Origin of the sequence: Streptacidiphilus fuscans (genome assembly GCF_015690355.1) — a bacterium.
Taxonomy (GTDB): Bacteria; Actinomycetota; Actinomycetes; order Streptomycetales; family Streptomycetaceae; genus Streptacidiphilus; species Streptacidiphilus fuscans.
Genome location: NZ_JADPRT010000002.1, coordinates 56,867 through 112,421 on the forward strand (window position 1 = coordinate 56,867; position 55,555 = coordinate 112,421).

Sequence of the window (55,555 nt, forward strand, 5' to 3'; positions counted from 1 at the left end):
GACGCCGGTGATCGCCTCGGCCAACAGCCCTGCCGTGTCCCGGGATTCGGCCAGGTCGGAGAGCAGATCGCGGACGGGGGCCAGACGTTCGTCGTCCTCGTTCACCTGGGCGAGCGCCGCCTGTGCCCGCGTGTTGCGGAGGAGTCGGTGGCCAGCGGCGTGGCGCTCATCGTGATACGTGTCGAGCAGTGTGTCCGGGGCCTGCCCGCGCGCGACCAGGGCGAGCTTCCAGCCCAGATTGACGGCGTCGTCGATCGCCGCGTTGACGCCGATGGCGCCCGCCGGGGGATGGATGTGCGCGGCGTCCCCGGCGAGCAGCACCCGGCCGGCCCGGAACCGCTCAGCGAGCCGCGCCGCGTCCCCGAACCGGGTCAGCCACAGCGCCTCGGCGATCTCGGCCCGGCGGCCCAGCGCAGCATCGATCGCGTGCTGGAAGGCGGGGAGCGAGACCGGTTCGTGCGGGTCCGTGGGCGGCTCCGGATCGGCGGTGAGGAGCCGGACATAGCCGGGGCGCGGGATCGCGAACACCGAGCGGCCGGTGGGGCCGGTCTGCGGGCCGAACGGGACGGCCGACGGGTCGGCGAGCACCACGTCTCCAAGGAGGGTGAACTTCCGTGCCGGAGTGCCGGGGAAGCCGATTCCGGCCGCCCTCCGCACGGTGCTGCGTCCCCCGTCGCAGCCGACCAGCCACCGGCACCGCACGGTCGACGGGCCCTCCGGGCCGTCGACTTCGACGGTGACACCGTCAGCGTCCTGCCGCAGCCCCGTGAGGTTTCTCCCACGGGCGATTCGCGCTCCCGACTCGACGGCCCACTCGGCGAGCAGTTCTTCCACGCGGGTCTGGGGGATGCCGAGGGCGTAGGGGTGATTCGTGCGCATGGCGGCCAAGTCGAGGCGGGAGGCGCCCACGAACACCGTCGACTCGGCGGTGGGCCCCTCGGCGAGGAAGCGGGCGGCCAGGCCCCTGCGGTCGAGCAGCTCCAGGCTTCGGGCGTTCAGGTTGAAGCCGCGACAGAAGCCGGGTGGTTCGGGCTCCCGTTCCAGGACGAGTGCCCCGACCCCGGCGCGTCCCAGCTCCGCGGCGAGCGTCAGCCCGGCGGGCCCGGCACCGGCTATCAGGACGTCGACGACGTCATCCGTCGATGCGGTGTCACTCATCGTCCGACCCTTGCGACTCGTGCGGCCAGGTCAGCGTCCCGCGCTCGATCTCGTCGGCGGTGCGCTCCACCCAGGCCAGCTCGGCGTGGGCCATGGCGTCGGCGTACTCGGCCTCGATCACGAACAGGCGCGGCGCGTGGTGCTCCTCGCGGGCAGCGCGGTGGGCCTCGGCCTCCTCCGCGATCCGCTCCTTCAGCGCGGCGGCCCGCTCGCGCAGCGCGCTCGCCGCACGGACGCGGCCGAGCGCGCCGAGATACCCGACGGCGGACAGGAATCGCGGGTACTCCGGCGAGGGCTCTCGGATCAGCTCGTCGAGCCAGTCGGCGAAGCCGTCCCGCCCGGCGGAGGTGTGGCGATAGACGGTGCGGGCAGGGCGGTTGCCGACCTGCTCGATGCCGTCCGCCTCGATCCACCCGTCCCGCGCGAGCGCCCGGACCGTGTCGTAGAGCGATCCGGTCGTCAGCTTGAACGCACGCTCCATGCCTCGGTCGCGCAGCGCGCCGGCCATGGCGTGGGGGTGCATCGGCTGCTCCAGCAGCAGCCCGAGTACGGCGAGAGCAAGGGCGTTGGCGGGGCGCTTCGGGGACTTCTGGGCGGTGGTGGAGGGATGACGGGTGGGCATGGAGAACTCCCGTGCGTCGACTGCTCGGATCACTTGGGGTCGATTGCTCGGATCCGAGCATATGAGCGGGACAAGGCTCCGTGCAAGGGACGAGATCCGGAGGCATCAGCAGCGAGCGGCTCGACTTGGACTGATGTCCATCCACTGTGCAGTACGGCACCGGAACGCCTGCTTCACCGTGCAACAAGCCACTCCACAGGGGGCGTCGCCGGTCCTACATTGACGTGGGCGTGCCGATTGGGTGAGGGGCCGGGCGCTTCGGAGCAGGTCAGCCGGGGGCGTCGCCAGCGTGGCGTGGCAGGTGGGTCGAGCAGGTGGGCCGAGCGGTGTGACGGCCCGGGTGTGGTGGAGGTGTCTGTGCGGTCGCCGGTGGCGTGTGTCGCGGATGTGGTGGAGCTCGGGGCGGCGCTCTACGCCGCGAAGGTGGGCCTGCTGGAACTGGCCACCGCATGACCGGCGCGGGCGGTCCGGCGGGCGGGGGAGGCGTTGTCCCGCCGATCGGGGACACGTTGGTCACCCCGCGGCCCTTCGACGAGTACTGCGCGAGCTTCGGGCTCTCCCCGCGCGAGCTCCTGGCCGGGCCGGTGCTGGACTGCCCGGCGGGTGCGAGCGACTTCGCGGCGACCGTGCGCGGACTCGGCGGGCGGGCCGTGAGCGTCGACCCGTCCTACGCCCTCGGCCGGGAGGGCCTGGCCCGACGCTGCAAGGACGATTTGGTCCGCGTGCACGCGTGGGCACGGGGTCAGACGTGGCGGTGCCGGGTCGGCCCGGACGGCACTTGGGACCGGATCGCCGACTGGCGCGCCTCCGCCGAGAAGTTCCTCGAGGACCTCGCGCGGGACCGGGCCCGGCGGGGCGGCCGTTACGTGGCTGCGGCGCTGCCTCAACTTCCCTTCCCCGACGGTACGTTCCGCCTGGTCGTCTCCGGGTTCCTGTTGTTCAGCTACGCCGACCGCCTGGATCCGGAGTTCCATCTCGCGGCGGTGCGTGAGCTGCTGCGGGTGAGTCACGGGGAGGTGCGGCTGCATCCCCTCAACGATTACCTGGGCCACCCGTACGCCCAACTTGGCGCGCTGCTGGACCGGTTGGCGGCGGAGGGCGTCGTGGCCGAGATCAGGCCGGTGACCAGTCCCACCCTCGCCGCGGACAACCGCACGCTCGTCCTGTCCCGGCCGCGGTGACCCTGGATCGGGCCAGCCGGGCGGCGCGCGCCGGGTCAGGTGCGCCGGCCGGGTCAGCTGGCTCAGGCGAGTCGCGCGGGGAAGCCGCCGGTGGCGATCGGGCCCCAGCGGTCGGGGGTGATGCGGACGAGGGCCTTGCCCTGCTTGACCATGGCGTCGCGGTACTCCGCCCAGTCCGGGTGCTCGCCCGAGATGTTGCGGAAGTACTCGACGAAGGCGTCGAGCGCGGCCGGGCCCGCGGCTGCTTCGAGCACCTCGGCGTGACCGTCGACCTGCACCCACGCGTCGTTCCACTCGTCGGACAGCACCATGACGCTGACCTGGGGGCGGAGCCGGGCGTTGCGGGTCTTGGCGCGCTCGGGGTAGCTGGAGATGACGATCCGGCCCGCGTCGTCGACCCCGCCGGTCACGGGGGACGCCTGCGGGGTGCCGTCGGCGCGCTGGGTGATCAGGATCATCCGGTGACGGGGGCGGATGAACTCCAGCAGGCCGTCGCGCTCGACCTTCGTGTTCGACGCGATGCTTCGTGCCATCAGTTCTGCTCCTCTCGGCGGCCTTCGGCCACAGTAGTGCGTGTCGCGGCGGCGCTGCGGATGTGCGTCCAGACCAGCGTGGCGAGGGTCAGCGCGGTAGCGGCGTGGAGCAGCCACCAGCCTGGGCCGAACGTCACCGACAGTTCGGCGGCGAGGGACGCCGGCAGGGCGCGGACCAGTGCGAAGTGGTCGGGCCGCAGCTGCAGGTCCGTGACCACCAGACAGACCGGAAGGACCAGGGCACAGGCGTATCCGACGATCCGCAGGACGATGTGCGGACGGTACGGCAGGACGGCCGCGCAGACGAGCGCGGTCAGCGCAGGCAGAAGCAACAGCCAGGGCAGCAGCGCCCCGTTCGACGCGAGGGAGGGGAACCCGTCGAGTCCGAGAGCGCGGTGGACCGGGAGGCTGTTCCGGTCGAGCGCGCGCTGCATGTTGGTCAGTGACTGCGGGGTCGCGTGGGGGAGGGTGAGGCTGAGACCGGCCGCGGTGAGCGGCATGGCGATGCCGATCAGGGCCAGCACGCCGACCGGCGCGAGTACGGGCACCGCGCGCCGGAAGCGCGGCTGCGGTCCCGGCGCGGGCGTGGGCGGTGCGGATGGTGGTGTCCGCCGTGGCGGCGGGAAGGCCGCGTGGACGACGGGCCCGTCGGCGCCCGGGCGGGGGACCGAACCGGCGACCGGACCGTCGGCCGAACCGGCGAGCGGTCGGGTGGCCGGGGCCGTGGGCGGGTACGGCAGCGGCGTCCGGGCGAGCAGGGACTCGGCCTGCGGGCCGGTGAGGCGGGCTGCGGGGTCCTTCTCCAGCAGCCCGTTGATCAGCGGGGCCAGCGGACCGGCCAGTGCCGTCGGCGGAGCGTCCTCGAACAGGACCGCTGTCAGGGTGGCCACGGGGGTGTCCCGCCGGAACGGCAGTCGGCCTTCCACGGCCTGGTAGAGCGTGGCTCCGAGCGAGAACAGGTCACCGGCCGGGGCAGCCGGGGAACCGTGGGCGCGCTCGGGCGCGAGGTAGTCCACGGAGCCGATGAACACGCCGGAGGCGGTCAGCGCCGTCTGGTCCTGCTGCACCGCGATCCCGAAGTCGGCCAACAGCACCTGGCCGTCGTCGGCCAGCAGGATGTTCGCCGGCTTCACGTCGCGGTGGACGATCCCGGCCGCGTGCGCCGCGCCGAGCGCGGCGAGAACGGCCTGGGCGACGCGCGCCACGTCGGCGGCCGGGAGCGGGCCCTCCGCCGCGATCCGGTCCTCCAGCGAACGACCGACGATCAACTGCATCACGGTCCACGGCACGCCGGAGTCCACGACGACGTCATGGACTCCGGCGACGTTCGGATGGTCCCGCAACCGGGCCGCGTGCCGGGCCTCGCGCTGGGCGCGGAGCACTCGCTCGCTGTGCTCCTCCGGCGAGGCCGCGGACGGAAGTTGGACCTCCTTGACGGCCACGTCGACGCCGAGCACCTCGTCGTGGGCCAGCCACACGCTGCCGAAGCCGCCGCTGCCCAGCCGCCTCTGGAGCCGGTACCGTCCACCGACCAGCCGCCCCGGTCGGCCTGCGCCGGTGTCCCCGACGACCCCGACGTCGTTGCCTTCCTCCGACACGCTCTGCCCCCGTCCCTGTCCCAACTGCGTTTCGCCACCGCAGTGTTCCAGATCCACGCGCGCGTCAGGGCCGCATCGGCGCCGGATGCCTCAGCAGCGCGCTCCGGCAGTGGCTGCTTCGGCGGCGACGGAGCGGCGACGGGCGAGGCGGCCCGAGCAGCGGTAGCCGACGAGCATGACGGCGATGACCGCCGCCGTCTCCGCGCTGCCGTAGGCCCAGGTCGAGGCGCTCGCCTGCTTGGGCGGCAGCTTCGGCGGCGGTGCGTCGCCGACGGCCGACTGCCCGGTCTGCTCGCTCTGCTGCGCCTGATAGGCCTGGTAGGCCTGGTTGCGGGCGGAGCCGTGCAGGAACGGTGCGACGAACAGCACCAGCAGGACCAGTGCGACCTCGGCCGCGACGACCACCGGGAAACGCCGCAGGGCGATTCCGGCGGCACGTCCGGCCTCACCGTCGGTGCGCAGCGCATCGATCCGGGGGTGCAGCCAGAACTGGTTGAACGCGCCCAGCAGGAGCACCGCGCCGAATATCAGGATCTTCACGCCGAGCACGCGCCCGTACATGGTGCTGAACAACTGGCCCGGTCCGTCGACGTGCTCCCAGTACAGGAACAGTCCGGACAGGGTGATCGCCGCGACGCAGGCCATGGCCGCCAGGGAGAAGCGGCGGACGGCCGGTGCCCAGAAGGCGGCGCGGTCGGCGGGCACCACCGCGCCGGGCAGGGCGAGCAGCAGCAGGCCGACGAGTCCGCCCAGCCAGACCGCTGCGCCGAAGAGGTGTGCCATCCAGACGACCGTCTCGAAGACGGTGCGCCCCAGGCCGTTCCGGACCTGGGTCGGGAACCTGGCGCTGCCCAGGGCGATCAGACCGGCCGTCAGACCCGACCACAGCAGCGCGCCGTGGACGCGTGCGGCGGGCGCGCGGCGCCTTGCCACGGGGACGAGCAGCGCGGCACCGAGCAGCGGCAGGGTCACCTGGAGGCCGGAGAGCAGCCCAGCGGCGGTGCCGTCGAAGAGCCCGGCCCAGGCGGCGTTGTAGTCGTAGCCTCCGCCCGGTGCGCCGGCGGCGTCGTGCGCCAGGGCGGCCAGCGAGGCCGGGCCCGCGAGCACTCCGGCCGCGACGGCTGCGGCGGTCAGCCGGGTGCGGACCTCAGCATGGGTGGCCGCTCCGACCCGCCGGGAGGGGCCCGCCACCAGCAGGGCGAGCACGACCAGTCCGACGAAGGCCATCGCCGTGGTCCAACTCGCCCAGGCCAGCGCGCTGTCCAGGAACGGTCCCAGCGGCGTGGACGGCGGCGGTGCCGCGGTCGGGAGCGACTGCGGCAGCGGGTCGGACAAGGGCATGGCGAACCATCCTTCGCGGGCGAGGGCAGGCAATGACGCGGCGTTATTAGGTAAGCCTTACCTAACCTCACGGGAGGAGTGGTGCGCAAACGAGGGTGGCTGCTGCGGGTGGCCACGGGCGGTCACGAATCGAGGAGCGCCTGCCAGTCGATGGTGCTGTCCTCCGTGCCGTACGGGACCAGGTCCGACGTCGCGTCCAGGAACCCACGGACGTCCGGGAAGGCCATGATCAGCATGACCGGTTCGGCCGGGCCGCCCGCCGCAACGCCCAGCTCCAGCAGGAGCCAGTCCTCGGTGATCGGCCGGACTCTGATGTCGCCGTCGCCGACAGCATGGGTCAGTCCCTCGCGGAGCAGGTCGCGGGCGAGCAGCCAGGATCCTGCTTCGAGGCACGGGTGCTGACGCTTCGTCATCAGCCGGATCCCGACCGCGTACGCGTCGGCGGCGTCGTAACGCAGCTCGATCCGGGCCGGCATGCAGTGGCCGGAGACGATCACGCCGGTCAGGTCCCGCCGCACCTCGATGAATTCGCTGTTCATGATCACCCCTTGGTCGCCGTCGTCCCTGCCTGTGGCCTCCCCTGGGTCGACCGGTATTCGGAGCAGTCGGTGGGAGCGGTTGGGTCCGGTCGGTGCCTCTGGAGCGGAGGACGACCCGTCCGGATCGGCGGCAGCCTCGAATGCCGGGTGTGAACAGACTTCGAACGGTCTGGACGGGCACCCTGGCCGGCCTGGTGTCGGCCGGGGCGGCGATCGCGGCCGGTGACCTGGTGGCCGCGTTCACCGGCCCGGCCGGTGCGCCAGTGCTGGCCGTGGGGTCCGCCGCGATCGACCTGACGCCCACCGCCCTGAAGGACTGGGCGGTCGCGCACTTCGGCACGCACGACAAGACGGTGCTGCTGTCCGGCATCTACGGGACCATGCTGGTCCTGGCGATCGTCGCCGGGATGCTGGCCGTACGCGTGCTCTGGGCGGGCCTGGTGGTCTTCGTGCTGTTCGCCGCTGTCGGCGTATGGGCGGCGACCTCCCGCCAGGAGTCGCTGCTCCCGGCGCTGGCCGCCGGTCTGGTCGGGTGCGCGGTCCTGTTCCTCGTCGCGCGTCGTGCGCATCCCACCGACGCGCGACGAGAGGTGCGACCTGACGCACGTACCGAGGCACGTACCGACGCACGCACGGACGCGCATGCGGACGCGCGTCCCGATGCTCGTCCCGAGGGCGGGGCCGCCCGAGGGATGGGCAGGCGTGGGTTTCTGCTGACGGCTGCGGCCGTCGCGGTTGCAGCGACCCTCGCGGAGACCGGTGCGCGGGCCCTGACCGCCGCCCGCTACAACGTGGCCAAGGCCCGTGCCGCGCTGCGGCTTCCGGCCCCACTACGGCCGCTGGCGCCGATCCCCGCGTCCGCGCATCCGGACGTCGCCGGGCTGTCGGCGTTCACGACGCCCGTCGGGAACTTCTATCGGGTCGACATCGTCTGACTCTCCCTCAGATCACGCCCTCGTCCTGGCGGTTGCGGATCCACGGGATGGTCGACCATCCGGTCGAGCTGTCCTTCGACGACCTGATCCACCGGCCGCTCACGGAGCTCGACTACACGCTGTCGTGCGTCTCCAACGAGGTCGGCGGCCCGTACGTGAGCACGGCCCGCTGGCTCGGCGCGTCCCTGCCGGACCTGCTGCGACAGGTCGGGCTCCAGTCGGGCGCACAGCAGTTGGTGGGCCGCTCGCCGGACGGAATGACCATCGGCACGCCGCTGGACCTGCTGATGGACGGTCGACACGCGATGCTGGCCGTCGGCATGAACGGTGAGCCGCTGCCGGTGGAGCACGGGTTTCCGTGCCGCTCGCTGTGCCCGGGACTGTTCGGCTACACCTCGGCCACGAAGTGGGTGGTCGACCTGGAGGCGACGACGTTCGCCGGATACGACCCCTACTGGGTGCATCGCGGGTGGGACCGCACCGGACTGGTGCGGACGGCCTCGCGGATCGAGGTCCCCGCGCCGCTGTCCCGGGTGCCCGCCGGGGCGGTGACGGTGGCGGGGACGGCGTGGGCCACACACCGCGGCATCGCCGCGGTCGAGGTCCGCGTCGACGGCGGCCCCTGGCAGCAGGCCCGGCTCGCCACCGACGCGGGGATGGACCTGTGGCGGCAGTGGACCTGGACCTGGAACGCCGACTCGCCTGGTCTCCACACGCTCGAAGCGCGGGCGACCGACGCCACCGGAGCGGTCCAGCCCGAGTCCCGCACCCCGCCCTTCCCGTCCGGCGCGACGGGCTGGCACAGCGTGGTGGTCACCGTGGCCTGACGCATCGATGGCCGACGACTCACCACTCACGACGTACGACATCGACGACAAGACAACGACAAGACAAGGAAGTGATCCGAGATGGCCCTGACCTCCAAGCACACCGTGCTCGCCGCCGCGGCGGCAGCCGCACTGGCAGCGACCCTTTCCGCCTGCAGCAGTGGCATCAGCAGTGCCGCAGGCAGTCCCGCGCCCGTCAGCGCCTCGGCCCCCGCCAGTCCCGCCTCCGGCTCGGGCTTGGGGATGCAGCCGTTCGGCAGCGGCTGCTCCGCCGTACCGACCAGTGGCGCGGGCAGCTTCTCCGGGATGGCACAGGACCCGGTGGCCACCGCCGCCTCGCACAACCCGGCCCTGTCCACCCTGGTCACCGCCGTGGAGAAGGCCGGGCTGGTCGACACACTCAACTCGGCCCAGAACATCACCGTGTTCGCCCCGGCCAACTCCGCCTTCGCGAAGATCCCCACGGCCACCCTCAACTCCGTCCTGAACAACAAGGCGGAGCTCACCAAGATCCTCAGCTACCACGTGGTCCCCGGCCAGCTCAGCCCCACCCAGCTGGCGGGCACTCACAAGACCCTGGAGGGCAGCAACCTGACCGTCACCGGCTCGGGTGAGAAGTTCACCGTCAACGGCACCTCAATGGTCGTCTGCGGCGACGTGCACACCGCCAACGCGACGGTCTACATCGTCGACACGGTGCTCATGCCGAAGTCCTGACGCCCGCCCGTGAACCGACGGTGTCCGCCCTCGCAGGTATGCGGGGGCGGACACCGACGGTCCACGGCGTGGCAGCGGCCGTTGGACTCGGCTCAGTCCAGGCCGCGCCTGGCGCGGAACCGGGCCGACGCCGCGTCGAGCGCCACCAGCGGGTCCGGGTACCCGAGTTCGGCGTGCAGGGCGGCGGGCAGCTTCCAGGGCTCGTGGATCGCCGGAGCGGACAGCCGTGCCAGCTCCGGGACCCAGCGCCGTACGTAGGCGCCGTCGGTGTCGTAGCGCTTGGCCTGGGCGACCGGGTTGAGCACGCGGTTGGGGCGGGTGTCGGTGCCCGTGCCCGCGACCCACTGCCAGTTCAGCTGGTTGTTCGCCACGTCCGCGTCGACCAGCAGCGACAGGAAGTGCGCCGCGCCCTCACGCCAGTCGATCCCGAGCGTCTTGCACAGGAAACTCGCCGTCACCATCCGGGCCCGGTTGTGCATCCAGCCCTGCGCACGCAGCTGCCGCATGCCCGCGTCCACGAGCGGATATCCGGTGCGCCCGTCCTGCCAGGCCTTCAGCTCGTCTGGCGCCTCGCGCCAGTGGTCGCCGCGCGGCCGGTAGTCGTGGCGCGCGGCGTCCGGGCGTGCGGCGAGGACCTGGTGGTGGAAGTCGCGCCAGGCCAGCTGGCGCTCGAACGCCTGCGCGCCCGCAGTGCCGGAGGCGCGGGCGTGGTGGACGAGTTCGGTGGCGGAGAGGCAGCCGAAGTGCAGGTAGGGGGAGAGACGGGAGGTCAGGTCGTCTGCCAGCGCGTCGTGTTCGTCCGCGTAGGCGTCCAGGTGGCCGGTCAGCCAGTCCTGCATGCGTCGGCGCGCTTCGGTCTCCCCGCCGGGCGCGAGCTGCGGGGAGAGCAGATCCGCGTCGGGACGCGGCGGCAGCGGATCCGAGACGGGCGCCGCCGGGGTGCGCAGGCGCGGCGGGGGCGGCAGCGGACGCCGCAACGGCACGCCGGACCAACGTCGCAGGTACGGCGTGAAGACGGCGTAGTGGTCCGACCCTGCGGGGACGGCGGCTCCGGGCGCGACGGCGGTGATCACCGCCTCGTGCGTCACGAGCCGCACCCCCAGCGGCGCGAGCGCGGCCAGCAGGGACGCCTCGCGGGCGCGCGCGAACGCGCTGTGGTCGGCCGCCATGTGCACCTCGGTGGCTCCGGTGTCGGCCGCCAGCGCGGCCACTTCGGCCGGGACCGCGCCGTGCCGGACCAGCAGGCGGCTGCCACGTGCGCGCAGTTCCCGGTCCAGGTCGGCGAGGCAGTCGTGCAGGAAGGCGAGCCGGTTCGGCGCGGCGAACCCGGCGGCCGTGACCGCCGGGTCGCTCACGAAGACCGGCAGGACCTCGTCACGTCCCGCAGCCGACGCGGCGTGCAGGACGGGCTGGTCCGCCAGCCGCAGATCACGGGTGAACAGGCAGATACGAACCGTCATACGAACCGTCATACCTCGGTGCTTTCCTCGACCTTCGACGTCAGTGGGCGGAGAACGCCATCAGCGCGACCGGGGCGCTGGTGGGGTGGAGGGATCCGCCGGCGGGTTCGACGGTGATGCCCATGCCCTCGGCCGGTCCGATGACGCCCTTGAGCAGGACGGTCTGGTCCGCGGCGCCGGGGGCGACCAGACCGGCGGGCCGCATGACCCCCGCGTCGTCGAACCACAGCTGGTACGTCATGCCGTCGGACAGCGCGGGCAGGCCGGGCGTGAGGAAGACGGCCCGGTTCTCGGCCTGGGAGGTGACGACGGTCGCGTGGGCGCCCTGGCCCGCGCCGCCGACGGTGCCGACGACGGTGTGCGCGTCGGGCGCGGAGAGGACGGCGGCGATCTGCGCGGCCTGCGCCTCGGCCTGCTGGGTCTGCTGGTGCGAGTCCTGGGCGCGGGTGTACTGCCAGGCAGCCACCCCGCCCAGACCGACGGCGGCCACGATGCTGGCCGCCAACGCGAACGCGGCGCCTCGGCGTGCGGTCGTGCGGGAGCGGTGTGCCCTGGGGGCGGGCAGGTCGACCTTGGGCGCGTCCTGCCGGACCTCGGTGATGCGCTGCATCACCCGCTGCTTCATCGCTTTCGTCGCCCCGGCGGGAGGCTCCGCGGCGGCCATGGCCAGCCGAGCGGTGGTCGCGAGGAACTCGCCCACCTCCACCGCGCACGCCTCGCAGTCGGCCAGGTGCTCCTCGAACTCGGCGCGCTCGTCGTCGTCCAGCGCGCCGAGCGCGTACGCCCCGGCGAGCATGTGCAGATCCGCGCCGGTCATGCCGTCACCCCCAGGCAGTCGCGCATCCGGATGAGTCCGTCGCGCATCCTCGCCTTGACCGTGCCCAGCGGCACGGCCAGCAGTTCGGCGACCTCCCGGTAGCTGAGGCCGCGGTAGTAGGCCAGTACCACCGACTCGCGTTGCAACTGCGTCAGCGCCTGCAGGCAGCGGCGCACGTGCTCGCGCTCCAGGCGGTGGTCGACGGCCTCGGCGACCTCGTCGTAGGCGGGGGTGCGGTCCAGCAGTGCCGCCTTGTGCTCGCGGTCGGTGGCGGCCTGCGCGCTGCGGACCCGGTCCACGGCCCGCCGGTGCGCGATGGTCAGCACCCAGGCGAACGCGCCGCCCCGGTCCGGCCGGAACCGTGCCGCGGTGCGCCAGACCTCCACCAGCACCTCCTGGGCGACCTCCTCGGACTGCGCCGGGTCGCGCACGACGCTGCGCACGATGCCGAGCACCGGCGCGGCGATGCGCTCGTAGAGCGCGGCGAACGCGTCCTGGTCGCCCTTGGCGACCAGGAGCAGCAGGTCCTCGGGGCGCTGCCCCGGCACCGCCGGGGTGCCGAGGAACGCCGGCTCCCCGCCGTCACCTCTTCTGACACTGTGCGGTCCGTCCACGGCGCTCCCACGTCCCTTGCTTCCGCTGCCTGCGGTACCTGCGGTGCCTGCGGGCAGAGCCCTGCATGCGGGCCCGCATCCACTCTCTCTGTTCCGCATTCGTGGCTACGCGGCATGCGGACGGGTCCGGGCCGAAAAAACCTTCCGCCTCACCCGTCCGGGTGCATCCGGGGAGTCCACGCGACTTTGGACCTGCTGGCGGGCTGCTTGGGACGTGGCCTCGGAACTCAGTCGGCCAGGAGCTGTTCCCGCAGGATGTCGGCGTGTCCGCAGTGGTGGGCCAGCTCCCGCAGCACCTGCAGGTACACCCAGCGGAGCGTGCGCGGTCCGGTGCGGTGGCCGGTCACGACGGTGTCGAGCGGCATGGCCGCAGTGTCAGTCCGGGCTGTGGCGCAGGCTGCCCGGTGGGCTGCCGTGACCGTGGCGATCGTGTCCTGGTCGGAGAGCTGGAACGATTGGTCCGGGCTCTGTGCGAGGCCGAGTTCGCCGCGCGGCGTGCCGCCGACGCACTCCTCGAACCACACCCGCTGCATCCAGGTGACGTGCTTGAGCAGCCCGAGCAGCGTCGTCGCCGACGGGACGAGCCGACGGCGGACCTGCTCCTCGGTGAGGGAGTGGAGCGTCGCCTCGATGGCGCTGCGGTACTCCTCGACGAAGGCGTCGAGTTGGGTGCGCTCGTCGTCGAGCGGTACATCGAACGAACCCATCAGATCTCCCGTCTCTCTCCCGACACGTCCCAAGTCGTGGGCCGGCGGCCACAGTAACCCGTGCGGCGTCACCGACCGCAGTTCGTGACGTCGATGATCTGCGGCTGGAGGGCGGGGTTGGCGAACAGCGCGGATGCGGTGGTGTCGGTGGACGCGGCGGTGGTGAGCGCGGCGTACGCGCCCCCTGCTTCCTCGATGATGGGAACGAGGGCCGCGATGTCCCAGGGGCCGGCCCCGAGCAGGAGGAAGGCGTCGAGTTGTCCGGTGGCGACCAGCAGCGCGCCGTGGCAGGTGCCGGTGCCGGTGCCGGTGGAGGGCTTGAGGACGGGGCCGGGCGAACGTGCGGTGTCGGTCCAGTCCGCGTCCGGCCTGGTGGTGCGGGCAGCGGCGGCCAGGCGGGCGGCGACGGCCCGATCGGCGGGGCTCAGGCGTGCGGGCGGAGGCCAGATGCCGACGTCGGCGTCACCGAGGCTGTCGGCGCCGGTGATGGTCACGCGCTGGACGGGTGCGGAGCCGGCGGGGCCGGTGGCCTGTGTCCACGCGCCGGTTCCCCGTGCTGCCCACCAACGTCGGCCGAGGGCCGGGGCGGTGACCAATCCCAGTACGACGGTGTCGTCGGCTTCGAGCGCGATCAGCGTGCTCCATTCCGGCTGGCCCGCCAGGAAGCTGGCGGTGCCGTCGATGGCGTCGACGACCCAGCGACGCCGTCGTCCGCGTCCGGTGGATCCGAACTCCTCGCCGAGCACGCCGTCGGCGGGGTGCTCCCGCTGGATCGCGCTGCGAAGAGTGCGTTCGATCTGCTCGTCGGCGAGACTGACGGGGCTGCCGTCGCTCTTCGCACGCCACGCCGTGCCCGCGGAGGCGAAGTGCCGCAGTGCGATCGCGTCCGCCGCATCGGCCAGCCGGTGGGCGAACGCGAGGTCGTCGTGGGTCCAGGCCATGCCGCCAGCTTGCCGCGCTCGGGGCCGTAACCCCAGTGGCTGACATAGGGACCTGACATCTGGCACCTGCCGATTGGCCCCCAACACTTGGCGATGCGTCGGCGGGGCAGTGTAGCGGTGACCCGCCCGGCAGGGGAGAAGTATCCCCTTCTGCCTGAACTGGCCCTGATCTCCGCGAAGTTCACCTCTCGGCGTGGCTATGCTGTGCCGCGGATGAGCGGGGTGCGGTCCTGTCCGGGGCCGGCTCGGCCCTGCGGGGACAGCGTTGCCTCGTTCGCTCACCGGTGCGTCACGGCAAGGCGTTTCGGCTGCCGGATGGTGCTTCCCGCTCCACGGCCCCCTTTGCTCCTGTTCGCGGCGACCCGGACGTCGCCGTCAGGCGACACACGATTCGCCGACCAGGAGGAAATGTGACGTCTCCCGCGGACTCGTCTTCTGCCCCCGCCTTCGCGCCACGGGGCTGTCCGGCCCACGCAGGCGGCAGCCAGTCCGTCCCCATGTACGGAGCCGAGGTCGAGGCCGATGCGCGCGGGTTCTACGAGAGGATGCGCCGGGAACACGGCCCGGTCGCACCCGTTCTGCTGCCTGGCGACATCCCGGCCTGGCTGGTGACCGGCCACTCCGAGATCCTGGAGGTGGTCCGCACCCCCTCGAAGTACTCGCGGGACTCGCGCCGTTGGAACGCCTTCCAGCAGGGCCTGGTCGCGCCGGACTCCCCGCTGATGCCGATGCTGGCCTGGCAGCCGTTGTGCGTCTTCGCCGACGGCGGCGACCACCAGCGGCTGCGCGGTGCGGTCACCCGCGGTCTGGACCGGTTCGACCGCCGGGGCGTGCGCCGCTACGTGACCCGCTACGCGGACCAACTCGTCGACGGCTTCTGCCAGAAGGGCGAGGCGGACCTGATCGGCCAGTTCTCCGAGCACCTGCCCATGCTGGTGATGACACAGCTGTTCGGCATGCCCGACGAGGCGGGTCCGCAGCTGGTCAACGCCCTGCGGGACCTGATGAAGGGCACCGAGACGGCGCTGGCCAGCAACGCCTACGTGGTCGAGGTGCTGTCCAAGCTCGTCGCCGACCGACGTCGGACGCCGCGTCAGGACCTGCCGTCCTGGCTGCTGTTGGACGAGGCGGAGCTCACCGACGAGGAGGTGGTCGAGCACCTGCGGCTGATCCTGGTCGCGGCCAACGAGACCACCGTCAACCTGATCGCCAACGTGCTGCGTGTGGTGCTCACCGACCCCGCGTTCCGGCGGAGCCTGGCCGGGGGGCAGCTGCAGCTGCCCGACGCGTTGGAGATGGTGCTGTGGGACGACCCGCCGCTCGCCGTCGTCCCCGGCCGCTGGGCTGTCAACCCGACCCGGCTGGGGGAGGTGGACATCCACGAGGGTGACCTGTTGATGCTCGCCCTCGGCGCGGGCAACGTCGACCCCCGGGTGCGTCCCGACGTGACCGCGTCCGTGGCGGGCAACCGTGCCCACCTCGCGTTCAGCGGCGGCCCGCACGAGTGCCCCGGCGCGGACGTGGGGCGCGCGATCGCGGAGACGGGGATCGACGTCCTCCTCGCGCGCCTGCCCGACCTTCAACTTTCGGTCCCCGAGGGAGAGTTGCGCTGGACCTCCTCGTGGCTCGCCCGGCACCTGGCCGAGCTGCCGGTCGATTTCACGCCGGTCCTGCCCAAGCCCGCACCGGCGGCGGCCACGCCGTCGGCGTACCCGCAGAGCCCGCAGCAGGCGCCCGCTACGCCGTACCCCGCGTACGACCCCGCGTCTGCGCCGTTCTCCTCCGGTGCCGTGTCCGCGCCCGCTGTCGGAGGACCGACGCGCCGCGTTCCGTGGTGGCGTCGACTGCTGTCCCTTCTGCAGCGCTGACCGACCACAAAGCGATCGAATCCGGCCGGTCACGTTCATGCCGGAACGTATTGGTATAGGACTCTGTCAATTACCACTGCTGTCAAGAGGGGTCATCGCGTCAACTTGCGGTGACTCCTCTTTGGCGCTCCTTCGCGAAGGCGGAGGATGGGCGCACTGCTGAGCGCATGATCCGCTCAGGCCTGCCGCGGAGGCAGGCATGTGCGCGGCCTCGCCGGCCGCCTCCGATCGAGGTGATGACGTGCAGGTCCCCGCGCTCTACTCGCCCTACGCCCCGGCACTTCACCCTCAACACGCCCGCATCGACCAGCGCACCGCGCAGTGGGCGGTCCACTACCGCATCGGGTCACCCGGGCTGAGGACCGCGCTGATCGACTCGAACATCGGCACGTTCGCCGCCCGGATCCTCCCCGACGGTCGTGAGGACGTCGCCCAACTCCTCGCGGACTTCGTCCTGTGGCTGTTCGGCGTCGACGACGGTCACTGCGAGGACGGCACCCTCGGGATGCGTCCCGGCGCCCTGGCCGGCGAGCTCAGCCGACTGCTGCGCGTGGCGCAGAACCCCGAGACGCCGATGCCCGGCGCACTCGCCGACGGCCTGCGCGACCTGGCCCGCCGCTTCACGGCGCTCGGCGGCACGCCCGCCCAGAAGACGCGCTGGGTCGACTCCCTGCGCGAGTACTACCTCTCCGTCGTCTGGGAGGCCGAGTACCGCTCCGCCGGGACCGTCCCCACCCTGGCGGACTACACGCTCATGCGCCTCTACGACGGCGCGACCTCGGTGGTCCTGCCGCTGCTGGAACTCGGGCACGGCGACGAACTCGACCCGGACGTGCGCGACGACAGACAGGTGCGGGCCGTCGCCGAGATGGCCTTCTTCGTCATCTGCTGGGACAACGACCTGCTCTCCTACGACAAGGAGACCCGGTCGGGCCACTGGGTCCTCAACGTGATCACCATCCTCCAGCGCCAGTTGGGCTGCTCCCGCGAGCAGGCCCTGGCCCTTGCCGTCGACCAGCGGGACCGGGTGCTGCACCTGTTCGCCCTCGCCACCGACGCGCTGCGCAGCACCGCCGGACCCGCCCTGCGCCGCTACCTGGACGGACTGGCCGCCTTCGTCCGCGGCGCCCAGGACTGGGGCATCACCTCCGCCCGCTACGCGGCCGGGTCGGTCACCTTCACCCCCAGGCTCGAACACCCCAGCCTCGAACCGCTCGACATACCCGTCGTCGCCTGGTGGTGGGACCTGGTGGACGAACTCGCCCTCGCCGAGCCCGCCGCCGCCCTGCACTCCGTGACGGCCTGAAAGCGAGGGACCGAGATGACCGACGCGCTCCACACGACCCGTTCCTCCGACAGTGCAGACGGCATCGCAGACGGCCCCAAGGACAACGCCGTCTCCGCCCGCCCCGTCCCGGCGGCGCCGGGACGGCTGCCGCTCATCGGCCACACCTGGACGCTGTGGAAGGCCGCACGCCAAGGCGGCCTCTACCCCTACCTGACCGGCCTCGCCGACGCCGGACCGCTGCTGCGCCTCGACATCCCCACCGCGCCGATGGTCGTCGTCACCGACCCCGACCTCGCCTGGCAGGTGATGGTCGCTCAGGGCGGCGCCTTCGAGAAGGGGATGCTCTACACCAAGATGGCGCCGCTGGTCGGTTCGGGCCTGGCGACCGCCGACGGCCCCACCCACCGACGCCACCGCCGCATGGTCCAGCCCGCCTTCCACCGGTCGGCCATCGCCGGATACGCCCGGACCATGAGCGAGCACGCCCTGGCCATGGCCGACTCCTGGCAGCCCGGCCAGATCCTCGACGTCGACCAGGCCACCGCCGCCCTGGCCGTGGACACCCTCGCCGCCACCCTCTTCGACGCCGACATCGGCCGCGCCGCAGCCGACGTCGTGCGCGCCGACGTCCCCGTCATCCTGCGGCACATGCTGGTACGCGCCGCGCTGCCGCGCGCCATGGACCGGCTCCCGCTGACCGCGCACCGGGAGTTCGACGCCGCCACCGCGAGGCTGCGCGCGGTCATCGACCAGGTCGTCTCCGCCGCCCGCGCCGACTCCCGGCCGCCCGGCCTCGACCTGCTCTCCCTGCTGATGGCCGCCAGGGACGAGGACACGGCGGAGGGGTTCACCGACAGCGAGATCCGCGACGAGCTCATGACGATCCTCTTCGCCGGATCCGACACCTCGGGGAGCACACTCGCCTGGGCCCTGCACGAGCTGGCCGCCCACCCGGAGGCCGAGGAGCGGTTGCACGCCGAGGTCGACGAGGTGGTCGGGCGCGGAGGCGCGGTCACGGCCGCCGACGTGCCCCGCCTGGAGCAGACCCGCCGGATCGTCGAGGAGACCCTGCGCCTGCACAGCGTCACCATGCTGATGCGCCGTACCCTGCGGCCGGTCACGCTCGGCGGCCACCTGCTTCCCGCCGGGACCGAGGTCGCCTACTCCCTCTACGCCCTGATGCGGCATCGGCGCCACTTCCCCGGCCCCGACCGCTTCGACCCCGAGCGTTGGGGCGAGGCGCGGCGCCGGGAGATCCCGCGCGAGGCGCAGTTGGCGTTCGGCGCCGGGGCGCGCAAGTGCATCGGCGACACCTTCGCCATGACCGAGATGACGATCGCCCTGGCCACCGTCGCCGCTCGCTGGCGCCTGCGTCCCGCGCCGGGGCCCGAGCCGCGCCCGGTGATGGCGGCCATGCCGCTGCCGGACCGCGTCCGGATGCGGGTAGAGGCTCGTTGACCAGCTGAACCCGAACGGGTGAATCGGTCAAGGTCTCGACAACCTTGGTGCGGCACAGGGCAGTTAATAGCCTAGTGGTTCCGACGGAACGTCATATCGACTATGCCGGAAGAGATTCCATCCGGAACATGTCACCGGCGAAGCGCACTATGCTGCACGGCAGGCCGCGTCGGTTTCAGCGGGCCCGGACGGCTCCCTCGGGTGCGTCCACACGCCGCGCGCCCGAGGTCGACGGCCTTCACCACCTTCTTCACCACCCTCACCACCGAAGCTTTCGTCAGTCCCCGATTCCCAAGGACCCTCATGGTTCGTGCTGGTTCTCCCCCCGGCGATGGACGCTCCCCGAGTCACTCCTCCCAAGGCCCCTGGATGCTGCCCACGGTGGCCGTGGTGGTCACCTGGCTCGGCGCGCTGATAGCGGTGCCGGCCGACGGGAGGTGGGCGGTCGTGGTCTGCGGGCTGGTGGCCACCCTCGTGACCGCCGGACTCTCGTTCGAGGCCGCCCGCCGCGGACGTGCGCTGGCCGAGCTGACCAGGCAGCGGCAGGAGCGGGAGCACTTCCTGCACGGCCGGATGACCGCGCAGGAGGCGCAACTCCTGCACCTGGCCGACGAGGTGCTGCCGCGCGGCGTCGAGCGCATCCAGCGCGGCGACTTCATCGAGGACATCCTGACGGAGTCGGCCGCACCCGACGGCACCGTCGCGCCGGAGCTCCAGGCCGCCGCCGAGGCGGCGCTGCGGACGGTGCTGGAGGCGGTCGACGCCGAGGAGACGCTGCGTGAGTCCGCGCAGCGCGCCTTCGTCAACATCGCCCGGCGCGTCCAGGCCATCGTGCACCGGCAGGCGCAGGACCTGCGGGCGATGGAGGACCGGCACGGTGAGGACCCGGCCGTCTTCGACGACCTGCTCCGGCTCGACCACGGCAACGCGCTGGTCGGTCGACTCGCCGACTCCATCGCGGTCCTGGGTGGCGCGCGGCCCGGCCGTCAGTGGGGCCGTTCGGTGCCGCTCTACAGCGTGCTGCGCGGCGCGATGTCGCGCATCCTGGACTACCAGCGGGTCGAGCTCCACCCCGTGTCCGAGGTCGCCGTGATCGGACCGGCCGTCGAGCCCCTGATCCACGCGCTCGCCGAGCTGCTCGACAACGCCACCCGGTACTCCCCGCCGCACACCCGCGTCCATCTGACGGCGGTGGAGGTGCAGAGCGGCATCGCCGTCGAGATCGAGGACGGCGGCCTGAGCCTCAGCGAGGAGGGCCGCGCGCGGGCCGAGCGGATGCTGCGCGAGGCGCAGGCCGGGATCGACCTGAACGACCTGGGGGAGACGCCACGGCTGGGCCTGGCCGTGGTCGGCCGGCTCGCCCGGGCCAACGGGTTCCAGGTCTCGCTGCGTCCCTCCGCCTACGGCGGCGTGCGCGCCGTGCTCGTCGTCCCGCGGGAGCTGATCACCACCGCGCCGGGCACCGGCATGGCCCACGGCATCGGCGTGGCGTCCGGCCCGCGCGTGGTCGGCAGCAACGAGCGGCATCGCTCGGGCGTACGGCAGCCTGCCGCGGCGGTGAACTACGACGCCGTCGCGGCGGCGCTCTCCGGCCCGACGGTCGAGGCGCCGCGGCCCGAACCGGTGTCCTTCGGATCCGCCAACGGCGACGGCGAGTTCGGTCAAACGGGCTTCAGGAGCTTGGAGTTCGGGAGCCCGGGCTTCGGGAGCGCGGAGTTCGGCGGCGCGGAGTTCGGTCACGCCGAATCCGGCGGCAGGGACTTCGGCGGCAGGGACTTCGGCGGTACGGAGTTCGGCGAGGACCCGTCGGGCGCGACGGAGCCGCGGGTCGCGGGGCTGCCCCAGCGCCGCCGCCGCAGCCTGCGCCCCGACCTGGCCGGGAAGCGGGTCGTCGTGCCGGAGCAGACCGGGGAACCGGCGGTTTCGGGATCGGGACCGGGCTCGCCGGGCGGCCGGAGCGAGACGTCGTACGAGCAGCAGGGTGTCCAGCCCGGCCTGTGGCTCGCCGCTTTCCAGAGCGGGGTCAGCGACCCGCAGGCGAACGGCAGCGAGGACAGCACGGGCTCGGGCGAGCGAGGTGACCACTGATGATTTCTCAGCGCACGAACATGGACTGGCTGCTCCGCGACCTCGCCGAGAGCGTCCCGCAGACCAGGCACGTGGTGGTGCTCTCCGCCGACGGGCTGCGGATGGCACAGTACGGCACCGACACCGACACCGCCGACCGGCTCGCGGCGGCCTGCGCCGGGCTGCAGAGCCTCGCCCGCGCGGTCGCCGCCGAACTCCCGCAGGGCGACGGCCGGATGCGGATGGTGGTGATCGAGATGGCGGGCGGCTTCTTCTACCTGATGGCGGCCGGCCCCCGCGCCTACCTCGCGGTCTTGGCGGAGGAGGGCGTCGACGCCGGTCTGATGGGACAGCGGATGCGTGACCTGGTCGCCAGAATCGGCGAGCACCTGACGGCACCGGCGCGCGTCGACGGGCCGACTGGATGAGTGACCAGCGCCGCGGCGGGACTCCCGGTCCGGACCGACCGGACGAGGAGTCGCCGGAGCGGCTGTACGTGATCACCGGGGGTCGGACGGCGTCGACGAGCCGAAGGTCGATAGACCTCGTCTCGCTCGTCGTCGCCCTGACCGCCCCGGATCCGATGACTCCGCCGGAACAGGCCCAGATCCTGCGCCTGTGCCACACCCCGCTGTCCGTGGCGGAGATCTCCGCGTACCTGCGCCTGCCGGTGAGCGTCATCACGGTTCTCCTCTCGGACCTGGCCGACCGCGGCGGCGTCCAGGTGCGCGGACCGGTTCCGATAGCCGCCCTTCCCGACCGTGAATTGCTCGAGGCAGTGATCAATGGACTACAGAGGCTCTGAGGGCGGGGACTTCGGCCACGAGAGTGCCCGAGGCCCCGCCCGGCCCCGCGACGAGGACCTGCTGCCGGAGACCACGGCGGCCGCCGTGAAGGTGGTCGTGGTCGGCGGCTTCGGCGTGGGCAAGACCACCCTCGTCGGCGCGGTCAGCGAGATCCGGCCGCTGACCACCGAGGAGACGATGACCCAGGCCGGGGTGGGCATCGACGACCCCGGCGGCGTCCGCACCAAGACGGCCACGACCGTGGCCATGGACTTCGGCCGGATCAGCATCAACGAGCAGTTGGTGCTGTACCTGTTCGGCACACCGGGTCAGGAACGCTTCTGGTTCCTGTGGGGCGGGCTGTTCGAGGGGGCGCTGGGGGCAGTCGTCCTGGTCGACACTCGGCGCATCGAGGTGAGCTTCGACGTGATCGGGCGCCTTGAGGAACGCGGCGTGCCGTTCGTGGTCGCGGTCAACGACTTCCCCGAGTCACCCGGCTACCCGGTCGAGGACCTGCGCGCCGCGCTCGACCTGCCGCTGGCCGTCCCGATAGTGAGCTGTGACGCGCGCAGCCGGGAGTCCAGCCGTGACGTGCTGCTCGCACTCATGCACCACCTGCGGTCGCTGACGACGGCTCTGGAACGGGCCTGACGCGACCTGACCTGCGCACCTTCGCGGGCGCGGCACGACCACGACGACGGTCGTCGTCGCGCCGCGCCCGCGAGGGCCAGGCCGGGCAGAGTTGACGGAGCGTCAGGATGTGATGGTGCGTCAGGCAGACTCGCGGACCACCAGCTCGGTGGAGAGAATGACCTGCCGGTGGCTGCGGCCGGGGGAGGCGATCTCCTCCAGCAGCAGCCGCGCCATCTCCCGGCCCATCTCCTCGGTGGGCTGGCGTACCGAGGTCATCGGCGGTTCGGTGTGGCGGGCGACGGGGGAGTCGTCGAAGCCGACCACCGCGACGTCGGCCGGGATCCGGCGGCCCGCCCGGCGCAGGGTGCGCATCGCGCCCGCCGCCATCAGGTCGGAGGCGCAGAAGACCGCGTCCAGGTCCGGCTCGCGCTCGAGCAGCTGGGCCATCGCCTGTTCGCCGGAGTCCTCGGAGAAGTCGCCGTGGGCGATCAGGGTGTCCAGGGCCGCGACGTCGGCCTCGGCGAGCGCACGCCGGTAGCCCTCCAGGCGGACGCAGGACGTCTCCATGTCGAGCGGCCCGGTGATCGTCGCCACCCGCTGCCGCCCCCGGCCCAGCAGGTGCCGCACTGCCGACCACGCGCCGCCGAGGTTGTCCGGGTTGACGTAGCTCAGCGGCTCCAGCTCAAAGCGACGGCCGCCGAGCACGGTCGGCAGGCCGGACTGTTCGAGCAGTTCGACCACCGGGTCGTCGGCGTGCACGGAGACCAGGAGCGCCCCGTCGACGCGCCGTCCGTCGAGGAAGCCGGCCAGGCGGCGGCGCTCGCGTTCGGTGCTGACCAGGATCAGCAGCAACTGCATGTCGGTGTCCGAGAGTTCGGCGGCCACGCCGCGGATGACCGAGCCGAAGAACGGCTCGGAGGCGAGCCGGGTCTCGGTCTCCGGGATGATCAGCGCGATGGCGTCGGCGCGGCTGGTGACCAGGGAGCGGGCGGCGCGGTTGGGCACGTAGCCCAGCTCGGCGATGGCCCGCTCGACCGCCTCCCGCGCCCGGGGGCTGACCCCGGAGGCGCCGTTGACAACACGGGAGACCGTGCCCCGGCCGACACCGGCGCGTGCGGCGACTGCGTCCAGCGTGGGCCGGCCCGCGCCGCGGTCGGCGGACGTGGTGCTCATGGCGCTCCTCTCGTTCCCCTCGCCCAGCTGTGGCGGGTCCGGGGCCCGCGCACTGCCTGGCGCGGTGGCCCCACCCTAGCGTCATCCCGACCAGATTTGGGAACGCTCCCAATTCGGCCGACGAGTCCTTGCCAGACCCTTGACACCAGCAGGTGCCAGGGCTCACGCTTCCGGCATCGACGGATATGGGAGCGCTCCCAAGCGCTGCGTCCCGGTGGTTCAGGGACGCGTGCGGAGACCTCCGATCCGTCCTGAGACCGTCCCACCGCCTGTCCCACCACCCGTCCCGCCACCCGACCCGGGAGTCTGCTGAGATGACCTTCACCGGTGCCCCGCCGTCCTACCATCCGCCCGGCGTCCCGCCCGAGACGCGGACCTCGCCCGCCGCGGACGGGATGCTGCACTTCCCGCCCGGATTCCTGTGGGGCGCGGCGACCTCGGCCTACCAGATCGAGGGCGCGGCGGCCGTGGACGGGCGCACGCCCTCGATCTGGGACACCTTCTCCGCCACGCCCGGCAAGGTGCACCACGGCGACACCGGCGCGGTGGCGGCGGACCACTACCACCGCTTCGCGGACGACGTGGCGCTGATGCGCGACCTCGGGCTCTCGGCCTACCGCTTCTCGATCGCGTGGCCCCGGGTCCAGCCGACCGGTCGCGGTCCCGCGGTCGAACGCGGCCTCGACTTCTACCGCCGACTGGTGGACACCCTGCTGGAAGCCGGGATCACCCCGGTCGCCACGCTCTACCACTGGGACCTGCCGCAGGAGCTGGAGGACGCGGGCGGCTGGCCGCTGCGCGAGACGGCCGAGCGGTTCGGCGCCTACGCGGAGCTTGCCGCCGGGGCGCTGGGCGACCGGGTCACGCACTGGACGACCCTGAACGAACCGTGGTGCTCGGCCTTCCTCGGCTACGGATCAGGCGTGCACGCGCCGGGCCGGACCGACCCGGGGGATGCGCTGCGTGCGGCGCACCACCTGAACCTCGGCCACGGCCGGGCGGTCGCCGCGGTCCGCGCGCAGGTTCCCGGGGCCCGGTTGTCGGTCAGCCTCAACCTGCACCAGATCCGCCCGTTGACCGACAGCGCGGCGGACGCCGAGGCGGTGCGCCGGATCGACGCGGTGGGCAACCGGATCTTCACCGGCCCCATGCTCCACGGCCGTTACGACGCGGACCTGCTCGCCGACACCGGCCACCTGGTCGACTGGGAGACGCTGGTCCGTCCCGGCGACACCGAGGCGGCCCACGCCCCGATCGACGAGATCGGCATCAACTACTACAACCCGACCTGGGTCGGCGCCGACGGGCCGGGCAACAGCGCCCTGCACGGGACGGGCCACGGCTCGCCCTGGCCGGGTTCGGAGGAGGTCTCCTTCCACCAGCCGCTCGGCCCGGTGAGTGCCATGGGCTGGCCGATCGACGCCGACGGTCTGTTCGAGCTGCTCGCCCGGGTGCACCGGGAGCGGCCCGACCTCGCGGTGCTGGTCACCGAGAACGGCATGGCCTGCGACGACTACCCCGACCCCGAGGGGAAGGTGCACGACCCGGAGCGGGTGGCGTACCTGAACGAGCACCTCGCGGCCGTCCACCGGGCGCTGGCGGCGGGGATCGACATCCGCGGCTACTTCCTGTGGTCGCTGTTGGATAACTTCGAGTGGTCCTACGGCTACTCCAAGCGATTCGGCATGGTCTACGTCGACTACGCCACCCAGCGCCGCACTCCTAAGTCGAGCGCCCACTGGTACGGCGAGACGGCACGCCGGGGCGCGATACCGCGGCCGACGAACTGACGAGAAACCGATGCGGAATCGGTTGTTCGAAGTTGTTGCACCTGGTCGAGTCGCAGGGCAGGATTCACTTTCAGTGTGCTCACCATTCATCTTCTGGTGGCGAGCGCGCCTGGTGACGACCCCCGCCGAATGACCTTCACAGCGTCGTAGCCTCGCGCTGCGCACGCCCTCAGAACGCCCCAAGCGGGCCTTCGTCTCGTCTTCCCGAAGTGCAAGCGCCCGCTGATCTTGCATTTCCTCGGATACCCCCGGGGGTTCCCATGGATTCACTTGTCAAAGCCGAGCCGGTCCGGGAGATCGGCGCGCGAGCCTTCGAGGTCCCGCACTCCATGATCACTACAGCGCATCCCGAGAGCCGTGGCTGCTCGCCGTCCCCCGCCACGACCGGCCGGCGTCGCTTCGCCGGAAAGGGGAGACCGGTATGAGAGCACTCCTGCGCAGGCTCTGGTTCTACCTGATCGCCGCCTTCGCCGCGATCACCCTGAACTTCTTCATCCCCCGGATGGTCCCGGGCAGCGCCCTGCAGAACTTCCTGGCGAAGATGAACACCGCCTCGCTGACCCAGGCCCAGCTCCAGGCACTGGAAGCCCAGTACGGAGGAGGCCACCAGAGCCTCGCCGGGCAGTACCTGACCTATCTGGGCAACCTGGCCCACGGTGACCTGGGCGTCTCCAGCTCGCTGTCCGCACCGGTCTCCACCGTGCTGGCCAACGACCTGCCCTGGACCATCGGCCTGGTCGGCTCGGCCACCGTGATCGCCTTCCTGGTCGGCACGTTCATCGGCGTCCTGGCCGGGTGGCGGCGCAGCGGCCTGCTGGACTCGCTGCTGCCGGCCGCGACGTTCTTCCAGGCGGTCCCGTACTTCATCCTCGCGTCGCTGCTGATGCTGACCGTCGGCTTCTACTGGGGCGTCCTGCCGACCGGCGGCGCCTACGACACCGGCCGCTACGCCACCGTGACGCCCGGCTGGAACCTGCCGTTCATCGGCAACGTGATCGAACACGGAGCCCTGCCCGCCGCCACGGTGGCGCTGGCCTCCGTCGCCGGGTGGATCATCGGGATGCGCAACATGATGATCACGACCATGGACGAGGACTACGTCCTGGTCGCCGCCGCCAAGGGCCTGCCCCGTCGGCGCGTGGTCGCCGTCGCGGCGCGCAACGCGCTGCTGCCCAGCATCTCCAACTTCGCCATGTCGATCAGCCTGGTGGTCACCGGGTCGATCGTCACCGAGATTGTCTTCAACTACGCAGGTGTCGGGCGCGAGATCTTCAACGCCGCCCAGGCCGCCGACTACCCCGTGATGCAGGGCATCCTGCTGGTCGTCACCTTCACCGTGCTGGGCGCGAACCTGCTCGCGGACATCGTCTACGTCGCGCTCGACCCCCGCGCGAGAAGGGTGGCCTGAGCCGTGTCTGCTGCACTCCGATCTCGACGACCTCGCCCAGGCGGCGGCAGCCGATCTCTCCTGCTGCGTTCGCCCAAGGTGACGATCGGTTCACTGATCCTGCTCTTCTTCGTGCTGCTGGCGGTCTTGGGACCGATGGTGGCCCCGCACGCGCCCGACTGGCAGGCGTCCACGCTGGACAACGTCCCGCACCCGCCGTCCTCCCGGTTCTGGCTCGGCACCGACGTCCAACAGCACGACCTGTTCTCGCAGTTGCTGGCGGGCGGCCGGGACACCCTGCTGATCGCCTTCGTCGCAGGGACCGTGGCCACCGTGCTGTCCGTGCTGGTCGGCGTCAGCGCCGGCTATCTCGGCGGCAAGGCGGACGAGGCGCTGTCGATCCTCACCAACATCTTCCTGGCCCTCCCCGGCCTGCTGATCCTTATGGTGATCATGAAGATGCTGCCGGACAGCGACACCGGCAACCCGCTGCTGATCGGCGCGGTCATCGCGCTCAGCGCCTGGGCCTGGGGTGCCCGCGTGCTGCGGGCGCAGACGCTGGCCCTGCGCAACCAGGACTACGTCGAGTCCGCCCGGGTCATCGGCGAGCGCCGGTCCCGGATCATCCTCTTCGAGATCCTCCCCAACCTGCTGCCGATCCTGGCCTCCTCCTTCATCTTCACCGTGATCTACGGCATCGGGGCCTACGCCTCCCTCGCCTGGCTCGGTCTGATCAACCCGACCAACGCCTCCTGGGGCACCATGCTCAACACCGCCCAGCAGTTCAGCGCGACCACCAGTGGCACCTGGTGGTGGTACGGGCCGCCGGCCCTGTGTATCGCCTTCGTCGGCATCGCCCTGGCCCTGCTCAACTTCGGCATCGACGAGATCGTCAACCCGCGTACCCGCAGCACCCGTCGTGGCCTGCGCAACCGGGGACCGCGCTTCCAGCTCGGCCTGACCCCCGTCGTCCGCGCCGAGGAAGGAACCCGACCGTGACGCAGCCTCAGACCATCAGCCCACCCCGGGCGGCGACCGGCCGCGAGGTCGTCCTGGAGGTCCGCGGCCTGGACGTGGACTACGGCTTCGGCCCCGACGCGGTCCGCGCCGTCAGCGGAGCCGACCTGTCGCTGCACCGCGGCGAGGTGCTCGGCCTGGCCGGTGAGAGCGGTTCGGGCAAGTCGACGCTCGCCTACGCCCTCACCCGGCTGCTGCGGGCGCCCGGAGTGATCACCGGCGGCCAGGTGCTCTTCCACTCCCGTCCGCAGGGGGCCGACGCCGCGCCGCCCGAAACGGTCGACATCCTGGCCGCCGACGCCAAGGAGCTGAGCCGGATCCGCTGGTCCGAACTGGCGGTGGTGTTCCAGAGCGCGATGCACGCGCTCAACCCGGTGGCCCGGATCGACGCCCAACTGACCGACGTGCTCAAGGCGCACCGCCGCCAGATGAGCGCCGCCGAGCGCCGCGAACGCGCGGTGGAGCTGCTGCGCATGGTCGGCATCAGCGCCGACCGGCTGCGCAGCTACCCGCACGAGCTCTCCGGCGGCATGCGGCAGCGCGTGATGATCGCGATGTCGCTGGCGCTGGAGCCGCAGGTCGTCATCATGGACGAACCGACCACCGCCCTGGACGTGGTGACGCAGCGCGAGATCCTAGAAGAGCTCATGCAGCTGCGCGAGCGCCTCGGCTTCGCGGTCGTCTTCATCACCCACGACCTTTCCCTGCTGCTGGAGCTGGCCGACACCGTCGCCGTCATGTACGCGGGGCGGATCGTGGAGCGCGCCGGCGCGGCCGAGCTGTTCCGCGCCCCGCGCCACCCGTACAGCCTCGGGCTCAAGGGCTCCTTCCCGAGCCTGCGCGGCGAACGCGTCCGCATGGAGGGCATCCCCGGCTCCCCGCCCAGCCTGCGCTCGATGCCGGGCGGCTGCGCCTTCCACCCCCGCTGCCCCTTCGCGATGGACCGCTGCGCGACTGACATCCCCCAGTTGGCCACCCCGGCACGTGATCTGACGAACAGTCAGGGCGGGGGCGGCGTGACGCAGTCGACCAGCCGGGTCAGCGCCTGCTGGCTCCAGGACGGGCAGCAGCCCGCCCCCGAAGCCCTGGCGCTCCCGCTCCCCACCCGCCTCATACCCGGGAGCCGATGATGACCGACACCGGGACCAACACCGACGCCAGCACCAACACCGACGCCGACGCCAACACCAGCGCCGACACCAGCCCCGACCTCGACGCCGCCGGTCCACCTCCGGTCGTCCACGGGCCCGACCGTCCGGGGACACCGGCCCTCGCGGCCCGCAACCTCACCAAGCACTTCAAGGTCCACGGCAGCCTCGGCCGCGGCGCCGGCATCGTCCACGCCGTCGAGGACGTCAACCTCGATCTGCCCCGCGGCACCGTCACCGCCGTGGTCGGCGAGAGCGGCTCCGGCAAGTCCACCCTGGCCCGCCTGCTCACCCAACTGATCACCCCCACCACGGGCGACCTGCTGCTCGACGGCGAACCGGTCCGCGGCGACGCCAAGTCCCGGCGTGCCTACACCAGTCGCGTCCATCTGGTGCTGCAGGACCCGTTCTCCTCGCTCAACTCCGTCCACACCGTCCGCTACCACCTGGAGCGCCCGCTCAAGCTCCACGCCGGGCGGCGTCTCTCCCGCGAGGAACTCGACCGGCGCGTGCGCGAGTTGCTCGAACGCGTCTCGCTCACCCCGGCCGAGAACTACATCGACGCGTACCCGCACGAGCTGTCCGGGGGACAGCGCCAGCGCGTCGCCATCGCCCGCGGCCTGGCCGTCGAACCGGAGGTGCTGCTCGCCGACGAACCCGTCTCCATGCTGGACGTCTCCATCCGCCTCGGCGTCCTCAACCTCCTGGACGAGCTGCGCGAACGCGAGCAGTTGGCGATCCTCTACGTCACCCACGACATCGCCTCGGCCCGCTACCTCGCCGACTCGATCGTGGTGATGTACGCGGGGCAGATCGTCGAGTCCGGCGACGCGGTCCAGGTCACCGACCGTCCGGCCCACCCCTACACCCAGCTCCTGCTCAGCGCGGCTCCGGACCCCGAACGCGACGCACCGCCCGTCCTGCGCGGACGGGGCGCGCCGCCCAGCCTGGTCTCCCCGCCCACCGGCTGCCGCTTCCACCCGCGGTGCCCGTTCGCGATGCCGGTCTGCGCCGAGCAGGCACCCCCCACCCTCCCGATCACCCCCATCGACTCGGGCGTCGGCACGGGCCGTCAGGTCGCCGCGTGCTGGCTGCTCGACCCGGAACACAACGCACAGCGCGAAGGCGCCCAGAACGACGGCGCCCAGCACGACGCGAACCACCTCAAGGACTGAAGGAGCGTACGAGAATGAGACGCAGCACCACCATCACCAGCATCGCTGTCCTGACGGCCCTGGGAATGAGCCTGACGGCCTGTTCCGGCTCCTCCTCTCCCAAGGGCGGCGGTTCGGGCGGCAGCGGGAACGTCGCGGCCGAGACCCTCTACCTGGAGGACAACACCGGCGCGACCGCCTTCACCGAGGACTTCAACCCCTTCGACGGCAACTCCTTCAGCCGGACCCAGAACACGGACTCGCTGATCTACGAGCCGCTGCTGCAGTACAACACCCTCAACCCGAGCCAGGCGCCCACCCCGTGGCTCGCGAACAGCATCACCTGGTCGACCGACGGCCGGACCGCGACCATCCACCTGCGCCCCGGCGTGAAGTGGACCAACGGCACCGCCCTCACCTCCGCCGACGTCGCCTTCACCTACCAGCTGGTGACCGCCAACGCCGCCGCCAACACCCAGGGCGTGCCGAAGGCCGCCTCGATCACCACGCCCGATGCCAACACGGTGGTGCTCTCCTTCGCCTCCCCGCAGATGGCGAGCGCCCAGGCGATCGGCAACCAGCTGATCGTGCCGAAGGCGCAGTGGTCCACCGTCTCCAACCCGGCGACCGCGGTGATCCCCGCCGCGCAGGCGGTCGGCACCGGGCCCTACCTCGTCGACGCCTTCACCGCGCAGAAGGTCAGCTACAAGGCCAACTCCGGCTACTGGGACGGCAAGCCCAAGGTCCCCGAGGTCGCGGTCGCCAACTACGCCAGCAACGACGCCGCCACCACGGCACTGGCCCAGGGGCAGCTGGACCTGGCGGGTAACGACATCAACAACGTGCTGACCTCGTTCGTCGCCAAGAACCCGCAGACCAACCACCTGTTCCAGTCCACCGCGCCGTACTTCCCGGCCGGGAACACCGTCGCGCTGCTGATGAACACCAAGAGCGCGACCGCGCCCGCGCTCGCGGACGTCGCGGTGCGCAAGGCCATCAGCGCGGGCCTGGACCGCGCCTCCATGGCCAGCCAGTGCGAGACCAACTACGAGCTGCCCGCCTCCTCGTCCGGTGGGCTGACCCTGCCACTGGACCAGTCCTCCCTGGACCCGGCCACCGCGAACGACCTCAAGCCCGCCTCGGACCCGTCGTCGGTCCAGTCCCTGCTGACCGCGGACGGCTGGTCCAAGACCGGAGGCAAGTGGACCAAGGCAGGGAAGACGATCTCCTTCACGATCATCGACCCCAACTCGTTCACCGACTACTGGTGCGACGCCAAGGCCATCCAGCAGACCCTCAACGGCCTGGGCTTCGACGTCCAGATCAATGGCGACATGGACTACAACGGCTGGAACACCGCCATCACCACCGGCAAGTACGACGTGGCACTGCACTGGGGCCAGGGCACCACGGCCTTCCAGCGGCTCCAGTTCATGCTGGACTCCACCATGTCCGCGCCCATCGGCCAGCCCTCGGCCGGCGACTTCAGCCACTACCAGAGCAGCGCCGCCGACCAGGCCGTCCGAGCCTACGAGGACGCCACCACCCCGGCGGCGCAGCAGTCGGCGCTCAACACCCTGCAGCAGCAGCTGTCCACCGACGTCCCCGCGGTGCCGGTGCTCTACGGCGCCTCCTGGTACGAGTTCAGCACTGCCAACTTCACCGGCTGGCCCACCCAGGCCAACGCCTACGTCAACCCGACCCCGACGGACCAGACGTACGAGTACATGATCCTGCACCTCACCCCCGTCAAGTGAGGCCGCGTCACGGATCTGATTGATCCGCCGTTGAACCTCGGGCCTCGGGCCGCGCCGGAGTGCCTTCCGGTCGGCCCGAGGCCCGGGGGCGCGTCGGGGCGTCGATCCTCAAGCCTCAAGCCTCAAGCTAAGGCTTAGCGTGAGACTTCGAGGCTCCCGCCTGCCTCGCGCGCCGCCCGGCGTGGGATCCGAGCCCCGCCCAAGTCGGGGCATACCGTGTCGGAATGGCACCCACGCTCGTCTCTGACGTCCAGCCGGTCCCCGAGAAGTACGAGGACGACCCCCGATTCCACGCGCCCCGGGTTCTGGTCATCACGGAGCCGGTCCCTGCGGGCTGGTGGATCAGCGTGGGCAGTTCGCCGGACACCGAGGTCGTCCAGATCGACACCTGCGAGTTCGCGGAACCCCACTACCTCTGCCGGCTGGCGACGCCTCTCGCGAAGCCGCATGCGGCGGGCGAGCCGGTCGGGGTGATCGGCGAGCTCCCGGACTGACCGACGCGTTTCAGCGGGGCGATCAGCTGGGTAGCGTGCCCCTCGTAGTTCGCTGTCCGCGGTACCGCTGAACCTGGCTGTTCCAGGACACGACCCGACCAAGGGGTGGGAGAACAAGCATGGCTCAGGGTGTCGTGAAGTGGTTCAACGCCGAGAAGGGCTTCGGCTTCATCGCTCAGGACGGCGGCGCGGACGTTTTCGTCCACTACTCCGCGATCCAGTCGACAGGCTACCGCGAGCTCACCGAGGGCGAGACGGTGACCTTCGACGTCGAGCAGGGCACGAAGGGCCCGCAGGCCGCCAACGTGGTCCGCGGCTGACCCGCACCCCGCCGCGGCCCCGCCGCCGTCCCACCTCGGCCACGGTGGGACGGCGCGCGGTCCGTTACCGACGCGCCATGGTGCGGTATAACCGTGCCCGTGATCTACCACGTGGTGCCGTTGGACGAGTGGCTGGCTCATCCCGACCGCCCGTATGCCCCCGCCTCTCTGAGGGAGGAGGGCTTTGTGCACTGCTCGCCGGACGAGGCGACGACTCTCGCCGTGGCCTCCTCGTACTACCGGGACGCTCCGGGCCCGCTGCTGGCGTTGCTGATCGACGAGCACAAGCTGGACGCCGTGGTGCGCTGGGAGCCCGCAGACCCGACCCCGCCGCCGGGAGTGGCGGCGGGCACCCAGTTCCCGCACGTGTACGGGCACATCACGCGTGATGCCGTCGAAGGGATGGTCGAGATCCTGCGCGACGCTGACGGCCGGGCGACGGGCATGGCGCCCTGGTCGTAGGGCTCGTGACGACGCGCGGGGTGGTGCTCACACAGGCCCTAGCCCTGCCGAGCCGGGGTCGGCGACGTCACGCTGCCGGCGATCGCCGCCGTGATCGCGGTCAGGAGACCGAAGATGGCCGCCAGCCCGATGGCGATCCCGTTGCTCCGGTGGAATCCGAGGACGAAGTCGAGCTGGGGACCGAAGCCCGTGCCCTGGAGTACGGGGTTCATGACGAAGATCGACACCACGTACACCACGCACTGCGCGCACAGTGTCCACGCGCCGGGGAGCCTGCGGGCGAACGTGAACGCCGCTGACGGCACGAGCAAAGCGGCGCTGACGAAGCCGCCGAGCACGTTCTCCCAAGCCAGGGAGGACCAGTAAGTGGTCGACTCGCCCGTGATGTTGCAGAGTGCGAACCAGGCAAGCATGGCCGCGGTGACCAGTGCCAGGACGCCGGAGGTCACCGCCGCCGCGGTGTTCGCCCTCGACCTCGGCCGTGGCGTCGGGCGTGCCGCGCCACCCCAGGGCGCGGGCCGGCCCGTGATCGGCGGTTGCTGACCGTACTGACCGGGCTGAGCGGGCTGACCGAACATGGGCTGAGGCGGAACCGGAGTGGGAACCGGTGCCGCTTGACGCGGGCCCGGGAGCGGGCCTGCCGGGTACTGGCCGGGATGGCCGGGATGGGCGGGGGCCGTCGCGGGATGGTCCGCCGCCGCGACGGGAGGAAGGGGAGCCACCCGGCCGTCAGGGGTGACCGGGACCGGTGTTGCGCGCAGTTGGATGGTCTCCACGATGTCGGCGGGCAGCCAGCCGGTGCCGAAGGCGAGTCGCGGGTCCGCCGCCGTGCTGGGGCCGGGGGCGGTGAGCTGTTCCAGAACGCCCGCCACAGTGGGACGTTGGGCCGGCTCCTTGGCCAGGCAGTCGCCGAGGAGGCCGCGCAGCGGGTCCGGGACGTCCGTGAGGTCGGGCTCCTCGTGGACGATCCGGTACATCAGCGAGTGGGCCGGGCCGGTACCGAAAGGGCTCTGGCCGGTGGCGGCGTAGGCGAGCACCGCCGCGAGGGAGAACACGTCGCTGGCGGGCCCGAACGGCTGGCCGGTGAGCTGCTCCGGGGACATGAAGCCGGGGGTGCCGATCAGCGCGCCCGTGTCGGTCAGGGCGCTCGCGTCGGTGACGACGGAGATGCCGAAGTCGATGACGCGGGGTCCGTCCGTGGCCAGCAGGACGTTGGAAGGCTTGAGGTCCCGGTGGAACACGCCGACGGCATGGATGGCGGCCAGAGCCTCGGCAAGTCCCGCGCCGAGCGCGGTCACGGCGGGGGCGGCGAGCGGTCCGTGGGTGGCGACGCCTTCGGAGAGCGTCACGCCGGGAACGTAGGCGGTCGCCATCCAGACCGCGTCGTCCTCCGAGTGGGCCGCGTCGACGACACCCGCCGTGTACAGCGCGTTGACCAGTCTCGCGGCGTTGACCTCGCGGATGAACCGGTCGCGGAAGCCGGGCTCGTCGACAAGGTCCTGGCGTACCACCTTCACCGCGACCAGCCGGCCGCCCTTCGAACGTCCGAGGTAGACGCGGCCCATCCCGCCGACGCCGAGGCGTCCGACGAGTTGATAGGGCCCGATCTCGGTCGGGTCGGACGGGTCCAGCATCGCGATTCCAGCCATGCCCACATGTTTACCTATCCCTGCCACGTCTCGCGCCCCCCATGGGTGATCTCGGTGCGAACAAACGACAAGCGCCGCGCCCACGCGGCCAGCACTTTGACGCGCGGTCAGCTGGTCAGCCGGCGGGCGACCGCAGGTCGCGACTGGGCCACCTCGCGCGCTTTGCCCGGACCGAGCACGGTCGCGTCGCCAAAGGATTCGTCGAAGGGGAAGACAGAATCGTTCTGTGCCATTGGTCGTGATGTGGAGGGAATGTGGCCAGCAGAGTGAGCAGGGCGAGGGACGAGCGCGCGTTCACGGCCGAACTTCGGGACGCCGTCACCGCGCGAGCGGCGCTGCTGGTCGTGGGAGTGCTGCTGCTCCAGTTCGGCTTCATCCTCAGCTACGTGGGGGCACTGCACCATCCGACCCCGCACCAGGCGTCGATCGGTGTGGTCGGTCCTCCCGCGGTACAGACCCAGGTGGTGGCACAGCTCAACGCGCTGCCGGGCAGCCCGCTTGACGCGAGGCCGGTCGCGGGCCAGGCGGACGCGGTCCAGCTGATGAAGGAGCAGAAGCTCTACAGCGCCTTCGTCCCGAACGTGGCGGGCACCCAGGACACTCTGCTGGTCGCCTCGGCGGCGAGCTCCTCGCTGGCCACGGCGATCGGGAAGGTGGTGACCTCCGTCGACGCGGCGCAGCACCGGACCGTGGCGATCAAGGACGTGGTCCCGGTCGCCTCGGGCGACCAGGGCGGACTGACGTCCTTCTACCTGGCGGTCGGCTGGTGCGTGGGCGGCTACCTGGTCGCGTCCATCCTCGGCATCAGCGCGGGCGCGCGCCCGGCCAACCGCCACCGGGCGGTGATCCGGCTGGGAACGCTGGCGCTCTACTCGATCGCGGCCGGCCTCGGCGGCGCGGTCATCGTCGGGCCGGTGCTGAACGCCCTGCCCGCGGGGATCCTCGCCCTGTGGGGCGTCGGTTCGCTCCTGGTCTTCGCCGTGGGCGCGTTCACCATGGCGATGCAGTGCTTCCTCGGGGTCATCGGCATCGGGGGAGCGGTCCTGATCTTCGTCATCCTCGGCAACCCTTCGGCGGGCGGAGTCCTCGCGCCCCCGATGCTCCCGCCGTTCTGGCGGGCCATCGGCCCCTGGCTCCCGAACGGCGCGGGCACGTCGCTGAACCGCTCCTTCGCCTACTTCGACGGCACCAAGACCACCTTCCCCTGGCTGGTGCTGACCGTGTGGGCGCTGGTTGGCGTCGTGCTCACCCTGCTGGTGTCCGTCCTGAAGCACACGAACAGCGAGTCCGCTCCGGTCACTTGACCGCAGGGCGGAGCCGGTGGCGACGCGACCGACGGGGACGGACGGGGACGGACGGGCACGCGGCGCCCGTGCGGGTGTGACCGGTGTGCGGGGAGGTAGGCTGTGAGGTCTGGCGGGGTGTGGTGGGAGGCAGTCGTGGGCGTGACGAGAAGGTCGGCCACGCCTCTGCCGAGCAGGCCGGAGGCGCACGCGGCGCCGCGTCGGGAGGGTGGCTCGTGACGGGGTTCCGAAGCCCCGGCCAGTCCCCGGCGACGTGGGTGGTGCAGGGGATGCCCGGTCCGCTGGGCGAGGTGCTGGGCAAGCGCGGCGGCGTGCCGCACAACGTGTTCCGGCTGATCGACCAGCAGCTCCAGTACCGCAGCGCGGACGAGCTGCGGGACCGGATCGAGCGCCGCTGGTTCGGCCGCTTCTCCAATCTGACCGGCCCCGAACTGCAGGAGCGGGCGGACCAGATCGCGTGGGACCTGCTGGTGCCGGGCGACTGCCCCGCCGCGGACTGCGAGGACGGCTGGCTGCGCGACGACTCCGGCTCCTGCCCCCAGTGCCGCAAGGGCGGCAGCGTCTTCCACATGACCGGCGAGGACCACCTGGACGCCCCGGCGGCGTCGCCGAGGTACGCGGGACAGGTCGCGGAGGGGATGCGCGACCAGCGCCGCCGCACCCACGGCATGCCGCGCGGCCAGCGCAGCAGGCACGTCGTCAAGCACTTCGCCGACTACACCCCGGCCCCCTACACCCTGCGGGAGCCCGAACCCGACCCCCCGACGGACGATCAGATCGAGCTCGCCCAGCGTGCGGAGCGGGCCCGCGAGGTCCAGCGGCTGGCCGAGGAACGCGCGAAGGCCGAGAAGACCGCCCGCGCCAAGAAGGCCCGACGGAACGAAGGAGCATGATGCGCGTCCGGTGCGACCAGGTGCGGGCCGTCCAACTCGCCGACGGCTGGCACACCGTCGAGCACGGCACCTTCCGCCTCGACGCCGTGCAGTTCGACACGGGTGACGGAGGCGGCCCGGCCGAGTGGCCGCAGGCCTTCGCCTTCGAGACACCGGACGGCGACTCGTTCGCCGCACCGCTTGCCTCGCTGCTCGCCGTCAACTACCAGGTGCCCGACAAGCCCCAGCCGCCCGCGTACGAGGAGCTGGCCCGCCGCCTGCGCGGCCAGGTCCTCACCGTCGACGGCACCTCGACCGTCCGCTTCACGCACGCGGACCACGAGTTCGACCTGTGGCTCGGCGACTCCGGAACCTGGCGCTTCGTGGAGTCCGCCAAGCGCACGACCAGCACCGCCGTCGACACCTACCTGACCGAATCCGAGGTCCCCGCCCTGATGCGGCAGATGATGGCCGACCTCAAGAGCACGTGGGGACTCGGCCGTCCGCCCGCGGCGCAGGACGGCCGCGACCACGACGCCGCTCGCCCCGTCTGAGGACACCCTGCGATGACGGGCGCCCCCGGGTTCGCCGCCCGCACCGGCCACGAGCCGCCCGAGCCGGTGACGGAGGATCGGGCGCAGCAGGTGGCCCAGGCCTGGGAGTCGCTGCTCCGGATCCGGGGCCTGGTCCAGCCCGACCACTCGGAACTTCCGGCGCCGTGGGAGCGGGCGCAGCCGGTGCGCGCGGTGGCGCTCGCCCTGGAGGCGGCCGGTGTTCCGATCTGCGCGGTCGACGGTGACGCGGTCGTCGAGGGCGGTGCCGTCGTTGAACCGGAGGAGCGGGGTGGAACGCGGGTGACCTGGCGCTACCTGCGCGGGCAACGGGCGGTCGACGCCGGGGAGGCGGACCTGGGCGCGGCCGCCGACGCGCTGGGGCGGGCGGGTTGGGACGCGCTGCTCTACCGGGCCGGTCGCGTGAGGTATCTGCTGGTGGAGCCCGGCCGGGGCGGTTGAGCCGCCCGCTGTGGCCGCTGATGCCGCGTCACATTCGGTAGCGGCGGCACAAGATCGGGTGATCGAGGTTGAAGCGCGGTGGTACGGGAACAAGCCCTGCACAGCCTCATGTCACTTGGGAGGTGAGGGAGATGGCTGGTACGAGAGTGATCAGACGCCCTGCACCGAAGCGCCCGCTGCCTCCGTTGGACCTGCGGACCCCGTCTGGGCGTCCGCTGCCATACTGAGGGGCGGTCCTTCACCGAGGATCGGCGGGCCGTCGACCGTCCGCCAAGTCCGCCAGAACGGTCGCGGCCGTCCCCGGGAAGAGCAACTCCCGTGCCGGAACGGCCGTCTGCGGAGCGCGGCGTGCCTCGTCGAGGGCCGACACGAGGTCGGCGGGCGTGTCCGCAAGCCGGCTGAGGCCGAGGTCCGCCATCGCCCGGACGCCGTCGCGACCGTGGCCTGGCAGCGGCCGGTAACCGACGACCGGGACGCCCAACGCCAGTGCCTGAAGGGCCGTCTGGCCCGCAGCGTTGTCCACCAGCGCGGTCGCACCAGCCAGCAGGCTCGGCAGATCCCGTTGCCAGCCCAGCGCCGTGACCCCGGGCAGCGTGCGCAGCCGGTGCCGCAGGCGTTCGTTGCGGCCGCAGAGCACGACCGGCGCGAACCCGGCCTCGGCGACGGTCCGCGCGGTTTCGGCGAAGTGTGTCCCGGCTCCCCAGGCCCCTGCGGAGAGCAGGACGCGCGAGAGGACGGGGTCCGGCCGCCGTGCGGGAGCGCGTGGCGGCAGGAACGCGTCGGCGAGGGTCGCACCGACCGCACGGGCGGGACGGCCGGTCGCGGCGTGGACGGCGTGGGCGGCGTCCCGGGTCAGGCACAGGTAGTGGTCGTTGCCGGGGTGCAGCCACTGGCGGTGCACCGCGACGTCGGTGACCAGGACGGCGGTCGGAACCTTCAGCCGGCCGAGCGCCCGCTCCAGGCCGGTGACCTGGGCGGCCAGGTGGAACACCGGGACCACCAGGTCGGGCCGCAACCGCTCGGTCAGCGCCCGCAGGCGCGGCCCGACGGCGGCGGCGAGCGGAGTGGTGTCCGGCCCGCGCCGCTCGTGCGGGCCGCCGGGCCCGTCGCCGGGCCCGTCGCCGAGTCGGAAGAACGCGGCGTAGATGCCCGCGTACACCCACGGCGCATATCGGATACAGCCCTTGTAGAAGCCACGCAGCGCCGCCCCCGCCGCTCGGGTCGGCAGCAGGCGCAGCAGGTCGACCGGCACGGCGTCGTGGCCTTGACCGCTGAGCCGGGCCGCCAGCGCGCGGGCGACGGCGTCGTGCCCTTCGCCCATGCTCGCGCTCAGGATCAGGAACCGGCTCACGCCTCCCCACGGTAGGCCGGTTCCGTAGCGCGCGCTGCCCCGGTCGGGGTCGCGGTGTTCGCGCGCGATCTCGGCGAAGCGCTCTCCGCGGACCCCCGATGGTGTATGTCTGGGAGCAGGAAAACGTCCAGGTCGGTCTGCCGGTGGGGGTGGACCGAACGCGGAACGACCCGTCAGAAGGGACTGGCATGCGCGTCATCTACCGCGAGGAGCTCGACGCCATCACGCAGGGGCTGGAGCAGATGGCCCGGCTGGCGGACTCGGCGATCGGCCGCGCCACCGCGGCGCTGCTCGACGTGGACCTCGACCTCGCCGAGGGCGTCATCTCGGCCGACGACCGGCTGGACCGGTTGCAGCGGGAGCTTGAGGACCGGGCGATCGCCGTCCTGGCACGTCAGCAGCCGGTCGCGACGGAGCTGCGCACGGTGGTCACCGCGCTGCGGATCAGCGCCGACCTGGAGCGTTCCGGCGACCTGGCCGTCAACGTGGCGAAGCTGGCCCGCCGCCGCTACCCCGACCAGGCGGTACCCGCCGAACTGCACGCGACCGTGCTGGAGATGGGGCACGTGGCCCAGCGCCTGATGGCCAAGGCCGCCGATGTGATCGCCACCAGGGAGCTGACCGTGGCCCTGGGGCTGGAGGGCGACGACGACGCCATGGACGACCTGCACCGCGCGCTGTTCCGGCGGCTCCTGGACGACCGCTGGCAGCACAGCGTCGAGTCGGCCGTCGACATCGCGCTGGCCGGCCGGTTCTACGAACGCTTCGCCGACCACGCCGTCTCGGTCGGCCGACGCGTGGTCTACCTCGTCACCGGCGCACACGCCGAACCGTTCCCGCCGGGGGTGGCCGACTAGAGGGGCTCCACGGCCCTCGCGCTCAGTCCTCCGGTTCCCAGGCGTGGAGCAGGTCGAGCAGCTGTGGGTCCCCGTCGAGTTCCAGGGAGTCCACCGAAATGCGGTCGTACAGGTAGAGGACCAGATCACTGGCCGTGCCACGAATGGAGAGGCCGGCCGCGTCCGGGTCCTCGCCGGTGGCGGGCAGCCGGGTGGTCCGTCCGCCGTCGCCGTCGAGCGTGAGACGCCAGGAGCGGCCCTCGGTGGCGTGGTAGTCGATGGCGGTGGGCTTGTGCGGCCAGGCGCTCGTCGTGAAGCAGGTCAGGAACAGGTCCACCTCGACACCGTCCAGCGCCACCTCGGCCGGCAGCGGCTGCGGGGCGCCCACGGCGACCTGGGCGTCGTACGTGTGCACGGCTATCTCCAGGAGCTGGAGCCGGGCGACGGAACGGCAGGTGTCCGGCAGCTGCGTGATACCCCAGCCGGTCCAGCAACTGCCGTCCGGGTCGGCTGCCAGCAGCACGTCCAGCAACTGCTGCGTTGTTGCGGCCGACCAGGCCAGCAGCTCTTCGCGCTCCCGAGGGGCAGGCATGTTGTTCTCGGCATCGGCCTCGGCCGGGGGAGCGTCGGCAGGTCCCGCGGCGATGGTGGCGGCCCGGAAGCGACGCCCCTGGCCCAGGTGCTGCGCCAGATCGAACAGCGTCCACTCGGGGCAGGTCGGCACCTGCACGTCGAGACTGGGCGCCGAGGCGATCACAGCGCGGAAGGCGGTCGCGCGTTCGTCGATCAGCCGCAGCAGATCGGGAGACGCCAGGGTCGTATGCATGGCGGCAGTTCTACCACCGTGATCCACGTGCCCCACAACGGTTTTCCCAGCTGACGCCGTCAGCCGCCGTACCGCTTCGCCGACTCGTTCTCCTGCGCCAGGCGGCGTAGCGCGAGCAGGACCGGTTCCAGCAGGACCGTCAGCAGGATGGCCCGTTCGGCCCGTTCGAGCGGGTTGTCGGTCTGTTCGAGTCCGTCCAGGTCGAGTGCGGCGGTCGCTTCCGCCAGTTGTGCGTAGGGCACGAGCGACTGCCAGGTGATGTCGGGTGCCAACGCCTGGAGGGCTTCCAGTGATTCAGCCGTGGCTCTGCGGGCGGGGGAGCGCGGGGACACCTGCCAGCCCAGGGTGGTGACCAACTCCTGCACGTCTGCCGACGGTTGCTCCTCCACGGCGGCTTGGTCACCGGTGAGAGGGCGGGCGCCGAGGACCAGGCCCAGGGTCTGGTGGAGGTCGCCCTGGTGTTCTGCGACGGCGGCGAGCAGTTGCCTGGTGGCGCTGACGCTCAGCTTGCGGACGCCGATCAGGGCGCGGATCAGCCGCAGGCGTCGTACGTGCTGCTCCCCGTATTCGGCCTGGGTGGCGGAGGTGGCGCGGCCGGGAGGCAGCAGGCCCTCGCTCAGATAGAACTTGATCGTTGCGGTCGGCACCCCGCTGCGACGGCTGAGCTCGGAGATCCGCAAAGTTCGTCCTCCCGCGGAGCGATTGGATAGTGGTACTGTCTAACTTAGACAGTACCACTATCCAATTCTGGAGGTGCGTCGCGGTGCCCACGCTTCCCTGGACAGTTCCCAACCCGGCTACGCCGAACACCGAGGCCTACGTGATGGCGTCGCGTTTCGAGGTGCGGTCCCTCAAGGACGTCCCACGGTTCTTCCTGAAGGCGATGTCCGCCTGGGGGCAGGTGCGGAAGGCGCCCGGCGCGCTGGGCGCCTCCCTCGACGCACGGCCCTTCAAGCGAACCTTCTTCACGCTGTCCGCCTGGGTGGACCGTGATGCGCTCTACGCCTACGCCCGGACCCAGCCGCACCGCGGGGTGATGGAGGGAGTGCGCTCGACCATGCGCGACTCGACCTTCACCTTCTGGTCGGTCCCGGTGGAGCAACTCCCCATCGCCTGGGAGGACGCCAAGCGCCGACTCGCCGAGCAGGCCCAGACCGACGCCGCGCGCAAGGCGGCCGAGCCCCGAAGCTGACGGCTTCGGCGCCCGCGCTCCGCCCGGCCGTCGGGGCGTTCGTACGACAAATTCGCTACCCGGCGGCCCGAGCGCCGTGATACACAAACCGTCGTGCAAAACATCTTGGAGTTTTCCCAGGTCCTGCGGCTGATCGAAGACCGCTCGGCCGCTTTCCGCGCCGCGATCGCGTCCGCCCCCGACCTTGACGTCCAGGTCCCGAGCTGCCCGGACTGGACGCTGCGCGATCTGGCGCAGCACTTCGGCGACGGGCGCCGCCGCCAGGCCGCCATCGTCGCGGCCGGCCCGGGCGCCGAGCCCCCGGCGAAGACGGACCCGAAGGGCGCCCCGACCGCGCCCCGCGACCGCGAAGCCCTGGACGCCTGGCTCGCCGAGTCAGCCGAGCTCATGCTCGACGCGATGCGCGAGGCCGGCCCGGACCGCGGCTGCTGGACCTGGTGGGGCGGCTCGCAGGCCCCGGAGACCAGCGGAGCCATCGCCCGGCACCAGGTCCAGGAGATCGCCGTCCACACCTACGACGTCCAACTCACCCTGGGCGCCGCACAGCCGCTGCCGACGGACGTCGCGGTCGAGGGCGTCGACGAGTTCCTGACGACCGTCTCGGCGACGAACGTCCCCTGGCCGTTCAAGCCGGCGACCATCGACCTGCACGCGACCGAGGGCCGCTCCTGGCGCCTGACCCTCAACGCCGACGGCATCCGCTGCGACGACCTCGCCGCCGACGCCGAGCCGGGCGACCTGTCGATGCGCGGCCCAGCGAGCGAACTCGTCCTCTACTTCTACGACCGCCTCCCGATCGACAGGCTGGAGAACACCGGCGACACCGAGCCGATGGACCAGCTCGCAGAGTGGGACCCGACCGCGTAGCACGCGCACGTGTGACGCGGCTGTAGGTGTGACGCAGCTGTAGGTGGTGCGCGCACTCCTGCGGGTGCACCACCTACAGCCCCTGGCGGCGAGGGTCCCGCGCTGTCGCCGCGGCGTCAGGGCGCAGGCCGATGGCATGGTGTGCCTCGGCGAGTGTGGTCGTCCAGTCGCCGGTGAACCGCAGGGCGCGGTCGTCGATGTAGACGGCCGCGCCCAGCTTCTTGTTGGTGACCAGCAGGCAGTCTCCCTGCCAGTAGGCGCGGTCCGGGTCGTCGTCCACGAGCGTCTCCAGCCCGGTGTGCCGACGCAACCAGGCTGCCACCTCCGGGTGATGGCCACGGGGACGGGCGGTGACGACGAACACCGACCGCACCTTCTTCAGTTCGAGCAGCGACTCGATCGCCCCGGGGATCGGCCGCCCGTAGATGCGCCCGTCCTGCCAGCCGTCGTCGTGTGCGACCAGCGTCTGGTCGAAGTCGATGCCTACCGCATGGGAGGCGGGCGACGCGGGGTCGAGCGGAACGACAGTCATGACGGTCGGTCTCCTAGCAGCAGTACGTACACCGTTGGGGTGCGCGGTCGGCGCCGGCGGGTGGCCGGTTCGCTTGGAGATGAGTCCGGGACGATCGTTTGCTTACGACGGATCGCCGCTTTTCGTGAGTGATCGACTCCAATGGGCGAACGGAAGCGGCTGGAGGCGGGCCTGGCTCGGCTGCGGGTCAGCCGCGCGCGGGGCGCCACATGGTGGTGACCAGGTGTCCGTTCGGCATCGTCAGCTCGCCGTTGGGGACGAAGCCGAGCGCGGCGTACCGCTTGTCGTTCGCGGCGGGATTGCTGGACTCCAGGTACGCGGGCATGTCGAGCTCGTCGATCCGGACCAGGCTCTCGCGCAGCAGCGCCATGCCGAGTCCCTTGCCGCGATGGTCGTCGTGGGTGCCGAGCAGGCTCAGGTAGAAGTGCGGCTCGCTCGGGCGCGCCTCCTCCATGGGCTCCAGGATCGCCAGGATCCCGGCGGCGGTCCGCTCGTCGGTGGTCTCGCGCAGGAAGTCCGCGAAACCGTGCTCCTCGTCCTCGCTGAGTTCCGTTCCACCCGGCGGGATCCACACCGCGGCGGACTCCACGTGCTCGCTCACCAGAAGCCAGGGATAGCGCAGCGCGGAGGTCGCGAACAGCCGCCACAGCGCCCCGGCCTGGGCTGCCCGCCTGCCGGGGTCGGGAAAGGCCGGGCCCCACACCGGGTCGTCGAAGAACGCGGTGGTGAGGGTGGCGACGACGGCGTCGACATCGTCGGCGCGCGCGGTCCGTGCGGACAGAGGGTGGGCTCGATCGCTCATCCGTTCACGATAGTTCGCTGGTCAGAGCAGCGGAAGCGTCTCCGTGCACGCGCCGTCGGTGACGGCCGCTCACCCGGCCGTGGTTGCCTGGGCCGGGTCCGTCGCGTAGGCCGCGGCCACCGACTCGCGGTCGAAGACGTGCCAGGTCGCCGCGATGACGCCGACCGCCACCACGAAGCCCACCCAGTACGGCGCCGCCACGCCGAAGCGTGACGCCAGACCGCCGCCCAGCAGCGCGCCCACGCAGTTTCCGCCCGCCGCGATGAAGAGGTTGGAACTGCTGACCCGCCCCATCAGCTCCGGCGGCGTCATGCGTTGCCGCAGCGAGTTGGCGACGATGCCCCACAGCACCCCGTGCACGCCGAAGGCGAAGAGCATGACGCCGAGCAGCCAGGCGCTGTGGGAGGTGGCCAGGGCCAGGTGCATCGCGGCCTCGATCAGCAGGCCGATCCGGATCGTCCAGGTGGCGGTGCACCACGCGACCAGCCGGTCGCCGATCGCGGAGCCGACGATCCCGCCGACGGCCATGCAGGAGAACAGCACGCCGTAGCCGACCGAGCCCAGGTGCAGCCGCTCCTTGGCCAGCAGCACCAGCACGGCCACGGCGGCGGTCAGGGTCACGTTGAGCAGGCCGATCAGCAGGGCCATGGTGCGCAGCAGGCGCTGGCGCATCAGCCAGCGGAAGCCCTTGGCCATGTCCCGCCACACCGAACGCCGGCCCTTGTCAGCGACGGTGTCGGCGTCCCCGTCCGCGTTCGCCGAGCTGGCCTCCGGCCGGAACGAGCCGGCGACCATGGCGATCAGCAGCGCGCTGGCCGCGTACGTACCCGTGTTGACCAGGAACGGCAGTCCCGCGGTGACCGCGAAGAGCAGACCGCCCAGCGGTCCCGACAGGACGCCCTGCATCAGGGTGGTCCCGCCCGTCAGCCAGCCGTTGGCCCGCTCCAGCAAGGGGCGCGGCACCACCGTCTGCACCAGCGACTGCGCGGCCGAGCGGAACACCACCTCGCCGGTGTTGATCAGGAACAGCACCGAGTACAGCACCACGATGCTGGGATGACCGGTGAGCAGCGTCAGCGACAGCACGCCCATCGCGGCGAAGCGGCCCCAGTCCAGCGCGACCATCAGCCGCCGCCGGTCGACCCGGTCGACGAGCACCCCGCCCGGCAGCGCGAACAGCAGCCACGGCAGCCACGCGACAGCGGACGCGGAGGCCACGATCAGCGGATCGCTGGTCCGCGAGGCGACCAGCAGCGGCGTGGCGATCGTCGTCAGTCCGCTCCCCAAGGCGGACGCCGTGCTCGAACCCCACAGCTTGGCGAAGGCCGCCCCGAGCCGGGCGTCGCCCTCCTCGCCCGACTCGCCAGCCAGCACGCTCTCGTCCACCCCAGTCGTCATGGGGTCCGAACCTAGCAACCCAACGACGTCGTGCCTACGGGGTTTCCCGCAGGTGAACGCGGCAGCGCCGAACGCAGCTACCCCCGCCGGCGTACCGCCGACGGGGGTCTGCTGCTGTGTGCGTGTGGCTCAGCCGCGGACGATGTTCGCGGCCTGCGGGCCCTTCTGGCCCTGCTCGACGTCGAAGGTGACCGTCTCACCCTCGACGAGCTCGCGGTAGCCGCCGCCCTGGATGGCCGAGTAGTGGGCGAACACGTCCGGGCCGCCGCCCGCCTGCTCGATGAAGCCGAAGCCCTTCTCGGCGTTGAACCACTTCACGGTGCCCTGCGCCATGCTCTTCTCCCGTTCGGGACGAGGGCCAGCAGTATGTGCTGACCCTTGGTGGGGTCGCGTCCTCGAACAGCGGGTGATGCGGTAACGCGGACAGCGATCGTACGAAGATCACGTTATCCGCTGAGCGCGGTTTCCGCATCGAAATCAGCCGAGGAAATCCCGGCCGACCACCGTGCTGCCGGCCTCCTGTCTGATCACCCAGCAGAAGTGCCGCCGGACTGGGTGCGCGACCAATCGTCAGTGCGTACGGCCGTCGCTTGAATCGACCCGCCTCCGAATCTCAACGAGGCAGTCCGAACAGCCAGAGGAGACATTGCATGCGGGACACTTCGCGACGCCGCCGCACCGCGGGAGCGACCGGCAAGGCGCTGGTCGCCGGCGCGCTACTCGTTCTTGCGGTGCCCGGCTCCGCGTACGCGAACTCTGCGAGCGTGACCGTGCGGACCCCCGGCGCCACCGCCGGACCGAGCGTCGCCGACTCGTCGGTGTCCGCCGACGCCGCCTGTGCCGGCGGACTCGTCTCCGGCGGTGGCATCGACCAGGCCGTCGGCACGGGTGCCGGGGTGAACGGCAACCACGTGCTGGGCAGCGAGCCCAGTGGTGACGGCTCGACCGAGTACACCGGCACCACCGGCGTCGTCGGAACCGACGTGGCGTACTGGATCGCCAAGGGCGGCAGCGGCGGGCAGGTCAACTCCTCCTTCTCCACCACCCCGTACACGATGTGCCTGAGCAGCACACTGATCGACCACACCCAGGTGGTGATGAACAAGGCCAACACGCCCACCGTCGCCGCGACCGTGGGCCTGGTCACCGCGACCTGCCCCGCGAACACCGTGCTGCTCGGCGGCGGTGCGTTGGTGTCGCCCGCGAACTCCGGCAACCTCAAGGTGATCGGCAGCTTCCCGACGTTCGACGACAGCGCCCACGACTACGGCCGGAAGGCCGCGGCCGACGGTGAGAGCAACCCGGACTCCTGGAGCGCGGTCGGCTGGGACAACAGCGCCAACGCCGCCGACGAGACCTACGCCTATGCGATCTGCAGCGGCAGCGGCATCAACGTCAGCGGAGTCACCGTCAAGGTCCGCAACAGCGAGGCCGCCGGACCGGACACCGCGAGCACCGGCCAGAACGCCACCGCCACCTGCGGCAGCACGGACGGCACCCTGGTCAGCGGCGGCGCGGCCGTCAGCGGCGGCAGCCCGACCAGCGCCGACTACGCCGGACCGGGTTCGGCGGGCGACCACCTCAACGGCGCCTTCCCGAGCGACTCCAGCGGCAACCCGGTCGCGGACGGGACCACCACGGCCTCGTCCTGGACCGCGTTCGCACACACCGGCGGCATGGCCTCGACCACCAACCACACCGACGCCTGGGCGCTGTGCGCCAACGACGGCGTCTGACCCATCCGCTGACGGCAGAGAGACCGACGCACATGAAGAACCGAACCCTGCGCACCTCCCTCCTCGGCAAGGCGCTCGTCCCCGGCGCGGTACTGGTACTGGCCCTGTCCGGGGTCGCCGACGCACACACCGCGAGCGTCACCGTTGCCAGCCCCGGTCCGACCATCGGCCCCGGCACGCCGTTCACCGGTGTCTCCTCCCACGCCGACTGCGCCCAGGGCCTCGTCACCGGGGGCGGAGCGGACCAGGCCACCGGTGACAACCGGGCCGGGAACGGCAACCACGTGATGGGCGTGTCCCCGAGCGCGGACGGCGTCACCGAGTACCTCGGCACGCCCGGCATCGTCGGGGCCGACGCCACCCACTGGCTCGCCTTCGGCGGCAGCGGCAGCAACTCCAGCCCCGCGTTCTCCACCACCCCGTACGCGATGTGCCTCACCAGCAACGGGATCCGGCACACCCTCGTGGTCATGGACAAGGCCGCCGGGCCGAGCGTGGGGCAGACCGCGACGGTCGTCGTCGCGACCTGCCCGGCCGGGACGCGGCTGCTCGGCGGCGGCGCGCGGGCGACCCCGGCGAGCGTCGGCAGCCTCAAGCCGATCGCGAGCTACCCCACCTTCGCCGACGCCGCCCACGACTTCGGCCGGAAGGCCGCGGCCGACGGGGAGACGGACCCCGACTCCTGGGCCGCCGTCGGCGGCATCGGCGGTGGGCGCGACGACGACAACACCACCTACGCCTACGCGATCTGCACCGGCTTCGGCGTCGACATGAAGCACGACACGACCACCGTCCGCTTCCGCGAGGCGGCCGGGCCGACCGAGGCGAGCGCCAGTCAGGTGGTGACGACCGGCTGCGCCCCGGACGACGGGGTGCTGCTCGGCGGCGGCGCGGCGGCCAGCGGCGGGTCGGTGACCACGACCGACTTCACCAAGGCGGGCTCCGGCGGCACCCACCTGGTCGGCAGCTTCCCGAGCGACGCCGACGGCACTCCGGCTGCGGACGGCAGCGGTACCTCCGCCGACTGGACCGCCGACATCCACGCCGGCGGGTCCCCTTCCCCGAACACGTTCTCCGATGTGTGGGCACTGTGCCTCGACGTCCAGGACGGTCGGGCCGGGTAGTCCCCGGTCCGCTCCGGCGACCGGGTGAGGGCGTGTCAGGCATTCGGGTTGCTGCCGATGACCTGCGTGACGTCGGGGGACAGAGCAACAACTGATCTCACGTCAGCAGACAGCAGACAGCAGAGAGGAAGGACCCGAGATGACCACCGCAATCGTGGGTGTCGGCAACATCGGGAGTGCCGTCGCCCGGCACCTGGTCGCCGGAGGCGAGCACGTCGTCCTGGCGGGGAAGAACGCGTCCGGGGCACAGGAGCTCGCCGCAGAGCTCGGGCCGCTCGCGCGCGCCGCCGCCGTGCCGGACGCGATCGCCGAGGCCGACACCGTCGTGTTCGCCGTCTGGCTGGACCCGATGAAGGAGCTGATCCCGCAGGTCGCGTCGGTGCTCGACGGCAAGGTGGTGGTCGACCCGTCGAACCCGATCGCCTTCGACGCCCAGGGGCAGTTCGTGCGGTCCCTGCCCGACGATCAGTCGGCCGGATCGGTGGTCGCCGCGCTGCTGCCTGCCGGTGCCCACTACGTCAAGGCGTTCGGCACCCTGGCCGCGGAGGCGCTCGCCGCGAGCGCGAACCGGACCCCGGAGCGGGCGGCGCTGTTGTACGCCACCGACGACGAGCGCGCGGCGCATGCGGCCGAGCGGCTGATCCGCGCGGCCGGCTTCGACCCGGTGAAGGCGGGCGGCCTGGCCGACGCCGGACGCATCGAGGCCCCAGGCGGGGACCTTCACCAGTTCGGCTTCAACGGTGAGGTCGTCAGCGCGGAGAAGGCCCGGGCCGCCGTCACCGCCGCCCGCTGACGGACAGACCGGACGGACCGGACGGCGTCGACCGCACCAACCGCCGAGCCCACCATCGCCGAGGCACGCGAGGGTGGGCTCTCGTGCGGAAGGCGAGGGCGGCGGCCACGAACGGCTCAGCGGGGAGTGCGCGTCGCGTGCGGAAGGCGTTTGTTGGGTGGGTGGCGGTCGTGTGCAGGGGGCTGTCGCACATCGCCCCAGAGGGGAAGTCCGGCCTGTGTCCTGGCCTCAGATACGCCCGCGTCCCGCAGTGTTGCTCTGCGGGCTGCTCCCACTGATCGCAGTCTCACTGGTGACGCCCCGACAGGTTTCGGTAGTTCCAGTCGCTCCGGTTTCTCGGCAGGTTCCACAGGTTCCGCCGCCTCAGGTCGTGTCGCCGCAGACGACGGTGGTCTTCAGCGACCTGTTCCGCAAGACGGACTGGGGCAGGCCCGGTGCCGTGTGGTGCCCCTACACGTCCGCCTATCCGGACGGGCGGACCAACGCCCCCAACTGGAAGCTGGACTACACCACGACCTCGGCGATGTCCGTCGTCAAAGGCGGGGGAGTTCTCCTCCGGGCCACCCCCCGCACGCGCTCGCCGCACGGACAGTGGGCCACCGGTCTGCTCACGACCGAGCCCTGGGACGGCGGCCCCTGCGGAGGCGACGGGTTCATGGTGCATCCCGACGACTACGTGCTGGTCCACCTGCGTCTGCCGGAACGGACCGACGGCGGGGGGCATGCGGCCTGGCCCGGCCTGTGGACCTGGAAGGACGGCGACAACGAGGTCGACATCCTGGAGTGGCACAGCGAGACGCCCGGCGTCGCGGAGTTCGTCAACCACGTGGACGGCGACATCGGCGCGTTGGTCCGCAGCAGTCTCCTGGGCTTCGGAAAGTGGATCTACGTGGGCGCCCGGCTCGGCACCGACACCGTCACCTGGTACCTGGGCTCCACTCCGCAGTCCATGAAGGCCGTCTTCAGCGACCACAAGGGCGTGCCGCTGGACTGGAAGGCATATCTGATCATGAATCTGAGCATCTCCGCCCAGCCGGGCCGCGAGCCGACGACGCTGACGCCCATCACCACCGAGATCTCCAGCGTGCAGGTCTACCGCGCGGTCGAAAGGCCGCTGGGGTAGTCAGCCCGACGCCTGCCGCACGCTGCCGGCCCAAGCCGACGTGTGCCGCGGCACCACTGACCGCATCCTGGTTCTGACCAGCCCGATGCCCCAAGGAGAGAACGTCATGCGCCGCAGCGTCGCTGCCCTCGCGTCCGCCCTCGCAGTCGCGTCCCCGCTGGCTCTCGGTGTCGCCACTCTCGCGCACTCCTCAGCAGCCCAGCTGCTGTCCTGCGCCGTCAGCTCGGCGGAGAGCTTCAGCCCCGGCGTGCAGATGGCGTCCAGCTCACAGGACGTCAGCGGGAGTATCACCGGACCGGGGATCACCGCGGGACCCGCGTGCGGTGCCGCTCCCGACGGCATCACCGGCCTGGACGCCACCTTCACCGGAAAGGGTGCGGCCAGCTGCCTGCCCGATCCGGCGCTGCAGACGGTCGGTCTGAACGGCTCCATGACGATCACCTGGAAGAAGGCCGACGCGGCAACCGTCGGAACCTCCGGGATCACGTGGACCGCGCGCCAGGTGGAGCTCGGCAGCGTGGACCTCGCCGGAACCGTCACCTCGGGCCTGTTCAAGGGGGCGACCCTGTCCGTCGCCGGCCTTTCGGCGGACGCGGTGGTGCGCGTCGCCGGTGGGTGCGCGCCGGGTTCGCCGCTCACGAGCGTCCGCACCACCGACACCTACCTTCGGCTCACGCACTGAGCAAGTCCGCGGCGGGGTGCGGCAGTTGAGCTAGAGTGCCGAGATGGAGGCGGGCGCGCGTTCGCTGCGGCTCAGCGCGCGCAGGACATCGGTGGCGCCGTGCCGCCGCAGGGCGATCCGGGTCAGCAGGTCCACGACGGTCTCGACGGCGGCGGCCGGGAACTCCGGCGTCGGCACCCCGACGCTGTAGGCGAGGTCGTCGGAGTGGACGACCAGTTCCAGGAGTCGGCTGGTGACGAAGTCGTCGAAGCTGATCGACCACGGTCCCCAGGTGGGGCGACGCACCCGGCGGTTCGGAACGCCGGGCAGGCCGGCGCGCAGGGCCTCGACCGATGCGGCGACGCGCGTGGCCAGGGCAGCGGGACCCTCGGCCGCGTCTTCCTCACCGCCGGAGCGGATCGCCTGGTTGAACGGCGTGTCGAGGTCCGAGCCGATCCAGCTGACCCGCGCGTAGTACGCGTGGATCGAGATGGCGGGCTCGGTGGGTTCGCGCTCCGCGAGCACGGTGGGGACGAGGAAGACCTGCCCGGCCAGGTGCCCCGCCAGCCCTTGGACGCTCAGCTTGGCGAGCGCCGAGGGCTGGAACCAGGCGTCCGCCACCTCCGGAGCGGCCAGCAGCTTGGCAGCCGAGTCCGCCGCGCTCAGGTAGAGCTCCCTCGCCTGCGTCACGTCGCCGTTCTCCCTGTCGCTGTCGGCGGGCGCGTGCCCGGTCGACCTCACGGCAAGGGCGACGCCACCCATAACGACAGATGCGACATCAGGTTACATACCGTCCTTTCGCCGCGTCGGCCTTCAACTCGGCGCGGGTGGCGGACAGGATGCGCACCTCGCCGCCGGTGCGGGCGTCCAGGGCTGCGCGGAGGCGGGCGATGCGCAGTCGGCCCATGTACGCCGGGAGGTCGTCGACCGCGACCCACGCGGCATCCCGGACCTCGTCCGGCTGCAGGCGCAACGGTGGGTGGGGGAGGGGGACGGTGCCGTGGTCGAAGTAGAACTGGACGCCGGGCATGTTCGGCAGGTCGCTGCCGTCGCCGCAGGCCCAGGCGATGTGGAGCAACCGCCCCGCCGGCAGGTGCAGCCCCGTCTCCTCGGCGAGCTCCCGCTCGGCGGCCTGCTCCGGGCTCTCGCCAGGGTCGATCACTCCGCCGGGGCAGCCCCAGTGCTCACGGTTGAAGCTGCGCACGAGCAGGACCTTGCCGTCCGGGTCGGTGACGACGGAGCAGGCCGCCGGGAATGCGCGGGCGATGCCCGAGAGGTACGCGGGGACTTCGGGGACTTCGGCGGGTCGAGGCTGGGACACCGTCAGGCTCCTTGTGTCATGGCGCGCGTCCGGAGGGCGCAGGATCTGCGCGCGGTTCCGGACGCGCGGTTCTGCTGGTGGGTGTCAGTCTCCGCTGACGGACTCCTGATAGAGGTCCGCATAGGTGCGTGAGTCCTTGACCAGGCCGTCGCAGAACGCGGCGACGTCGGGGCCGATGAGCTCCATGACCCCCTTGCCCGCGGTCACCCCCTCCTCGAAGAAGTCGACGATCCCCGGGAGCAGCGGCCCGTCGGAGAGTTCGGTCGGCCCGACCTTGAACAGGTACCTCTGCATCTCCTTGTAGACGATCTGGTAGTCCGGCGGGAGCGCCTTGACCCGAGCCAGGTGCGCCCGCCACTGCTTCTTACCCTCGATGATGTCGTGGATGCTCACGTCAGCCCTCCAACCGGCTCAGTTTCCGTGCGACGTTCCGGTTCAACTGCTCGCGCCAGCGGTCGCGATAGGTCCGGGCTTCCTTTCCGCCGGCCAGTGCCGTGCAGAAGCCGCGGATGTCGTCGCCGAGCACCTCGCCGATGCTCAGTCCGTCCGCCGCCGTCTCCTCCAGCAGGGCCAGCGCGGCGTCGACGATCGGCATCAGGTTGCGGCCGGTCAGGCCTCCGTGGGGCAGGAGGTGGACCTTGATCTGCTCCCATGCCGCCCGGTAGTCGTCGGGCAGGGCCTCGGCCCTGGCTTCGAACGCCTTCCACTCCCTGGTGAGATCGCTGCCGGTGATGGTCTCCCAGAAGTTCATCTCCCGCCCTCCTCCTTGAGCTTGTTGATGCGTGACGAGACGTACTGCCATTTCGCCCAGAACCTCGCGAGCTCCTCGCGCCCGGCCTCGTTGAGCGAGAAGAACTTGCGCGGCGGACCGGCCTCGGAGGGGCGTCTGGTCACTTGGACGAGGTGGTTCCGCTCCAGTCGCAGCAGGATGGTGTAGACGGTCCCCTCGACGACGTCGGTGAAGCCGAGTTCGTTGAGCTGACGGGTGATGGCGTACCCGTAGGTTTCCTCGCTGCCGATGATTTCGAGCACGCACCCTTCGAGGGTGCCCTTCAGCATCTCCGTCAGGTCGTCCATGGCAAGCCCACCTCTGTTCCGTCGGTACTTCGTGCTACCGAGTACCACTACAAAGTATCACCGAGTAGTGGGAGGTGCCAGTGCCTGGCGCGGACTTGGTGGGGTGCGACCCGGCGTTGCGGGGGACGACGTGGCGTGACCACCATGGGTGTCGAGATAGATACGTTGTGTGACGGTTGATGCCGCTTGGTATCTACGCAGGAGGAGGACGTCATGGCCAGCAAGGCCAGCATCGTTTTCGCCCATGGGCTGTGGGCCGACGGGTCGTGTTTCGGGAAGCTCATTCCCGCGCTTCAGTCGGAGGGCCACGAGGTCTACAGCTCGCAGCACGGCCTCGACTCGCTCGAAGGCGACGTCGCGTGCGTCACCCGCGCCATCAACCACGTGCCCGGCCCGGTCGTGCTCGTCGGTCACTCCTACGGCGGCACGCTGATCACCAAGGCCGGCACCCACGACCGGGTGGGCGCGTTGGTGTACATCGCCGCGCTCGCGCCCGACGAGGACGAGACCTCGCAGGACCAGCAGAACAAGTTCGCCCCCACGCCCGTCTTCCAGAACATCGACATCACCGACGGCCGTATCTGGCTCCGTGAGGCGGGCCTTGCCGACTTCTGCGGGGATCTGCCCGCAGCCGAGCAGAAGCTCGTCTGGGCGACGGGCGCCGTGCCGGTCCCGGATCTGTTCACGCAGCAGGTCCCCGGCACGGCCTGGCGTACCAAGCCGAGTTGGTACATCGTCGCGAACAACGACCGCACCGTGAACCCGGACCTGGAGCGGGCGGCGGCCGAGCGCATGGGTGCGAAGACCTACGCCGTCGACAGCAGCCACGTGCCGATGCTCTCGCACCCCGACGTCGTCCTCGACGCGATCCGCGACGCGGCGAAGAGCCTGGAGGCTTAGAACCCTGACGACCGCGGAGGCCGATCACTCGTCCAAGTGATCGCGCCGGGAGGTGGACAGTGCAGGAGACGGGCAGGACCCCAGGCGGGTCCGGAGCGGTGGGACGGCCCTCCGCTCGAAGGATCCTTCGGATAGTGCTGCGTGTGGTCGGCTCGGTGGCCGCGCTGGTGATCCTGTACTACGTGCTGCCCCTGGACCGCTCCTCGGAGCCTGCCTCCGTGGCCATGCTCCTGGTCGGGCTGGCGGGATTCATCGTTCTGGTCGTCTTCCAGGTGCGTTGGATCCTCGGCTCTCCGGAGCCGGCTGTGCGGGCGGTCGAGGCGCTGGCCACGAGCGTCCCGTTCTTCCTGCTGCTCTTCGCGGGCACCTACGTCGCGCTCGCCAATGTGGCTCCTGGCAGCTTCGGCGGGCACCTTTCCCATACCGACGGGCTCTACTTCGCCGTCACCGTGTTCTCGACCGTCGGATTCGGCGACATCACCGCCAGGAGCCAGACGGCACGGCTGGTGGTCACCGGGCAGATGCTGGCAGACCTGATCGTCCTCGGCCTGGTCGTCAAGGTCATGGTGGGGGCTGTGCGCGTCAGCCGAGGGTCCGGGGCCGGTCGGGGGAGCGCGGGGGAAACGGAGGGGAACCGCTGAACCGGGCGCTCAGGCCGGTTGTGCCGGCGGTTTGGCGGTGCGTTTGGCGGTGCGCTTGGCAAGTACGCCCGCGAGGAGCATGACGAGCAGGCCGATCCCCACGCCGCACACGGTCCACAGCACGCGGTAACCCTCGGCGGCGTAGTCGGAGGGCTGCGCGAGGTCCACCAGGACGAGCGCTCCTGCGGCGATGGCGGCGGTGTAGAGCGCGTAGTTCCAGACGCGCATGGCCACTCCGTGCATCAACAGGACGAGGGCGACCACTTCGAGTCCTCGCGTGACGGCGAAGAGCCTGAGCCCGTCTTCGCCGGCGGGCAGAAGCAGGAGGAGTGCGGCCACGACGGCGCCGATCAGCGCGCCGACGATGCGCTGCACGGAGGCGAGCGTGGCCTGTTGCAGGTTCGGCTTCAACGCGACGGCGACCGCGATAGGCATCCAGTACCCGTGCGACAGGTTCAATCCGAACGCCAGTGCGACCGCGCCGGAGATGGCCACCGCGCGGACCAACGCGAACATGATGAGCGGCCGGGTCAGCTTCCGGCGCGAGGTGTCACCGGGCAGCTCCGCGACCGGCTGTGGTTGATCCGTGCGCCCTCGGATCAACCACGCGAGGAACGCGATGACGATCCACAGTGCCGCCCCGCCCGTCCAGGCGAGGACCTGACCCCAGGTGTAGCTGGTGAGGCGCGCGTAGTGGTGGAAGCTGAACCCCACCCCGAGCGTGACGATGAACCACATGTTCAGAA

Annotated in this window: 58 protein-coding genes and 1 pseudogene (2 of these 59 cut by a window edge); 33 read left to right on the plus strand and 26 right to left on the minus strand. The window is 71.6% G+C overall.

Translation table 11 applies throughout. From position 1 onward, the window contains the following. Positions 1-1,158 carry the 5' portion of an FAD-dependent monooxygenase gene (locus I2501_RS03870; protein ID WP_196192396.1) on the minus strand. 366 nt of this gene lie to the left of the window's left edge, so the window shows 1,158 of its 1,524 coding nt (coding positions 1-1,158); the start codon lies at positions 1,156-1,158; its stop codon lies off the left edge, out of view. Then, entirely contained in the window at positions 1,151-1,780 is a 630-nt protein-coding gene (locus tag I2501_RS03875) for a PadR family transcriptional regulator (RefSeq protein WP_196192397.1), read from the minus strand. The genes I2501_RS03870 and I2501_RS03875 overlap by 8 nt, the downstream gene beginning before the upstream one ends. 449 nt (positions 1,781-2,229) lie before the next feature. On the opposite strand from I2501_RS03875, the gene I2501_RS03880 reads away from it, so the two are divergent. Continuing rightward, positions 2,230-2,961, plus strand: coding sequence for a hypothetical protein (locus tag I2501_RS03880; RefSeq protein WP_196192398.1), 732 nt, complete (start codon positions 2,230-2,232; stop codon positions 2,959-2,961). Between the two features lie 62 nt (positions 2,962-3,023). On the opposite strand, the gene I2501_RS03885 is transcribed toward I2501_RS03880, so the two are convergent. The 4 genes from I2501_RS03885 to I2501_RS03900 all read right to left on the minus strand — a co-directional run bounded on the left by I2501_RS03885 (position 3,024) and on the right by I2501_RS03900 (position 6,972). Beyond that, positions 3,024-3,494: a PPOX class F420-dependent oxidoreductase gene (locus I2501_RS03885; RefSeq protein WP_196192399.1), complete on the minus strand. Its 471-nt coding sequence runs from the start codon at positions 3,492-3,494 to the stop codon at positions 3,024-3,026. After that, positions 3,494-5,092: a serine/threonine-protein kinase gene (locus tag I2501_RS03890; protein WP_196192400.1), complete on the minus strand. Its 1,599-nt coding sequence runs from the start codon at positions 5,090-5,092 to the stop codon at positions 3,494-3,496. Before I2501_RS03890 ends, I2501_RS03885 begins: the two co-directional genes overlap by 1 nt. A 90-nt stretch (positions 5,093-5,182) precedes the next feature. After that, complete coding sequence (locus I2501_RS03895) at positions 5,183-6,433, minus strand: CopD family protein (protein WP_196192401.1); 1,251 nt, start codon at positions 6,431-6,433, stop codon at positions 5,183-5,185. 122 nt (positions 6,434-6,555) lie between these two features. Continuing rightward, on the minus strand, positions 6,556-6,972 hold the full coding sequence (locus tag I2501_RS03900; protein WP_196192402.1) for an SsgA family sporulation/cell division regulator: 417 nt from the start codon (positions 6,970-6,972) through the stop codon (positions 6,556-6,558). 140 nt (positions 6,973-7,112) lie between these two features. Between I2501_RS03900 and I2501_RS41055 the strand changes: the two are divergent. Together I2501_RS41055 and I2501_RS03910 are read left to right on the plus strand one after the other, a co-directional pair. Further along, a pseudogene (locus tag I2501_RS41055) lies at positions 7,113-8,734 on the plus strand (molybdopterin-dependent oxidoreductase). An 81-nt stretch (positions 8,735-8,815) separates the two neighbouring features. Then, on the plus strand, positions 8,816-9,451 hold the full coding sequence (locus I2501_RS03910) for a fasciclin domain-containing protein (protein ID WP_196192403.1): 636 nt from the start codon (positions 8,816-8,818) through the stop codon (positions 9,449-9,451). Between the two features lie 92 nt (positions 9,452-9,543). Here I2501_RS03910 and I2501_RS03915 read toward each other — a convergent pair whose 3' ends face one another. The 5 genes from I2501_RS03915 to I2501_RS03935 form a co-directional block, all read right to left on the minus strand. Beyond that, the gene (locus I2501_RS03915) at positions 9,544-10,911 is read right to left on the minus strand and encodes a cryptochrome/photolyase family protein (protein WP_196192404.1); all 1,368 of its coding nucleotides are present in this window, start codon (positions 10,909-10,911) and stop codon (positions 9,544-9,546) included. Between the two features lie 40 nt (positions 10,912-10,951). Beyond that, on the minus strand, positions 10,952-11,728 hold the full coding sequence (locus I2501_RS03920) for an anti-sigma factor (RefSeq protein ID WP_196192405.1): 777 nt from the start codon (positions 11,726-11,728) through the stop codon (positions 10,952-10,954). Further along, on the minus strand, positions 11,725-12,276 hold the full coding sequence (gene sigK, locus I2501_RS03925; RefSeq protein ID WP_328806248.1) for an ECF RNA polymerase sigma factor SigK: 552 nt from the start codon (positions 12,274-12,276) through the stop codon (positions 11,725-11,727). The genes I2501_RS03920 and sigK overlap by 4 nt, the downstream gene beginning before the upstream one ends. A 293-nt stretch (positions 12,277-12,569) precedes the next feature. Beyond that, entirely contained in the window at positions 12,570-13,049 is a 480-nt protein-coding gene (locus I2501_RS03930; RefSeq protein ID WP_196192407.1) for a DinB family protein, read from the minus strand. Between the two features lie 68 nt (positions 13,050-13,117). Next, positions 13,118-13,990: an inositol monophosphatase family protein gene (locus I2501_RS03935; RefSeq protein WP_196192408.1), complete on the minus strand. Its 873-nt coding sequence runs from the start codon at positions 13,988-13,990 to the stop codon at positions 13,118-13,120. Between the two features lie 410 nt (positions 13,991-14,400). Here I2501_RS03935 and I2501_RS03940 point away from each other — a divergent pair, with 410 nt between their 5' ends. The 7 genes from I2501_RS03940 (at position 14,401) to I2501_RS03970 (ending at position 22,107) form a co-directional block, all read left to right on the plus strand. Then, the gene (locus I2501_RS03940) at positions 14,401-15,858 is read left to right on the plus strand and encodes a cytochrome P450 (protein WP_328806184.1); all 1,458 of its coding nucleotides are present in this window, start codon (positions 14,401-14,403) and stop codon (positions 15,856-15,858) included. A 241-nt stretch (positions 15,859-16,099) separates the two neighbouring features. Continuing rightward, a complete protein-coding gene (locus tag I2501_RS03945) occupies positions 16,100-17,164 on the plus strand; it encodes a selina-4(15),7(11)-diene synthase (protein WP_328806185.1) in 1,065 nt (354 codons plus the stop codon). A 15-nt stretch (positions 17,165-17,179) separates the two neighbouring features. Then, the gene (locus I2501_RS03950) at positions 17,180-18,604 is read left to right on the plus strand and encodes a cytochrome P450 (RefSeq protein WP_196192410.1); all 1,425 of its coding nucleotides are present in this window, start codon (positions 17,180-17,182) and stop codon (positions 18,602-18,604) included. A gap of 369 nt (positions 18,605-18,973) precedes the next feature. Continuing rightward, entirely contained in the window at positions 18,974-20,692 is a 1,719-nt protein-coding gene (locus I2501_RS38995; RefSeq protein ID WP_236045855.1) for an ATP-binding protein, read from the plus strand. Then, positions 20,692-21,099: a roadblock/LC7 domain-containing protein gene (locus I2501_RS03960; protein ID WP_196192411.1), complete on the plus strand. Its 408-nt coding sequence runs from the start codon at positions 20,692-20,694 to the stop codon at positions 21,097-21,099. The genes I2501_RS38995 and I2501_RS03960 overlap by 1 nt, the downstream gene beginning before the upstream one ends. Further along, a complete protein-coding gene (locus tag I2501_RS03965; RefSeq protein WP_196192412.1) occupies positions 21,096-21,476 on the plus strand; it encodes a DUF742 domain-containing protein in 381 nt (126 codons plus the stop codon). Before I2501_RS03960 ends, I2501_RS03965 begins: the two co-directional genes overlap by 4 nt. Continuing rightward, entirely contained in the window at positions 21,457-22,107 is a 651-nt protein-coding gene (locus tag I2501_RS03970; RefSeq protein WP_196192413.1) for a GTP-binding protein, read from the plus strand. Before I2501_RS03965 ends, I2501_RS03970 begins: the two co-directional genes overlap by 20 nt. A 120-nt stretch (positions 22,108-22,227) precedes the next feature. On the opposite strand, the gene I2501_RS03975 is transcribed toward I2501_RS03970, so the two are convergent. After that, complete coding sequence (locus tag I2501_RS03975) at positions 22,228-23,262, minus strand: LacI family DNA-binding transcriptional regulator (protein ID WP_196192414.1); 1,035 nt, start codon at positions 23,260-23,262, stop codon at positions 22,228-22,230. A gap of 314 nt (positions 23,263-23,576) precedes the next feature. Between I2501_RS03975 and I2501_RS03980 the strand changes: the two genes are divergently transcribed. From I2501_RS03980 to I2501_RS04015, 9 genes are all read left to right on the plus strand, one after another. Beyond that, the gene (locus I2501_RS03980) at positions 23,577-25,052 is read left to right on the plus strand and encodes a GH1 family beta-glucosidase (protein ID WP_196192415.1); all 1,476 of its coding nucleotides are present in this window, start codon (positions 23,577-23,579) and stop codon (positions 25,050-25,052) included. A 421-nt stretch (positions 25,053-25,473) separates the two neighbouring features. After that, a complete protein-coding gene (locus I2501_RS03985) occupies positions 25,474-26,460 on the plus strand; it encodes an ABC transporter permease (protein WP_196192416.1) in 987 nt (328 codons plus the stop codon). A gap of 78 nt (positions 26,461-26,538) precedes the next feature. Further along, a complete protein-coding gene (locus tag I2501_RS39000) occupies positions 26,539-27,438 on the plus strand; it encodes an ABC transporter permease (RefSeq protein WP_408022702.1) in 900 nt (299 codons plus the stop codon). Continuing rightward, the gene (locus I2501_RS03990) at positions 27,435-28,586 is read left to right on the plus strand and encodes an ABC transporter ATP-binding protein (RefSeq protein ID WP_328806187.1); all 1,152 of its coding nucleotides are present in this window, start codon (positions 27,435-27,437) and stop codon (positions 28,584-28,586) included. The genes I2501_RS39000 and I2501_RS03990 overlap by 4 nt, the downstream gene beginning before the upstream one ends. Next, positions 28,583-29,779: an ABC transporter ATP-binding protein gene (locus tag I2501_RS03995; RefSeq protein ID WP_236045857.1), complete on the plus strand. Its 1,197-nt coding sequence runs from the start codon at positions 28,583-28,585 to the stop codon at positions 29,777-29,779. Before I2501_RS03990 ends, I2501_RS03995 begins: the two co-directional genes overlap by 4 nt. A gap of 14 nt (positions 29,780-29,793) precedes the next feature. Beyond that, complete coding sequence (locus tag I2501_RS04000; RefSeq protein ID WP_196192418.1) at positions 29,794-31,515, plus strand: ABC transporter substrate-binding protein; 1,722 nt, start codon at positions 29,794-29,796, stop codon at positions 31,513-31,515. 224 nt (positions 31,516-31,739) lie between these two features. Continuing rightward, a complete protein-coding gene (locus tag I2501_RS04005) occupies positions 31,740-32,009 on the plus strand; it encodes a hypothetical protein (RefSeq protein ID WP_196192419.1) in 270 nt (89 codons plus the stop codon). A gap of 119 nt (positions 32,010-32,128) precedes the next feature. Beyond that, positions 32,129-32,329 (plus strand): cold-shock protein, encoded by a 201-nt coding sequence (locus I2501_RS04010; RefSeq protein WP_196192420.1) that lies wholly within the window; start codon positions 32,129-32,131, stop codon positions 32,327-32,329. A gap of 99 nt (positions 32,330-32,428) precedes the next feature. Next, positions 32,429-32,791 (plus strand): DUF952 domain-containing protein, encoded by a 363-nt coding sequence (locus tag I2501_RS04015; RefSeq protein WP_196192421.1) that lies wholly within the window; start codon positions 32,429-32,431, stop codon positions 32,789-32,791. A 38-nt stretch (positions 32,792-32,829) separates the two neighbouring features. Here I2501_RS04015 and I2501_RS04020 read toward each other — a convergent pair whose 3' ends face one another. Next, entirely contained in the window at positions 32,830-34,440 is a 1,611-nt protein-coding gene (locus tag I2501_RS04020; RefSeq protein WP_236045859.1) for a serine/threonine-protein kinase, read from the minus strand. 266 nt (positions 34,441-34,706) lie between these two features. Between I2501_RS04020 and I2501_RS04025 the strand changes: the two genes are divergently transcribed. From I2501_RS04025 to I2501_RS04040, 4 genes are all read left to right on the plus strand, one after another. Beyond that, positions 34,707-35,744, plus strand: a complete 1,038-nt coding sequence (locus I2501_RS04025) for an ABC-2 transporter permease (protein WP_196192422.1) — start codon at positions 34,707-34,709, stop codon at positions 35,742-35,744. Positions 35,745-35,959: 215 nt separating this feature from the next. Then, complete coding sequence (locus I2501_RS04030; protein ID WP_196192423.1) at positions 35,960-36,637, plus strand: hypothetical protein; 678 nt, start codon at positions 35,960-35,962, stop codon at positions 36,635-36,637. After that, positions 36,634-37,170, plus strand: coding sequence for a hypothetical protein (locus tag I2501_RS04035; RefSeq protein ID WP_196192424.1), 537 nt, complete (start codon positions 36,634-36,636; stop codon positions 37,168-37,170). Before I2501_RS04030 ends, I2501_RS04035 begins: the two co-directional genes overlap by 4 nt. A 12-nt stretch (positions 37,171-37,182) precedes the next feature. Continuing rightward, complete coding sequence (locus I2501_RS04040; RefSeq protein WP_215909263.1) at positions 37,183-37,629, plus strand: hypothetical protein; 447 nt, start codon at positions 37,183-37,185, stop codon at positions 37,627-37,629. Between the two features lie 238 nt (positions 37,630-37,867). Here the strand turns inward: I2501_RS04040 and I2501_RS04045 are convergent, their stop codons facing one another. Then, positions 37,868-38,980: an MGDG synthase family glycosyltransferase gene (locus I2501_RS04045; protein ID WP_328806188.1), complete on the minus strand. Its 1,113-nt coding sequence runs from the start codon at positions 38,978-38,980 to the stop codon at positions 37,868-37,870. A gap of 188 nt (positions 38,981-39,168) precedes the next feature. Between I2501_RS04045 and phoU the strand changes: the two genes are divergently transcribed. Beyond that, a complete protein-coding gene (phoU, locus tag I2501_RS04050) occupies positions 39,169-39,837 on the plus strand; it encodes a phosphate signaling complex protein PhoU (RefSeq protein WP_196192425.1) in 669 nt (222 codons plus the stop codon). Positions 39,838-39,859: 22 nt separating this feature from the next. Here phoU and I2501_RS04055 read toward each other — a convergent pair whose 3' ends face one another. Continuing rightward, positions 39,860-40,642, minus strand: coding sequence for a maleylpyruvate isomerase family mycothiol-dependent enzyme (locus I2501_RS04055; protein ID WP_196192426.1), 783 nt, complete (start codon positions 40,640-40,642; stop codon positions 39,860-39,862). Positions 40,643-40,701: 59 nt separating this feature from the next. Beyond that, a complete protein-coding gene (locus I2501_RS04060; RefSeq protein ID WP_196192427.1) occupies positions 40,702-41,322 on the minus strand; it encodes a MerR family transcriptional regulator in 621 nt (206 codons plus the stop codon). 83 nt (positions 41,323-41,405) lie between these two features. Between I2501_RS04060 and I2501_RS04065 the strand changes: the two genes are divergently transcribed. Both I2501_RS04065 and I2501_RS04070 read left to right on the plus strand, forming a co-directional pair. Beyond that, a complete protein-coding gene (locus I2501_RS04065; protein ID WP_196192428.1) occupies positions 41,406-41,834 on the plus strand; it encodes a DUF3291 domain-containing protein in 429 nt (142 codons plus the stop codon). A gap of 93 nt (positions 41,835-41,927) precedes the next feature. Beyond that, complete coding sequence (locus tag I2501_RS04070; RefSeq protein WP_196192429.1) at positions 41,928-42,701, plus strand: maleylpyruvate isomerase family mycothiol-dependent enzyme; 774 nt, start codon at positions 41,928-41,930, stop codon at positions 42,699-42,701. A 73-nt stretch (positions 42,702-42,774) separates the two neighbouring features. Here the strand turns inward: I2501_RS04070 and I2501_RS04075 are convergent, their stop codons facing one another. From I2501_RS04075 to I2501_RS04090, 4 genes are all read right to left on the minus strand, one after another. Continuing rightward, positions 42,775-43,233: an HAD family hydrolase gene (locus I2501_RS04075; RefSeq protein ID WP_196192430.1), complete on the minus strand. Its 459-nt coding sequence runs from the start codon at positions 43,231-43,233 to the stop codon at positions 42,775-42,777. A gap of 187 nt (positions 43,234-43,420) precedes the next feature. Continuing rightward, the gene (locus I2501_RS04080) at positions 43,421-44,035 is read right to left on the minus strand and encodes a GNAT family N-acetyltransferase (protein ID WP_196192431.1); all 615 of its coding nucleotides are present in this window, start codon (positions 44,033-44,035) and stop codon (positions 43,421-43,423) included. 69 nt (positions 44,036-44,104) lie between these two features. Beyond that, a complete protein-coding gene (locus I2501_RS04085; RefSeq protein ID WP_196192432.1) occupies positions 44,105-45,433 on the minus strand; it encodes an MFS transporter in 1,329 nt (442 codons plus the stop codon). Between the two features lie 129 nt (positions 45,434-45,562). Beyond that, positions 45,563-45,766 (minus strand): cold-shock protein, encoded by a 204-nt coding sequence (locus tag I2501_RS04090; RefSeq protein ID WP_196192433.1) that lies wholly within the window; start codon positions 45,764-45,766, stop codon positions 45,563-45,565. Between the two features lie 317 nt (positions 45,767-46,083). Here I2501_RS04090 and I2501_RS04095 point away from each other — a divergent pair, with 317 nt between their 5' ends. The 5 genes from I2501_RS04095 to I2501_RS04115 all read left to right on the plus strand — a co-directional run bounded on the left by I2501_RS04095 (position 46,084) and on the right by I2501_RS04115 (position 50,891). Beyond that, positions 46,084-47,169 (plus strand): hypothetical protein, encoded by a 1,086-nt coding sequence (locus I2501_RS04095; RefSeq protein ID WP_196192434.1) that lies wholly within the window; start codon positions 46,084-46,086, stop codon positions 47,167-47,169. A gap of 32 nt (positions 47,170-47,201) precedes the next feature. Then, positions 47,202-48,293, plus strand: coding sequence for a hypothetical protein (locus I2501_RS04100; RefSeq protein WP_196192435.1), 1,092 nt, complete (start codon positions 47,202-47,204; stop codon positions 48,291-48,293). 94 nt (positions 48,294-48,387) lie between these two features. Next, positions 48,388-49,086: an NADPH-dependent F420 reductase gene (locus tag I2501_RS04105; protein WP_328806249.1), complete on the plus strand. Its 699-nt coding sequence runs from the start codon at positions 48,388-48,390 to the stop codon at positions 49,084-49,086. 370 nt (positions 49,087-49,456) lie between these two features. After that, positions 49,457-50,209 (plus strand): LamG domain-containing protein, encoded by a 753-nt coding sequence (locus I2501_RS04110; protein WP_196192437.1) that lies wholly within the window; start codon positions 49,457-49,459, stop codon positions 50,207-50,209. A 106-nt stretch (positions 50,210-50,315) separates the two neighbouring features. Then, positions 50,316-50,891, plus strand: a complete 576-nt coding sequence (locus I2501_RS04115) for a hypothetical protein (RefSeq protein ID WP_196192438.1) — start codon at positions 50,316-50,318, stop codon at positions 50,889-50,891. A gap of 30 nt (positions 50,892-50,921) precedes the next feature. Here the strand turns inward: I2501_RS04115 and I2501_RS04120 are convergent, their stop codons facing one another. The 5 genes from I2501_RS04120 to I2501_RS04140 form a co-directional block, all read right to left on the minus strand. Beyond that, positions 50,922-51,560 (minus strand): maleylpyruvate isomerase N-terminal domain-containing protein, encoded by a 639-nt coding sequence (locus I2501_RS04120; RefSeq protein ID WP_196192439.1) that lies wholly within the window; start codon positions 51,558-51,560, stop codon positions 50,922-50,924. 88 nt (positions 51,561-51,648) lie between these two features. Then, entirely contained in the window at positions 51,649-52,191 is a 543-nt protein-coding gene (locus tag I2501_RS04125; protein ID WP_196192440.1) for an NUDIX domain-containing protein, read from the minus strand. Between the two features lie 84 nt (positions 52,192-52,275). Further along, on the minus strand, positions 52,276-52,584 hold the full coding sequence (locus I2501_RS04130) for a DUF1048 domain-containing protein (protein ID WP_196192441.1): 309 nt from the start codon (positions 52,582-52,584) through the stop codon (positions 52,276-52,278). A gap of 1 nt (position 52,585) precedes the next feature. Beyond that, positions 52,586-52,942 (minus strand): DUF1048 domain-containing protein, encoded by a 357-nt coding sequence (locus I2501_RS04135; protein ID WP_196192442.1) that lies wholly within the window; start codon positions 52,940-52,942, stop codon positions 52,586-52,588. Further along, entirely contained in the window at positions 52,939-53,268 is a 330-nt protein-coding gene (locus I2501_RS04140) for a PadR family transcriptional regulator (RefSeq protein ID WP_196192443.1), read from the minus strand. Before I2501_RS04140 ends, I2501_RS04135 begins: the two co-directional genes overlap by 4 nt. 213 nt (positions 53,269-53,481) lie before the next feature. Here I2501_RS04140 and I2501_RS04145 point away from each other — a divergent pair, with 213 nt between their 5' ends. Together I2501_RS04145 and I2501_RS04150 are read left to right on the plus strand one after the other, a co-directional pair. After that, positions 53,482-54,168 (plus strand): alpha/beta fold hydrolase, encoded by a 687-nt coding sequence (locus I2501_RS04145; RefSeq protein ID WP_196192444.1) that lies wholly within the window; start codon positions 53,482-53,484, stop codon positions 54,166-54,168. Positions 54,169-54,302: 134 nt separating this feature from the next. Beyond that, a complete protein-coding gene (locus I2501_RS04150) occupies positions 54,303-54,809 on the plus strand; it encodes a potassium channel family protein (protein ID WP_328806189.1) in 507 nt (168 codons plus the stop codon). A gap of 9 nt (positions 54,810-54,818) precedes the next feature. Here the strand turns inward: I2501_RS04150 and I2501_RS04155 are convergent, their stop codons facing one another. Next, positions 54,819-55,555 carry the 3' portion of an FUSC family protein gene (locus I2501_RS04155; protein ID WP_328806190.1) on the minus strand. It continues 301 nt past the right edge of the window, so the window shows 737 of its 1,038 coding nt (coding positions 302-1,038); its start codon lies beyond the right edge, outside the window; the stop codon is at positions 54,819-54,821.

What these genes read in the sequence shown, in the direction of transcription:
- I2501_RS03880 (WP_196192398.1), top strand. Translation starts at nt 2,230, where the DNA reads ATGACCGGCGCGGGCGGTCCGGCGGGCGGGGGAGGCGTTGTCCCGCCG.
- I2501_RS03930 (WP_196192407.1), bottom strand. Translation starts at nt 13,049, where the DNA reads ATGGGTTCGTTCGATGTACCGCTCGACGACGAGCGCACCCAACTCGAC.
- I2501_RS03875 (WP_196192397.1), bottom strand. Translation starts at nt 1,780, where the DNA reads ATGCCCACCCGTCATCCCTCCACCACCGCCCAGAAGTCCCCGAAGCGC.
- I2501_RS03965 (WP_196192412.1), top strand. Translation starts at nt 21,096, where the DNA reads ATGAGTGACCAGCGCCGCGGCGGGACTCCCGGTCCGGACCGACCGGAC.
- I2501_RS03895 (WP_196192401.1), bottom strand. Translation starts at nt 6,433, where the DNA reads ATGCCCTTGTCCGACCCGCTGCCGCAGTCGCTCCCGACCGCGGCACCG.
- I2501_RS03995 (WP_236045857.1), top strand. Translation starts at nt 28,583, where the DNA reads ATGATGACCGACACCGGGACCAACACCGACGCCAGCACCAACACCGAC.
- I2501_RS03935 (WP_196192408.1), bottom strand. Translation starts at nt 13,990, where the DNA reads ATGGCCTGGACCCACGACGACCTCGCGTTCGCCCACCGGCTGGCCGAT.
- I2501_RS04145 (WP_196192444.1), top strand. Translation starts at nt 53,482, where the DNA reads ATGGCCAGCAAGGCCAGCATCGTTTTCGCCCATGGGCTGTGGGCCGAC.
- I2501_RS04095 (WP_196192434.1), top strand. Translation starts at nt 46,084, where the DNA reads ATGCGGGACACTTCGCGACGCCGCCGCACCGCGGGAGCGACCGGCAAG.
- I2501_RS04135 (WP_196192442.1), bottom strand. Translation starts at nt 52,942, where the DNA reads ATGAACTTCTGGGAGACCATCACCGGCAGCGATCTCACCAGGGAGTGG.
- I2501_RS04100 (WP_196192435.1), top strand. Translation starts at nt 47,202, where the DNA reads ATGAAGAACCGAACCCTGCGCACCTCCCTCCTCGGCAAGGCGCTCGTC.
- I2501_RS04005 (WP_196192419.1), top strand. Translation starts at nt 31,740, where the DNA reads ATGGCACCCACGCTCGTCTCTGACGTCCAGCCGGTCCCCGAGAAGTAC.
- I2501_RS03960 (WP_196192411.1), top strand. Translation starts at nt 20,692, where the DNA reads ATGATTTCTCAGCGCACGAACATGGACTGGCTGCTCCGCGACCTCGCC.
- I2501_RS38995 (WP_236045855.1), top strand. Translation starts at nt 18,974, where the DNA reads ATGCTGCCCACGGTGGCCGTGGTGGTCACCTGGCTCGGCGCGCTGATA.
- I2501_RS03980 (WP_196192415.1), top strand. Translation starts at nt 23,577, where the DNA reads ATGACCTTCACCGGTGCCCCGCCGTCCTACCATCCGCCCGGCGTCCCG.
- I2501_RS03975 (WP_196192414.1), bottom strand. Translation starts at nt 23,262, where the DNA reads ATGAGCACCACGTCCGCCGACCGCGGCGCGGGCCGGCCCACGCTGGAC.
- I2501_RS04020 (WP_236045859.1), bottom strand. Translation starts at nt 34,440, where the DNA reads ATGGCTGGAATCGCGATGCTGGACCCGTCCGACCCGACCGAGATCGGG.
- I2501_RS04010 (WP_196192420.1), top strand. Translation starts at nt 32,129, where the DNA reads ATGGCTCAGGGTGTCGTGAAGTGGTTCAACGCCGAGAAGGGCTTCGGC.
- I2501_RS04085 (WP_196192432.1), bottom strand. Translation starts at nt 45,433, where the DNA reads ATGACGACTGGGGTGGACGAGAGCGTGCTGGCTGGCGAGTCGGGCGAG.
- I2501_RS03885 (WP_196192399.1), bottom strand. Translation starts at nt 3,494, where the DNA reads ATGGCACGAAGCATCGCGTCGAACACGAAGGTCGAGCGCGACGGCCTG.
- I2501_RS04115 (WP_196192438.1), top strand. Translation starts at nt 50,316, where the DNA reads ATGCGCCGCAGCGTCGCTGCCCTCGCGTCCGCCCTCGCAGTCGCGTCC.
- I2501_RS03910 (WP_196192403.1), top strand. Translation starts at nt 8,816, where the DNA reads ATGGCCCTGACCTCCAAGCACACCGTGCTCGCCGCCGCGGCGGCAGCC.
- I2501_RS04055 (WP_196192426.1), bottom strand. Translation starts at nt 40,642, where the DNA reads ATGCATACGACCCTGGCGTCTCCCGATCTGCTGCGGCTGATCGACGAA.
- I2501_RS03920 (WP_196192405.1), bottom strand. Translation starts at nt 11,728, where the DNA reads ATGACCGGCGCGGATCTGCACATGCTCGCCGGGGCGTACGCGCTCGGC.
- I2501_RS03985 (WP_196192416.1), top strand. Translation starts at nt 25,474, where the DNA reads ATGAGAGCACTCCTGCGCAGGCTCTGGTTCTACCTGATCGCCGCCTTC.
- I2501_RS03950 (WP_196192410.1), top strand. Translation starts at nt 17,180, where the DNA reads ATGACCGACGCGCTCCACACGACCCGTTCCTCCGACAGTGCAGACGGC.
- I2501_RS03970 (WP_196192413.1), top strand. Translation starts at nt 21,457, where the DNA reads ATGGACTACAGAGGCTCTGAGGGCGGGGACTTCGGCCACGAGAGTGCC.
- I2501_RS04090 (WP_196192433.1), bottom strand. Translation starts at nt 45,766, where the DNA reads ATGGCGCAGGGCACCGTGAAGTGGTTCAACGCCGAGAAGGGCTTCGGC.
- I2501_RS04000 (WP_196192418.1), top strand. Translation starts at nt 29,794, where the DNA reads ATGAGACGCAGCACCACCATCACCAGCATCGCTGTCCTGACGGCCCTG.
- phoU (WP_196192425.1), top strand. Translation starts at nt 39,169, where the DNA reads ATGCGCGTCATCTACCGCGAGGAGCTCGACGCCATCACGCAGGGGCTG.
- I2501_RS04040 (WP_215909263.1), top strand. Translation starts at nt 37,183, where the DNA reads ATGACGGGCGCCCCCGGGTTCGCCGCCCGCACCGGCCACGAGCCGCCC.
- I2501_RS04140 (WP_196192443.1), bottom strand. Translation starts at nt 53,268, where the DNA reads ATGGACGACCTGACGGAGATGCTGAAGGGCACCCTCGAAGGGTGCGTG.
- I2501_RS04075 (WP_196192430.1), bottom strand. Translation starts at nt 43,233, where the DNA reads ATGACTGTCGTTCCGCTCGACCCCGCGTCGCCCGCCTCCCATGCGGTA.
- I2501_RS03915 (WP_196192404.1), bottom strand. Translation starts at nt 10,911, where the DNA reads ATGACGGTTCGTATCTGCCTGTTCACCCGTGATCTGCGGCTGGCGGAC.
- I2501_RS04080 (WP_196192431.1), bottom strand. Translation starts at nt 44,035, where the DNA reads ATGAGCGATCGAGCCCACCCTCTGTCCGCACGGACCGCGCGCGCCGAC.
- I2501_RS03900 (WP_196192402.1), bottom strand. Translation starts at nt 6,972, where the DNA reads ATGAACAGCGAATTCATCGAGGTGCGGCGGGACCTGACCGGCGTGATC.
- I2501_RS04035 (WP_196192424.1), top strand. Translation starts at nt 36,634, where the DNA reads ATGATGCGCGTCCGGTGCGACCAGGTGCGGGCCGTCCAACTCGCCGAC.